This is a genomic window from Bradyrhizobium sp. USDA3516 (genome assembly GCF_057651995.1).
This window is the reverse complement of sequence record NZ_JBYGYN010000005.1, coordinates 421,302-477,473: the sequence shown is the minus strand read 5'-3', so window position 1 is coordinate 477,473 and position 56,172 is coordinate 421,302. Positions and strand designations below refer to the sequence as shown.

Here is a 56,172-nt window from a genome sequence, read left to right as displayed (position 1 = left end):
AACCAGGTGAATTGCCGCTTGGCGTAGTGGCGGGTATCGGCGCGGCCAATGCTGGCGGCCTCCTCCAGGCTGAGCTCGCCGCGCAGATGCCGGATCAAGGATGGCACGCCATGGGCCTTCATGGCCGGCAGCAGCGGATCGAGATGCCTGGCGGCGAGCCGCTCGACCTCGTCGAGCGCGCCGGCACCCAGCATGGCATCGAAACGGGCATCGATGCGGGCATAGAGCTCGTCACGCTCGGGCGCGAGGAAGACCGCGCGAAATCTGTCCTTGGGCAGCAGCGGCGGCTGTCCCTCCCGCTGCCAATCGAGCAGCGAACGGCCGGTTGCCTCGATCACCTCGAGCGCGCGGGCGATGCGGGTGCGGTCGCGCAGGTTCAATCGCGCGGCCGCGCGCGGATCGCGGGCTGCGAGTTCCGCGTGCAGCGCCTCGACGCCGTTCCGTTCCAGCCGCGCGCGCACATCCTCGCGCAGCTCGGCGGGGATCGGCGGCACCGCGGAGAGACCCGTGGTCAGCGCCTTGAAATAGAGCCCGGTGCCGCCGATGAAGATCGGCAGACGTCGCTGAGCCCTCGCCTCGTCGAGCGCCTTCGCCGCATCGCTTACCCAGGCACCGGCCGAGAAATTCACGGCGGCATCGACGTGGCCATAGAGACGATGCGGCACGAGCGCCTCGTCCGCCGCGGTCGGCCGCGCCGTGATGATGCGGAGGTCGCGATAGACCTGCATGGAATCGGCATTGATGACGACGCCGCCGGCGGCGCGCGCAAGCTCGAGCGCCAGCGCCGACTTGCCGCTGGCGGTCGGGCCTGCGATAAGCACGGCCTTGCTCGAATGCCCCTCGCTCACGAAAACCTCAAATGTCCCTCGTTGCTACGCTGATCTGCAACCCTGACAATCCCGCGCTCGACTCGACCATCGTCGATGGCGCCCGCGCCGTGCTGCCGCAGGCGGCGCCCGCGCACTGGCTGTTCGACGGGGTTGCGGTCGACATTCCCTTCGGCGCCGACAGTAACCTCGAAGGCGACCGCCACGCCATCCAGCAGCGGCTGCGCGAGCTTCGCGGCGACCTGCCCATCGACATCGTCGTGCAGCCTGTCGGCTTCAGGCGCAAGAAGCTTTTTCTCGCCGACATGGATTCCACAATGATCGGCCAGGAATGCATCGACGAGCTCGCCGACTTCGTCGGGGTCAAGGCGCATGTCGCCGCCATCACCGAACGCGCCATGCGCGGCGAGATCGAGTTCGAGCCGGCACTGCGCGAGCGCGTCGCGTTGCTCAAGGACCTGCCGGCCAGCGCGGTCGACGAAGTCCTGGCCAAGCGCATCACGCTGACGCCGGGCGGCCGTGAGCTGGTCGCCACCATGCGCGCGAACGGCGCCTATACCTGCCTCGTCTCCGGCGGCTTTACTTTGTTCACGCGCGCGGTCGCCGCCAAGATCGGTTTCCAGGAGAACCGCGCCAACGAGCTCGTCGTACGAGACGGCAAGTTCACCGGCGAGGTGAAGGAGCCGATCCTGGGCCGGGCGGCGAAGCTCGCGACCTTGGTGGACCTGATGGAATCGTTCGATCTCGACGACATCGACTCGGTCGTGGTCGGCGACGGCGCCAACGATCTCGCGATGATCCAGGCCGCGGGTCTGGGTGTCGCCTATCACGCCAAGCCGGCGGTGGCCGCCGCCGCGGCCGTGCGGATCGATCACGGCGATCTCACCGCGCTGCTGTATGCGCAGGGGTATCGGCGCGAAGAGTTCGTGGAGGGGTAAAGCCTCCCCTCTCGCTGTCATCGCCCGCCCAGTGCGCAATTGCGCACAGGGGCGGGCGATCCAGTATTCCAGAGACAGCGAAGCTAGAACCGAGAAGCCGCGGCGTACAGGATGCCCCGCCTTCGCGGGGCATGACAGTTGAGTGCGGGACGAACAGCGTCCCCTTACTGCACGCTCAGCGCGACGAAGCGCAGCTCGCCGTCGCCGTTCGAGACCAGCAGCAGCACCGATTTCTTGCCGTCCTTCTTGAGCTGATCGACCCGCTTCTGGATGTCGGCGCCGCTCGACACCGCTTCCTGCGCCACCTCGACGATGACGTCGCCGGCGGACAGACGCTTCTCGGCGGCGTCAGAATTGGCGTCGACATTGGTGACGACCACACCCTTGACGCTGTCCTTGATCTTGTAGCGCGTGCGCAGATCCTTGCTCAGGGCTGCGAGATCGAGGCCGAGCGCCTTCTGCGTCACCGGCTTCTCCGGCGCCGGCTCGTCGGTCTTCACCGCCGCCTGCACCTTGTCGGCATCCTGGAGGCGGCCGAGCGTGACCTTCTTGGTTTCCTCCTGCCCCTTGCGGATGATGACGACGTCGACCTCCTTGCCGACCGCGGTGTCGGCGACGACGCGGGACAGGTCCTTCGGGTCCTTGACGTCCTTGCCGTCGAACTTGACGACGACGTCGCCGGGCTCGATGCCGGCGGGCTTGGCCGGGCCCTTGTCGTCGACGCCGGCAACCAGCGCACCACGCGCGGGCTTGATATTGAGGCTCTCGGCGATCTCGTCGGTGACGCTCTGGATGCGCACGCCGAGCCAGCCGCGGCGGAGCTCGCCGAACTGGCGGAGCTGGTCGACGACGCCCACCACCGTCTTCGACGGCACGGCGAAGCCGATGCCGATGGAGCCGCCGGACGGCGAGATGATCAGCGTGTTGACGCCGATGACGTCGCCGTCGAGGTTGAACAGCGGTCCGCCGGAATTGCCGCGGTTGATGGAGGCGTCGGTCTGGATGTAGCTGTCGTACGGCCCCGAGGAGATGTCGCGGTTCTTGGCCGAGACGATGCCCGCGGTCACCGTACCACCGAGACTGAAGGGATTGCCGATCGCGACCACCCAGTCGCCGAGGCGCAGCTTGTCGCTGTCGCCGAACTTCACCGCCACCAGCGGCTTCGTCGGCTTGATCCTGAGCACGGCGAGGTCGGTCTTCTTGTCGACGCCGACCAGCTCGGCCTTGATCTTGGTGCCGTCGTTGAGGATGACGTGGATCTCGTCGGCGTCCGCAATGACGTGGTTGTTGGTGACGACGACGCCCGCGGTGTCGATGATGAAACCGCTTCCGAGCGAATTTGTCTTGCGCGGCGCGCTGTTCTCGCCGCCCTTGCTGCCGCCACCGGGACCCCGGCGGTTCTTGAAGAAGTCGTCGAAGAACTCCTCGAACGGCGAGCCGGGCGGCAGTTGCGGCATGGAGTTGCTGCCGCCCCCCTTGGCTTCGACCGTCTGCGAGGTCGAGATGTTGACGACCGCGTCGATCACCTTCTCGGCGACGTCGGCGATGCCATCCGGTCCACGCGCATGGGCCGGCGCGCCGAACGCGCTGCAAGCACCGACGACAAGCGCGGCCAGCCCAAGTCGCACACCAAGTCGCACACGGCGGCGCGAGCGGGACGGGGCAGTGGTGGCAGCGGTCATTGTGATCTCCAGGCAAAGGGATTCGGCGCCAGACTGCGCTCGAACGGGGGCACGGCGCAAGCGCGGAGCTTAACGGACCTCAAGAGCCCGATAATACGGCGAAAACCAGTCTGGCGCCTTCACTTTGGCGTTGGCCGAGGCCTAAATCGGGCGCCGCATAACCCAGATCAGGATCAGGCCGGCCACGGCCGAGCCGATCCCGACCGCCCGCAGGATGTTGTCCGGCGTGGCGATGGCGCTTTTCATGGCTTTGCGCATCCAGTTTGGACTGGCCGCGAACATCAAGCCTTCGAGGACGAACAGGATGCCTAGGCCGATGAGGAAGTCGGCGAACGCAATGGACCTCATCGGAATGGAACCTCCCGCTATGCTGTTCTTGTCTGGACGAAGGGCGGCGAGATCCGCCGCCCTTGTCTAGCTCACGGCTTCGCCGGCGTCTCGGTTGCCATCTTGCCGGACGGGTTACTGAAGTACCGGAAGAAATCCGAGTCCGGCCGCAGCAGGAAGCGGGTGTCGTTCGAACGCAGCCCGTTCTCATAGGCCGTCATCGACCGGTAGAACGCGAAGAAGTCGGCGTCCTTGCCGTAGGCCTCTGCAAACAGGCGGTTGCGCTCGGCATCGCCCGCACCGCGGGTCTGCTCAGCCTGCGAATTGGCTTCCGCGATGATGACGGTCGCCTCGCGGTCGGCCCTGGACCTGATCTCCTGGGCCTTCTGTCCACCCTGTGCCCGGAACTCGGCGGCCTCGCGCTCACGCTCGGTCTTCATGCGCAGGTAGACCGCCTGACTGTTCTGCTCCGGCAGATCGGCGCGACGGATCCGGACGTCGACGACCTGAATGCCGTAGCCGTCGGCCTCGCGGTCGAGCTGGTCGCGAATGCGCAGCATCAGCTTCTCGCGGTCGTCCCGCACCACGTTGATGAAGGTGACCTCGCCGAGCACGCGACGCAGCGCCGCGTTCAGGAGCGTGGTGAGCTGGATGTTGGCGGCCTGGATCGAGCCGACGCTCTGATAGAAGCGCAGCGCGTCCTTGATGCGGTAGCGCGCGAAGGCGTCGACCACGAGCCGCTTCTGGTCGGAGGCGATCGCCTCCTGCGACGGGTTCTCCAGATCGAGAATCCGCTTGTCGATGTTGATCACCGAGTTCCACGGCGCCTTGAAGTGCAGGCCGGGCGCGGTGACGACGTCGACCGGCCTGCCGAACTGGAGCACGATCGTCTGCTCGGTCTGCTGCACGGTGAATAGCGACATGTAAGCCACGACCAGGACCAGGAGCAGCCCGAGAAGTGTGACGAAACCTGTAACCGGAGACCTCATCGGTTGCCTCCGCTCGAGGGCTGACCGGTTGTAGGTGTCCGTTTGGGCGTCAGTTCGGGAAGCGGCAGATAGGGCACGACGCCTTGGCCCGAGGGGCCACCGTCATAGACGAGCTTCTCGGCGCCGCCGAGCACGCGCTCCATCGTCTCCAGGTAGATCCGTTCACGCGTCACGTCGGGTGCCTTCTTGTATTCCTCGTAAACCTTCAGGAAGCGCGCGCTCTGGCCCTTGGCCTCGGCGACCGCCTGTTCCTTGTAGCCTTCGGCATCCTGCAGGATCTTGGCCGAGCGTCCGCGCGCCTGCGGCACGACCTGGTTGGCGTAGGTCTGCGCTTCGTTCTGCAGCTGTTCGAGATTGGCCCGTGCGGCCTGGACGTCGCGGAAGGCGTCGATCACCTGCGCAGGCGGATCGACCTTTTGCATCTGCACCTGGGTGATCTGAATGCCGGCGCCGTAGCTGTCCAAAGTCTTCTGGATCAGCTCGTGCACGCCTTGCTCGGTGACGTTGCGCGCTCCGGTCAGGATCGGCTGGATCTGAGATCGGCCAATCACCTCGCGCATCGCGCTCTCGGAGACCGCCTTCACGGTACCTTCGGGATTCTGGATGTTGAAGAGGAAGTCGCCGATGCCGTCCGGCTTGATGCGCCAGAGCACGGTGAAATCGACGTCGACGATGTTCTCGTCGCCGGTCAGCATCAGGCTCTCTTCCGGCACGTCGCGGATCGAGCGGCCGCGCCGCGCCGGGTCCTCGATCACCGTCATCCCGATGGAGGTGGTGTTGACGCGCAGCGCCTTGGGCAGCAGCACGGTCTCGATCGGATAAGGCAGATGATAGTTCAGGCCCGGCTGCACGGTGCGCACGTGCTTTCCGAAGCGCATCACGACGCCGAGCTCTTCGGATTGCACGCGGAAGAAGCCCGACAGCAGCCAGAATGCGACGATCAGCAGGATGATCAGCGTGATGCCGATGCCGGAGAAATAACCGCCCGGCATGATCTGCTGGAGGCGGTCCTGGCCGCGCCGCAGAAGGTCTTCCAGATCCGGCGGCCTCGGCCCGACCGGTTGCGGGCCTGAGCCCCATGGTCCCTTTGGACCCGAGCCCCACGGGCCACCGCCCTGATTCTTCCACGGCATTCGACGTTCTCCTCGGCAGGGTGGAATTGCCACCGCCCGCTTTGTCCGGTCCGGCTTTATAGGGGACAGGCAAGTCCCTTACAACGCGGCCCTGACCGTCTTCCGAGCTATGCTCGGGCACGAAAAAGTCAATGTAAACATTGACGAAAGCGGTTAATGGCCGCGCCGCCGACGATATGTCACATAGGACAGGTCGGCGCTGTCGTCGGGGCCGGCAGGATGGCGGACGCGTTCAACCTCGTCCCATTCCGCCTTGTCGATGTCGAAATGCGTGTCCCCTTCGGGGCGCGCATGCACTTCGGTGATCTCGAGACGATCGGCACGGCCGAGCCATTGCCTGTAGATCTCGGCGCCACCGATCACCGCGATCTCAGTGACCGAACGCCGCAGGGCATCGCCGCGCGCGACCGCCTCCGCATCCGCTGGCGACGTCGTGACGATGGCGCCGTTGGCGCGATAGGCCGGATCGCGCGTGACCACGATGTTGGTGCGGCCCGGCAGCGGCCGGCGCAAGGTCTCGAAGGTCTTGCGGCCCATGATCACCGGCTTGCCGATCGTCAGCGCCTTGAAGCGCGCCATGTCGGACTTCAATCGCCACGGCATCGCATTGCCCGCGCCGATGACGCCATTCTCCGCGATGGCGACGACGAAGACGATCTCCATCAGGCAGAGCTCCCGGCAAGCCGAGTCAGCGCAGGCCCGGTGACCCGGCACAGCGTCCAGTCGTCCATCATGACGGCGCCAAGGGATTTGTAGAACGCGATCGAGGGAGCGTTCCAGTCGAGGACCGCCCATTGCAGGCGCGACCAGCCGTTGTCGACGCACTCCCTGGCGAGATAGGCCAGCAGCGCCTTGCCGAGACCGTTGGCCCGATGCGACGGCCGCACATAGAGATCTTCGAGATAGATGCCGTGACAGCCGCTGAAGGTGGAGAAATTGAGAAACCACACCGCGAAGCCGACCGGCTCACCGTTCCACTCCGCGATCGCGCAATAGAGCTGCGGGGTCTCGCCGAACAGCGCCTCCGCGATATCGGCCTCGGTCGCTTCCACCTCGTGGATGAGCTTTTCGTACTCGGCGAGCTCGCGGACGAAGGAGAGAACGAGCCCGGCCTCTCCGGGCTGCGCACGGCGGATGATCGACGACATCTGTGTCAGACCGCGACATCCGCCTTGATGTGCGGATGCGGATCGTAGCCGACGAGCTCGAAGTCCTCGTAGCGGAAGGAGAAGATGTCCTTCACGTCAGGATTGATCCGCATCGCCGGCAGCGCGCGCGGCGCGCGGCTGAGCTGCAGCTTCGCCTGCTCCAGATGGTTGGAATAAAGATGCGCATCGCCGAACGAATGCACGAAGTCGCCGGGCTTGAGGCCGGTGACCTGCGCCACCATCATGGTCAGCAGTGAATAGGAGGCGATGTTGAAGGGCACACCGAGAAACACGTCGGCCGAGCGCTGATAGAGCTGGCATGACAGCTTGCCCTTGGCGACATAGAACTGGAACAGGCAATGGCACGGCGGCAGTGCCATCTTGTCCACCTCGGCCGGATTCCACGCCGAGACGATCAGGCGGCGCGAATCCGGATTGCGCCTGATCATGTCGACGACGTCAGCGATCTGGTCGATGCTGCGGCCGTCCGGCGCAGGCCAGGAGCGCCATTGATGGCCATAGACCGGACCGAGATCGCCATTGGCGTCCGCCCATTCGTCCCAAATGGTGACGCCGTTGTCGCGCAGATATTTGATGTTGGTGTCGCCCTTGAGGAACCAGAGCAGCTCATGCACGATCGCCTTCAGCGGCAGCCGCTTGGTCGTCAGCATCGGGAAGCCGGCCGACAGATTGAAGCGCATCTGATGGCCGAACACCGAGAGCGTGCCGGTGCCGGTCCGGTCGGTCTTCTCGGCGCCGTCGGAAAGAATCCGCTCGAGCAGGTCCTGATATTGGTGCATGGGCGACTGAGCCTTTGGGGAGGCGGCGAACTTAGCGACACCCCCAGCGCTGCGACAGCGGCGATTCGCTGTCTCCGTCGATTATACCCGGAAAAGTGAGTGTTCCCGGCACAAAGGACAAGAGGGCGGAACTTGACGTCCCGCCCCTCGTCTAGCGCCTTGATCGCCTTCGCTTAATTTGCCGGCTTGAGCACCGGGCTCCACTTCGCGATCTCGCTCTTGACGAGGGTCGCCAGCGCCTCCGGGGTGCGGTCCTTCGGCGCCGGGATGACGCTGCCGAGCTCGAGCAGGCGCTTCTTCACCGTCTCGTCGTCGAGCGCCTTGACGGCGGCGGCGTTCACGCTTGCCACGATCGCGGGCGAGGTTCCCTTGGGCGCGAACATGGCGTTCCAGGCCTGAGCCTGGAATGCCGGCAGACCGGCTTCCGCTGTGGTCGGCACGTTCGGCAGCGACGGGTTGCGCTCGGCCGTGGCGATCGCATAGGCCTTGATGGTGCCGGCATTGATCTGCGGGACGGCGTTGACGATCTGATCGCACATGTAGTCGACCTGACCCGCCACCAGCGCGTTCATCGCAGGTCCCGTGCCGTTGAAGGGCACGCCGACGGGCTTGATGTCGAGGATGGAGTGAAGGAGCTCGCACGAGACGTGCGAAACCGAGCCGACACCGGCATGTGCGGCGTTCACCTTCTCGGCATTCGCCTTCACATAGGTGACGAACTCCTTGAGGTCCTTCGGCGGAAAGTCCTTGCGCGCCAGGATCAGGATGGGCGTGCCGGCCAGCAGTGCGATCGGCTCGAAGTCCTTCTCGGGGTGATAGGCCAGCTTCGGATAGAGCGGCACGGAGGCGGCATGCGTGCCCATATGCCCGGTGATCAGCGTATAGCCATCGTTGGCCGCACGCGCGGCACGCGTCGTGGCGGTGGTGCCGCCGGCGCCGACCACGTTCTCGATGATGATGCTCTGCCCCAGCGTCTGCGCCATGTGCCCGGTGACGATGCGTGAGATCACGTCAGTCGGCCCGCCCGCCGCAAAGGGCACGATCACGGTAATGTTGCGCGTCGGATAGGTCTGCGCCTCAGCCGTTGTGATGAAGGCGCCCAGCGACGCTATCGCAGCTGCACATGCGCCTGTGAGCGCGCGAATGAACGTCATGGCGATCCTCCCTTTGGACACACTAAAATGCCGGCCCAAAGGCCGGCATTTCCATTTCATAAAGCCGTAACACAAGTCGATTCGACTTCCGAATGCGGCGCGCCGACGCAGGACCGAGCCGACGAGGGCACGGACGCCTCAGTTCTCGGACTCGGTGAACACCTCGTCGCGCTTGGCACGCAATGCAGGTAGCACCGTAAGGACAAGCAGGCTCGCCGCGACCGCAAGCAGCACCGCCGACAACGGGCGCGTCAGGAACACGCTCCAGTCGCCGCGCGAGATCAGCAGCGCGCGGCGCAGGTTCTCCTCCATCAGCGGTCCCAGCACCATGCCGAGCAGCAACGGCGCCGGCTCGAAATCGTGCTTGATCAGCCAATAGCCGACCAGACCGAAGACGCCCGCGAGGATGACGTCGACCGGCGCGTTGTTCACCGAATAGATGCCGATCGCGCAGAAGATCACGATCGAAGGGAACATCAGCCGGTAGGGCACGCGCAAGAGCCGGACCCAGATCCCGACCAGCGGCAGGTTGATGATGATCAGCATCAGATTGCCGATCCACATCGAGGCGATCATGCCCCAGACCAGATCCGGCTGCTTCTGCATCACCTGCGGACCTGGCACGATGCCGTGGATGGTCATCGCGCCCACCATCAGCGCCATCACCGCGTTCGGCGGGATGCCGAGGGTGAGCAGCGGAATGAACGAGGTCTGTGCCGCGGCGTTGTTGGCACTCTCCGGCCCCGCCACGCCCTCGATCGCGCCGCGCCCAAACCGGGACGGGGTCTTTGAGAGCTTCTTCTCGAGCGTGTAGGCCGCGAAGGACGCGATCACCGCGCCGCCGCCGGGCAGGATGCCGAGGATCGAGCCGAGCACGGTGCCGCGCAGGATCGGCGGCGTCGCATCGGCCAGATCCTTCCTGGTCGGCATCAGGCCGGTGATCTTCTGCTGCACGAGGTCGCGATTCATCTCGGCGCCGTGGTCGAGGTTGCGGATGATCTCGGCAAAGCCGAACACGCCCATCGCCACCGTCGCAAAGCCGAGACCGTCGGCGAGCTCGGGAATGTTGAAGGCCATGCGCGAGGCGCCGGTCTCGATGTCCGAACCGACCATCGAGAGCAACAGGCCGAACACGATCATCGCGATCGCCTTCAGCACCGAGCCCTTGGCCAGCACGACGGCGAAGATCAGGCCGAGCACCATCAGCGAGAAATATTCGGCCGGGCCGAACGCCAGCGCGAGTTTCGTCAGCGGTGCGCCGAGCAGTGCGATCAGGACGGTCGCGACGCAGCCGGCGAAGAACGAGCCGATCGCGGCGATCGCCAGCGCCGGGCCGGCGCGGCCCTGCTTGGCCATCTGGTGACCGTCGATGGCGGTCACGACCGATGTCGCCTCACCGGGTATGTTGACCAGAATCGATGTGGTCGAGCCGCCATATTGCGCGCCGTAATAGATGCCGGCCAGCATGATCAGCGCGCCGACCGGTGGCAGCCCGAAGGTGATCGGCAGCAGCATCGCGACGGTCGCAATGGTTCCGATGCCAGGGAGAACGCCGACCAGCGTGCCGACGAGGGCGCCGATCAGGCACATCAGGAGATTGATCGGGGAGAACGCGACGGCGAAGCCGTGAGCAAGGTTGGCAAAGATATCCATCACGCCCTCACCGGATCAGGAAACGCGGATACATCGGCATCGGTAGCCCGAGCACGTAGGGGAAGAGGATCGCACAGCCGATCGTCAGGCAGGCGCCGACGATGACCGCTTCCAGCCAGCGCGTCTCGTGCGAGCCCGTCGCCGCGATCATGAAGCTGGTAAAAGCCGTGACCACGAGGCCGAGCGGCCGGATCGCCAGCGCAAAGAACAGGATCGCCGCCATCACGAACAGCGGCCCGCGCCAGGAATAATGGGCGAGGGCCGGTCCCTCCGTGATCAGGCCGGTCAAGGCGATGCCGGCAGACAGGGCAACCAGCAGTCCGCCGAACATGCGCGGCGCGGTGCCCGCACCGAAGGAGAAGCCACGCATGCCCTGCAAATCGCTCGACGCCCACAGCGCGAACAGGGCAACGGCCATCAGCACGACGCCGCCGACATAATCTTGCGCCGAGCGGATGGTCATGAACAGCGTGAGGATGGCGACCGCAAACAGCGGATAGGAATAGATCAGCGCCAGCAGCACCTCGGACGACATCTTCTTGGCGCCGCCGCCGAACGATCCGAATATGGCGCCGGGCGCGCCGACGAGCAGCGCCGTCGCATGGCCGGTGACGACCGCCGCCGGACCGCGGCCGGTCCCCCAGCCGAAAATCGTCCCGATCGACCAGATCAATTCGAAAATCTGCGGCGCAATCGCCAGCAGACAAAAGCCGAGCGCCACCCGGGTGTTTCGAGTGGCGGTCGCTGAGTGGCCCATCGTGTCGGCCATGCCTGTCTCCTCCGCGACCTGTAAGTCACGAGCACTGTTGTTCTAAATCGGCTGGAACTGGATACCCCGCCCGGATCACTGCCTAGCGATTTTCATCACACAATGCCAGCAAAACCCAACACGCCGCCGGCAAGCAGAAGCCAGGGTGGATAGATCCGCGAGACGGACGCGGCCGCCGCAACCAGCGCGGTCAGACGCAGTGCAGCAATTGCTGGACCAGGCCGATTAACATCACGATAGGCACCTTCGAACCTGGCACGACCTGTGAAGTCGCGTAGGCGTTTTAGTCGGTCCTCTGGTGCTTTGCCTCGACCGCGATGCTGTGCGTCTCGGGGCACTGCCACCGCAGGCTCGGCGAGAGCGAGATCCGGCCGAAGCTGGAGATCAGTTTGCGGCTCCTCATGCTGCTACTTTCCGCCGCAGGAAATTAACCCCCGCCGAGACTGACAAGGTCGTTCGCTGGAGCAGCAGCGTCATCATGCGCAAGAATTCGGCACATCGGGCCGGCGACCTCTGGCAACGGCCAGACCGCGACCGCCCCGGCAGTCCGGAGCCTATCCAAAGGGAACCGCGGGATCGCGCCCCCAACCCTCTGTTTTTCGAAAGCTTTACCCCCTATATTGGAGATGCCGGTTCGCCGGCTATGGAAATAAACGGTCGTCGCAATAAACCATTCGGACCCGGGGGCGGTACCCGGCGCCTCCACCAAAGCCCAGCATCGGGCGTGCCCCAAGCTGGGCTTTGGCGGGGGCGAAATAGGATCGACGAGGGCGTAAAGGGCGTACTTTTTCCCGGTATTGTTCCGCCGTTATCGGGCTACTGCAATAGTTGCCAACGACAACTTTGCTCCGGTTGCTCAGGCTGCGTAACGCAGTTTGAAAGACCACTCTAAAGTCCTAGCGGGTTAAGCTCCGCTAGGCGGGGTTCGGAGGCACCTGGCAACAGAAGCCTCCACTTTACTCTTTGATTTCTTCCCCGGCGGGGACTCCTGCTCGCCCGTCAGGCGCGGTACTATTGCGGCTTGGCGAGTCGGATCGGCAGGGTCCGGCTGCTCGGATGCAACAGGACCACCATGGCGACCGATCATATCCGATACGATGTGCTGGCCCGCGATGCGCTGCGCGGCGTGCTGCGGAAGGTGCTGACCGATGCCGCAGCCCATGGCCTGCCGGGCGAGCACCATTTCTTCATCACCTTCGTGTCCAAGGCCGAAGGCGTGAAGCTGTCGCCGCGGCTGCTCGCGCAATATCCGGAGGAGATGACGATCATCCTCCAGCACCAGTTCTGGGACCTGACCGTGCTCGAGGACCGTTTCGAGGTCGGCCTGTCCTTTGGCGGCATTCCGGAGCGGCTGGTGGTGCCGTTCAGCGCCATCAAGAGCTTCCTCGATCCGTCCGTGAAGTTCGGCCTCCAGTTCGACACCTCCGACGTCGCCGAGGTCGCGCCGGACAATTTGCCGGCAGCGCCCGCGCCTTCGGCCGTATCGGTCCCGGCACCCGCCGCGGAGAAGCCGGACGCTGCCGACGAGCCGACCCCGCCGAGCCAGGGCGGCGCCGAGGTCGTGCGGCTCGATCGTTTCCGCAAGAAATGATCTAGGTTGGCCGCGAAGCCATCGCGCCCGCCCAAACTCTCTATATAGAGAAGCACATGAACAGGCCGTGCGGCGTGTCGCGCGGCAGAATGGATGTGCTCATGGCCAAAGCGTCGCGCTCGAAGACTGCCCGCCCTGCAACCCGCACCGAGACCGACAGCTTCGGTCCCATCGAGGTCGCCGCCGACCGCTATTGGGGGGCGCAGACCGAGCGCTCGCGCCAGAATTTCCGCATCGGCACCGACCGCATGCCGATCTCGCTCGTGCATGCACTCGGCATGGTCAAGCTCGCCGCCGCACAGTCCAATCTCGAGCTCGGCCTGCTCGACCGGCGCCGAGCCAATGCCATCATCCGCGCCGCGCGCGAGGTGGTCGAAGGCAGACTGGACGACCATTTTCCGCTTGTCGTGTGGCAGACCGGTTCGGGCACCCAGAGCAACATGAACCTCAACGAGGTGATCGCCAACCGCGCCAACGAGCTGCTCGGCGGCGAACTCGGCGCCAAGAAGCCGGTGCATCCCAACGACCACGTCAACATGAGCCAGTCGTCGAACGACTCCTTCCCGACCGCGATGCACATCGCCGCCGCAAGCCGCATCAATGCCGATCTCGTCCCTGCGCTCGGCGAGCTGCTGCGCGCGCTGCGCAAGAAGGAGAGGGAGTTTTCGAAGATCGTGAAGATCGGCCGCACCCATACCCAGGATGCGACGCCGCTGACGCTCGGTCAGGAATTCTCCGGCTATGCCGCGCAGGTCGAAAGCGGCATCGCCCGGCTCAAGACCGCGGTGAAGGACCTCTATCCGCTGGCGCAGGGCGGCACAGCCGTCGGCACCGGCCTCAACTCGAAGCCGCGCTTTGCAAAGCTGTTCGCCAAGCACGTTGCCGGGATCACCAAGCTGCCCTTCACCAGCGCCGCCAACAAATTCGAGGCGCTGGCCTCGAACGATGCCTATGTGCTGGCGCACGGCGCCATCAATTCGGTCGCGACCGGCCTGTTCAAGATCGCCAACGACATCCGCCTGCTCGGCTCCGGACCGCGCTCGGGCCTCGGCGAATTGATCCTGCCGGAGAACGAGCCCGGCTCCTCGATCATGCCGGGCAAGGTCAACCCGACCCAGTGCGAGGCGATGACCATGGTGTGCTGCCAGGTGTTCGGCAATCACACCGCGATCACGGTCGCCGGCAGCCAGGGTCATTTCGAGCTCAACGTCTACAAGCCGGTGCTGGCCTACAACATGCTGCATTCGATCCGCCTGATGGCGGATGCCGCGCGCTCCTTCACCGAGCATTGCGTCAGCGGCATCCGCGCCGACGAGAAGCGCATCGAGGAGCTGATGCAGCGCTCGCTGATGCTGGTGACGGCGTTGGCCCCAAAGATCGGCTACGACAACGCCGCCAAGGTTGCCAAGACGGCGCATGCCAACGGCACCACGCTGAAGGAGGAGGCGCTGCGGCTCGGCTTCGTCGCGGCCGACGAGTTCGACCGCCTGGTGCGCCCCGAGAAGATGACCAGTCCGGGATAATTCCGAATTCCGATAGCCATCCGTAATGATACGGACGCCCGGCGCCCAAAAATATGCGGCTTTGGGGGCGGGATTTGATTACCGTCAATGTTGCGGCCGGGGCGGCGTGTTACGCGGCTCTACTGCCCTAGACGGGGCGAAATTCATCGTTTGATGGCCCGAGGGCCGATTGACGAGGGCGAGCGAATGGCGATCAAATCTTCTGCGGCGCAGTGTGGCGCCCTGCTTCTGAATGTTTCATCCTGCCTGAAGAGGATCGGATGATGGAGACGCGGCATGGGGAACGTCATCAACCTGAATCGTTTCAGGAAGCGCGTCGAGCGGGAAGCCTCGGCGAAGCAGGCGGACGCCAACCGGGCGAAGTTCGGGCGCACGAAGGCGGAACGGTCGTCCGAGGCGAAACGGGCGGACCAGGCCAAGGAGCATCTGGACCAGCACCGGATCGATCGCGAGGAGCAGCCATGAAGTCGCCGGTCGTGAAACGATCGATCGTCGTCGCCGGCCACAAGACCAGCGTCAGCCTGGAAGAGGCGTTCTGGAACGGCATGAAAGAGATCTCCGGCCTGCGCAACATGACGTTGTCCGAGCTGGTCGGCGAGATCGACAACAACCGCCAGCAGGGCAATCTGTCGTCGGCGATCCGTCTCTTCGTCCTGGACTACTTCAAGAGCCGCGCGCTGGCCAACCAGCCGGACAAGGTCCCGGCCCAGTAGCCGTCGGGAGGCGACAGCGCCCACGCCTCTGCACTTTAAAATCGCTCTAAGGTGCAGCTTCGGCGGGCGGGCACGCTTGACGTCAATGCCCGGCGTTGAAAATACAGGGCATGACCGACACTACTGATACGCGTTCGCACACGCCGCTGGGTCTGGCCCAGCGCGGCTATATCGGCGTCATCCAGCACCTCGCCGCCAAAGAGGCTGGCTCGGCGCTGTCTGACGTCGAGCTCGAGAGCCGCCTGATCGAACTCGGCTTCGTCGAGGGCGCCCGGGTCGAGATCCTGCATGAGGGGCTGGTCGGACGCGATCCGATCGCGGTACGGGTCGACAGCACCACGATCGCGGTCCGCCGTCGCGAAGCCATGGCCATCATCGTCGCCTGACGCGACCGGAATCTTGCCCGCAGGCCCTTGATCCCATGGAAGCACCGCTGCTGCATCTCGCCCTGGTCGGCACCCCCAACAGCGGCAAGACCTCGCTGTTCAACGCACTGACCGGCAGCCGGCAGAAGGTCGCGAACTATCCCGGCGTCACGGTCGAGCGCAAGGAAGGCTTCTTCGTCACCCCGCTCGGCCGCCAGGTCTCCGTGGTCGACCTGCCCGGCACCTATTCGCTGCGCGGCCGCAGCCCGGACGAGGAGATCACCCGCGACTTCGTGCTCGGCAAGGCCTCCGGCGAGACCCTGCCCGATCTCGTGCTGTGCGTCGCCGATTCCACCAATCTGCGCCTGACCATCCGCCTGCTGCTGGAGCTGAAGCGCACCGGGCGGCCGATGATCCTCGTGCTCAACATGTTCGACATCGCAAGCCGCCGCGGCATCACTGTCGACGTCGAGCGGCTCGCCAAGGAGCTCGGCGTGCCCGTGGTCACCTCGATCGCGGTGCGCAAGGGCGGCACGGCCGACCTCCTCAAGCTGACCGACGAGATTTCCGAAAGGCTCGCCGCCGAGCCGGTGGAGAACAGCTGGCGCGCGCTCGGCGTCTCCGAGCTGCGCGCCACCCAACGCGAGGCCGACCGCATCATCGCCGACTGCGTCAGCCTGCCTGCTCGCCCCGACACCTGGACCGCACGGATCGACGCGATCGTGCTGCATCCGGTGGGCGGACTGATCGTGCTCGCGCTGATCCTGTTCGTGATGTTCCAGGCGGTGTTCGCCTGGGCGCAGCCGGCGATGGAGCTCTTGAAGTCCGGCTTCGACTCGCTCGGCGAGCTGGTGCAGGCCACCCTGCCCGAGGGCCTCCTGCAAAGCTTCCTGCAGAACGGCGTGATCTCCGGCGTCGGCAGCGTCATCGTGTTCCTGCCTCAGATCATCCTCATCTTCCTGTTCATCCTGCTGCTGGAAGATTTCGGCTACATGGCGCGCGCGGCATTCCTGATGGACCGCATCATGGGCGGCGCCGGGCTGCACGGGCGCGCCTTCATTCCGCTGCTGTCGAGCTTTGCCTGCGCCATTCCCGGCATCATGGCGACGCGCGTCATCGACAACAAGCGCGACCGGCTGACCACGATCCTGATCGCGCCGCTGATGACCTGCTCGGCGCGCATTCCGGTCTATACGCTGATCATCTCCGCGTTCATCCCGGCCAAGGACGTCTGGGGCTTCATCAATCTGCAGGGCCTCGTGATGTTCGGCCTCTATGCCGCCGGCATCGTCAGCGCGCTCGTCGTCTCGTTCCTGATCAAGTTCTTCATGCTGCGCGACTTTGCGCCGGCGCCGTTCATGTTGGAGCTGCCGGATTACAAGATGCCGCGGCTGAGATCCATCGTGATCGGCATCTACACCCGCGCCAAGATGTTCTTGCAGCGCGCCGGCACCACGATCTTCTCGATGATGGTGCTGATCTGGTTCCTGGCCTCGTTCCCGCAACCGCCCGCGGGCGCGACCGGGCCGGCTATCGAGTTCAGCCTGGCGGCGATGATCGGCAAGGCGCTCGAGCCCCTGCTCGCCCCCGTCGGCTTCAACTGGCAGATCGCGGTGGCGCTGATCCCGGGCATGGCGGCGCGCGAGGTCGCGGTCGCGGCGCTCGGCACCGTCTATGCGATCGAGGGCGGCAACGAAGCGGTCGAGCAGATCGGCCAGGTGCTGGCGACGAAATGGTCGCTCGCGACCGCGCTGTCGATGCTGGCCTGGTACATCTTCGCCCCGCAATGCGCCTCCACGCTCGCCGTGATCCGGCGCGAGACCGGCAGCTGGGCCTGGATGGGGGCCACCTTCGCCTACATGCTGGTGCTGGCCTATGCGGCGAGCCTCGTGACGTACAATCTCGCGGTCGCGCTGGGGGCGGGCTAGCCCCTTCCAAAACAAAAAATCGAAAACAACCCCATGCACAGTAGACGGGGGTCGTGAAATCAATGGGTTACGCGCAAGGCAAGAAACATCCGGGCGTCGCGTTGACCCGTCGGGCAAAACAGGGGCAAGATGCCATGATCAGCCCGCAGCGATAGCACCATGAACGACGACGCGCCTCGGAAGCGGCGATCTGTTGCCGTGGACCATTTCACCACCGACCGCCTGACCGCCGAGCGATTGTGCGAGGACCACCTCGCCGACCTCGTCGCGCTACATCGCGACGCCGAGGTCTCCCGTTTTCTCGGCGGGGTGCGGACGCCCGAGGTCACGAAGGCCTATCTCGCGACCAACATGGCCCATTGGGACTAGCACGGCTTCGGACTCTGGACGCTGCGAACGAAGGACGGGGCCTTCGCCGGACGGGCGGGCATCAGGCACATCGACGTGGACGATGTCGACGAGATCGAGATCGCCTACGCCTTCAAGCGCGAATTCTGGGGCCAGGGATTTGCCAGCGAGATCGCGACCGCGCTGACGGACATCGGACTGTCAAGGCTTACGCTGCCGTCCCTCATCGGCATCGTCTATGTCGGGAACGGCGCATCCCGCCGCGTGCTGGAAAAATCGAACTATCTGCTCGAGCGCAGCACGAACCGGCACGGCGAGGACGTCGTGATCTACCGCATCAGGCGGTGAATGCCGCAACGGACCGGGGCTCAGTGGGCTCGCGCTTGTGTTCATTTTTGAACCGACACCATCCAGTAGTCGGCCCAGTCTTCCTACGGAGGCGAGGATACGTCAGTTCGCCTGTTCGATTAATGACGGCGCCCCCGCTACCGATCGGCAACGAAGGGAGCATTTCCGGACGGGAACTCAAGCCCGGCACAAGAGTTCCTTAGACGGATCTTTTTGAGCCAATCAGGCTCCCGGCGTGCGCTTGGAGCGCAGCTTTCGGAAGATACGCGTAAGGGGGGTTCATGACCGGTCAATCCGCGGCTGCCCCAGGCAGCGACAAGGATATGCCGAGAGTTTCGACCGGCAGCGAGGGGCTGGACGACATCCTCGGCGGTGGCTTGGACCCCAACCGGATGTATCTCTATGAGGGACGACCCGGCACCGGCAAGACCACGATTGCGCTCCAGTTTCTGCTCCGCGGGGTGCGGGACGGCGAACGCGTCCTCTACATTTCGTTGTCCGAAACCAAGCGCGAGCTCACCCTGGTCGCGCGGCGCCACGGCTGGTCGCTGGACGGCGTCGACATCTTCGAGCTGGTGCCGCCGGAAACGACGCTCGATCCCGAGCGGGAGCTGACGGTTTTTCATCCCGCCGAGATGGAGCTGAGCGAGACCACGGGCCTGATCTTCAAGGAAGTCGAACGGATCAATCCCAACCGGGTGGTGCTCGACAGCCTGTCCGAATTGCGTCTCTTGGCCCAGAACCCGCTGCGCTACAGACGGCAAGTGCTGGCCTTGAAGCACTTCTTCACCAACCGTAACTGCACCGTGGTCCTCCTCGACGATCTCTCATCGTCTCAGGACGACCTGCAGCTGCATTCGATCGCGCATGGCGTCGTCATGCTGGAGCAGCTCGCGATCGACTACGGGGCCGAGCGGCGCCGGCTTCGCGTGATCAAGATGCGCGGCATCCGCTTTCGCGGCGGCTACCACGATTTCACGATTGCGCAAGGAGGCTTGCGCATTTTCCCCCGTCTGGTCGCGGCCGAGCACCACAAGACGTTTCCCGGCGAATTCGTGACCAGCGGTAACGCCGAGCTCGATCAGCTGCTCGGAGGCGGGTTGGAGCGCGGCACCAACGCGCTTCTGCTTGGATCAGCCGGTGTCGGTAAGTCGTCGGTTGCGCTGACCTATGCCCTCGCGGCTGCGGAGCGCGGCGAGCACGCAGTGTTCTTCGCATTCGATGAAGGCCGCGGAACGGTGGAAGCACGTGCCCGGACGCTCGGTTTGCCTCTGGAGAAACATCTCAGTACCGGGGGAATCCGGTTTCAACAGGTCGATCCTGCCGAATTGTCGCCAGGCGAGTTCGCGGCGACGCTCCGTCGAAGCGTCGAGATCGACAATGCCCGCCTTGTCGTCATCGACAGCCTGAACGGCTATCTGAACGCAATGCCGGACGAACGTTTCCTCATCCTGCAGATGCATGAACTCCTCAGCTATCTGGCACAGCAGGGCGTCCTCACCATCCTGATCCTCGCTCAGCATGGGCTCGTCGGCCCGATGGATACGCCGCTCGATATCAGCTATTTGAGCGATGCGGTGGTGATGCTGCGCTATTTCGAGTTCGGCGGAACGGTGCGGCGCGCGCTCTCCGTCGTCAAGAAGCGCAGCGGCAATCACGAGCACAGCATCCGCGAGTTCCGGCTCGGCGGCACGGGGATCAGGCTCGGTCCGCCTCTCCAGGAGTTCAGCGGCATCTTTTCCGGCAACCCGCATTATACCGGGTCGACACTTCCGGAAGGACTTGCCGAATGAGCGCGGAGCGGGATAGCCGCGTTCTCGTATTCGCCCCGATCGGACGCGATGGACCGGCCTCGGCTGAACTCTTCCGCAACTCCCATCTCGATGCGGTCAATTGCCGAAGCTTGCCGGAACTCGTCTGCGAGATGACAGCCGGCGTGGGCACCGTCTTTCTCGCCGAGGAAGGATTGTTCGGGAAGGACACGGGGCCGCTGGCCGAATGGATCGCGGGCCAACCGCCATGGTCCGACCTCCCCTTTGTCGTCCTCACCAGCCATCGCGAGCAACCGGCCGTCGTTGCGTGGCGACGCAGCATCGTCGAGCTTCTCCGTAATGTCTCGCTGCTCGAACGGCCGGTTCAGCCGATCACGTTGACCAGCGCCGTTCAATCCGCGATGAGGGCGCGGCGGCGTCAGTTTGAAATCCGGGCTCTGCTCGAGGCGCGCGAGCAGACCGCGCAGCAGCTCGAGAAGCTGGTGATCGAGCGGACCAAAGCGCTGGAGGAAGCCAACAAGCAGCTTCGCCTCGAGATGGAGGAGCGTGTGCGCGTCGAGGAGACGCTGCGCCAGGCCCAGAAGATCGAAGCCATCGGCCAGCTCACCGGCGGTGTCGCCCACGACTTCAACAATCTGCTGATGGTGATTTCCGGCGGCCTCGACATGCTCGACCGCCAGGCCGACCCGGCCCGGCGCCGCCGCTTGATGGACGGCATGATCCAGGCGGCGCAGCGCGGGGCGAGCCTGACCAAGCAACTTCTGGCATTCTCCCGTCGGCAGAAGCTCCGGCCGGAGCCCGTCGACGTCGCCGCGCAAATCGGCGGCATGCGTGAACTGCTCGATCGCAGCCTGAGGGGCGACGTTCATGTCGAGTTCGATTTTCCGGAGCAGCTCTGGCCGGTGGAGGTCGATCCCGGAGAGCTCGAGCTCGTCATTCTCAATCTCGCCGTCAACGCCCGCGACGCCATGCCGAACGGCGGCACGATCATCGTGCGCGGCGAAAATCTACCCGGCCTGAACGACGGGGAGATCGCCGGCGACTATGTCCGACTGTCCGTCATCGACACCGGTGTCGGCATGCCTCCGGAGATCCTATCGCGCGTGTTCGAGCCGTTTTTCACGACCAAGGATGTCGGCAAGGGGTCGGGACTTGGGCTCGCACAGGTCCATGGATTTGCGACACAGTCTCGGGGCAAGGTGCGAATTCAATCGCAGGTCGGCCGGGGCACCAGCATCGAATTGTACCTGCCGCGATCGTTCGATGTTCCGTCCGGCGAGCGACACCTGATCGACCTCACCATGATACGGCCGAAAAAGAGCAATCAGGGGCAGGTCCTGCTGGTGGAGGACGATGACGAAGTTGCCGCGCTCGTCAGCGAGATGCTCGGACAGCTCGGCTACGAAGTCACGCGCGCCTCCAGCGCCGCGGCAGCGCTTGGAGCCCTGGCGGACGGCCGTGCCATCGATCTGATCTTCTCCGACATCATGATGCCGGGCGGCATGAACGGGGTCGAGCTCGCGCGCGAGATCAGGAAGCGACGAAGCGACATACCGATATTGCTGACCAGCGGATACGCCGAAGCCTCCGTCCATGAAGCGGAGAGCGCGGGTATCGCCATTCTGGCCAAACCCTATCACATCGACGAGCTCGCAGCGGCCTTGACCATGGCGAAGTCGGATTTGCAGCGCGCCGCAGCATCCAAACGCTCCAACTCCTGCTGAGAGTCGTCCGGATACGCTGCGCGCCAGTCTGCGCGCGGTCTCAGGAACCTTACCGGAAATACCCCAGCACGAGATCGACATCCGCGCTGCGGGCCACCGTGCCGTTCAGCTCGGCGTCGATGACGCGGCGGCAGGCGTCGACCGCGGCGTGGTCGCCGAGGTCGTTGGCAGCTTCCAGCACGAGCCAGGCGGCGTCGACCGAGGCCTTGTCCGGAGCTGCGCCGCCGAGATCGGTGGCGCCGGCATTGGCGAGATTCTTTTTGCGAACGGCGGTGCCGAATTGAGGCAACATTACGGGTACTCCCCCTCTCCTCAGTGGACCTGTCAGTGGACTTGTAGCTCGGGCTGACGGCCCGCATCGGCACCCGCGCCGGTCTTGCGCGACTGGTAGAACTTCAGAATGCTGCGCGAGGTCTCGATCTTGAGCCGGCCGAACTCGCGCTCGTTGTCGCGAAGGTCGCGCGCCGTGATCAGATGATCCTTGGCACCGAGGAACAGCAGCGACATCGTCGTGTCCCAGGAGAAGTCGAGTGCCTTGCACAGCACCAGGATCATCTCCCGGTTGCGGTCCATCAGCGCGCGCTCGATCACATCGACCGGCAGTGCCGACAGCAGCGACAGGCCGATCTGCACCTCGTCGAAGCGGTGCTGACGGGCATAGTTCGAGATCGAATCCTGATTGAGATTGCCCTGGCGATACTGCGTCGTGACCACGCGCTTGGCGACGAAATAGCTGCGCGAGGACGGGCCGAACTTGGACTGGAGATCGCCCGTGACCTCGGTCACCGAGCTCTGGATCTGTGTCGTCATCTCGGGCCGCTCGGTCTCGAGGCGGCGGCGGACGTCTTCCGAGGCCTTTGCGATGAGCTGCTGGAAGATATGGCGCGGCACGTCCTTGCGCAGGCCGAGCTGCTCGGCAAGGATCGAATCGCCCTCGGCGCGTCGGACCATGTGCAAGAGGCCCGAACCGGAGAAGCGTGCACCGTCGTTCTTGGCGACCGAGGTCACGACCTCCTGGTTGCCACGCTTGACCAGCACGTCGGTCACGGCTTCGCCGATCGACTGGCGCTGCGAGATCGCCAAAAGATGCGCCTGGCCCTTGGTCATGGCGCTCTCGACCAGCATCTTCTCGTCGATGCGGTTGGAATCGCGCAGCACGGGACCGGCGACCGCGATCTCGTCGTCGAGGGCGAGCCTTTCGATGACGTTGAGCGGGGCGTGATCGCAGGCCGACATCACCTCGGAAAGCTGCGCGCGCGCTGCAACCTCGATCTCGTCGGCGAGCCGGCCGATCACCTCGCCGAACATGCTGATCTCGTCGTCGCTGTAGCGGCCGGTGATCAGGATGTCGGTCGCATGCCACAATGCCCGCGTCCGGCTTTCGTCGGTGCCGCGCGCGATCGCGTCGTCCAGATCCTGCAGAAGCGATTTCGCCCCGTTCATCTCGATCACCCCAGTTCTTGGCAGCCCGTTGACGAGCCGTCCCGCCGCTCGCGACGCGACGCCGAATTCCTCAGGGACCCACGCTAGAGATGAAACGCGAGAATTCAGTAAAGTCGGCAAATCAGTTTTGCCGACGAAAATTCATTCAAATGCGAGGGAATGGATTAAGAGGCAGAAGATGCTGCGCAGGAGGTGCGCTCCCTCTCCCGCCTGCGGGATAGGGTTGGGGAGAGGGTGTCTCCGCAACGGGACTTGCCCCTGGAGGAGAAAGCCCTCACCCGCCACGCTCTGCGAGCGTAGCGACCTCTCCCGCAAGCGGGAGAGGTGAGCGAGCCCGCAGCTTGGCCCGAGCAAACCAACAGCGCGCTACGGATTCTGCGGCGTCAGCACCAGCGGCGGCTTCGGCCTGGGTTTGGCCGGCGGCGGGCCCGGGGCAGGCTTCACGTCGACCGGCGGCGGGAGCGGAGCGAGCTGCTGGCTGGCGAGCGGCGGGCTTGGGACTTGAGGGCTCGGGAGTTGCGGGCTCGGCGCGGCCGGAGCGGCTTGCGGAGCCTTCGGGGTCGGCGCCACCCTCGGCTTTGCCGGCGCGCGGCGCGGGTCCTGGCCCGGCACCGGTACGCTGGCCGGCGCCTGCTCGGGCCCGCCGTCGGGAGACACCAGCGTCGGCAGCGCAGCGGTGGCTGGCGGCGGCTCGCCGCGCTCGATGGCATCGAGCCTCCGCGTCTCGCGATCGATCGTGCGCACCGCAAGCCATGACGACAGCGGCGCGAGGTCGATGGTACGGCTCAGCCTGTCGGGCGGGCCTGCCGCAAACAGCTGGATCTCGGGCGGGGCACCGGAGAGCCCGGTCATGATCGGCGTCAGGCTAGCGCGGATGTCGGCCTGGTCCGCCGGAATGTCGTAGCCGCCGGAAACGATGGCGCGGGCGTTCTTTGCTTCCAGCGGCGTCGCGCCGATGCGCAGACGGCCGTCGCGGATCGTGAACGGAATTTGCGCCGAGGGCACCGCAATGCGTCCCGCCGACAGCACGGGCTCGACGAGCTGCCGCAGCCGGTTGTCGTCGCTGACCTGGCCGCCGTCGCTGGCGCGGATGGCGATCTCGAATGCACGCGGATTGAGGCCGGCGATTTCGGCGGATTCGAGCGTCACCGTGCCGTTGCCAGCGAGCGCACCGGTCAAGGCCGCGACGCTGCGGCCCTGGCTGGTCAGCGCCATCTGCAACGAGGCGCGCCCCTTGGGCAGGGCGAGGTCGCGATAGCGCAGCGCTGCCGCATCGACATTGCTGAGCTCAATGCGCGCGTTCAGCGCAAGACCACCCGCGCCATTGCGCGCGTCCAGGCTTGCGGACATGTCGCCGCCGCCGACGCCGCCCTTGAGCGCGTCGAACGCGAGCGACTGGCCGTCGCTCCGGATCGTGCCGCCGAAGGGGCGCAGCTCGATGCCGCCGGGCAACATTCCACGCAACGCCTGGAAGGCGATGCGGCCGCGCCAGCCGCTGACCAATCCCGCGCTGAGCGGCTCGCCGGACTCACGACCGGCTGCACCGACGGCGATTGCGAGCGCCGGCGCCAGATCGAGCGAGTCGAGACCGACCTCGCCGTCGATGCTCTTGTCCTGATCGAGCGTCAGCGAAACATGGCCGCGCAGATGCGAGCCAGCGGCATTGCCGTCGAGATCCCCGAAGGTCAGGCGATTGCCTGATAGCGTGAGGCGGGAGGACAGGCTGACGTTCTGCGCCGACTTGTCGGCCGGGCTGGTCCCGAGCAGCGGCGCCAGATTGGCGTTGCGCACGCGCAGGTTCACGCTCGCCTTCGGTTCGGACGATTTGGGTTCGAACGATGTGGGTTCGGGCGATTTGGGCTCCGACCATTCGAGGCTGCCTTGCGCGTCGGCATCGAGCCCGCCGCCGCCGAGCTTTACGCTCAATTGCACCGGCCGGCGCCAGGCTCCGCTCAACCGTCCCTCGAATTGCGAGGCGCCCTCGCCCGCCGCCACGATGCGGTCGAGCCCGAGCAGCGCCAACAGCGCGCCGGCCTGCGGCGCCGCCACTTTCGCGTCCAGCGTGAAGTCGCTGTTGCGCAGGCGTTCGACGTCGATACCGCCGATGGCGGCCGCCGGCGTCTGTGCGGCCAGGGTCGCCGTGGCCTTGAGCTGGGGTGCGTCGAGGTCGAGCACGAAGCGGGCATTGCTGCGATCGGCATGCTCGGTGTTCTTGTCGAGGCTGAGATCGAGCTTGAGACGGGTCGCCCCGGGCAAGGACGGCAGCGCATCGAGGCGTGCGCGCAGCGCGGGCGCGAACGGCTCGACCAGCGCGGTGAGCTCGCGCAGCGAACTGGCCGAGGATTTCAGCGCGAGCTTGCCGGTCGTCCTGGCGCGGTCGAAGCTGCCGCTCGCCTCCGAGGTCACGCCGGCGCCCTGACCGAAGCGCAGTTGCTCCAGCGACAGCGACGCCGGGCTGTAGGCGAGCCTGGCTGCGAACGGCCGCAGCTCCTGTCCGGCGGAGATCGCGCGGCCGATATCGAGCGAGAGCTTTGCCTCTTCCGGCCATTCGCCTTGCGGCCCCGCCAGCGCGCGCACGAAGCTCGCGGCGGCATCGAGGTCGAGACGGTCGGCCCTGAAGTCCGCATCGATCCGCGAGCCCTTGCTCGCACCTGTCTGCACAAAGGCGATGCGGCCTTCGACCGCGCCGCCGTCGATGTCGGCCTTCAGCCTGTCGATGGCGAGATGATTGGCGGCGATGGTGACGTCGCCGGAAAGGCGCAGCGGCCGCGTGCTGCGGCGGGCGATCTCGCTGCGGCCCTGCAGCCAGGCCACCAGCGTGTCGGGATCCGAAGATTCGACGCTGAGCCGGCCGCTGAAACTGTCGGCGCCGGGAGCTGCGCCATTGAGCGAGACCTGCGTCATGCCGGGCGCGCGCAGCTCCAGCCGCCGGAAGGTCCAGGACCGGCCGTCGGTCGCAAGCTCGGTCGCGATATTCTGGAGCGGACGGCCGCCGAGCATGATCTGATCGGCATTGAACTCGATCTGGGCCGGGATCGGCACCTGCGGGATCGCCGCCAGCCCTGCGCGCAGCGCCGGCAGGACGCGCTGCGGATCGGCATCGTCCTTGGCGGTCAGCCTGTCGGCATCGACCTGCCGCGCCGACAGCACCGCGCGCAGCAAGGGCGATGCGCCAAACCTGAGGTCGCCGACGCCGCCGAGCTTCAAGGCGGTATCCTCCGGGCCGAAGCTCGCATCGATCTGCTCGAATTTGGCGCCGGCCGGATCGGCCTTGAGCCTGGTCGCGAGCTTCCAGGGCGTCGGCCCCGCCTCGCCCGCCTTCTTAGGCCCGGGCACGGCAAGCGTCAGCGCACCCTCGAATTTCGGCTGGCGGTTGTCGAAGGCGAGCACGCCCTCGAGATCGGCGAGGATGGCGCGCTCGCCGGGATCGATGTTGAGGTGGAGACGGGTGGCGCTGCCGTCGGCGCTGGGGCCGGAGGAGACGCGGAATGGGTAGCGCACGCCGCGCGCGCTGAAGCTGCCGTCGCCCCGCACCGAGCCGGCGAGCGAGCGCACGTCGCCGGAGAAGGCGATGTCGTTCAGCTCCAGCGTGGAGCGGCTGGCGGCATCGTGCAGAGCGATGCGGCCGGTGAGATTCAGCCGCTCGATGGCGAGGGAGGCCAGGTTGAAGGTGCCGCTCGCGGTCGAGGGCAAATCGACCCGTCCGCGCGCGTCCAGGCCAAGATCGACCGCCATGCCGCCGACCGAAAGCTCGGTGGCGCGCCATTCGCCGCGCATCAGGGAGCCGAGGCTGAACTCGACATCGAGCTTGTCGGCGCGCAGGCGGCCGAGATCGTTGTTGCCGCCGAAGGTGACGCCGCGCAGCCGCAGCGTCGGCGCCGGCAACAGCCGCGCATCGAGCTCGCCCGCCACCCGCACCGGCACGCCGATGATCTTGCCGGCCTCCGCCTCGAACTGGGGCCTGAACTGGTTCCAGTCGATGTAGTAAGGCCCGATCAGCGCGGCCAGCAGCGCAATGATGAAGGCAATCGCCAATCCGAGCAGCGTCGTCTGCACGGGTCTCCCCTCGGCCAAACCGGCCTGGGCCGAAGCTGAGGGCCTCAGGCGCGCCGGAACAGCCCCTTATATAGGGGGAAGTGTGGCGAAGTCACAGCGACTGTTGCGCGCGGAGGTTAACGCGCAAGCCGCCTCACCAGCTCGCCGGCAGCCGCTTCAGCCCGCGCAGCACGAAGGTCGGCCGCCATTCCGGGGTCTCGATGTCGTCGATGCGCAGATCCGGCAGCCGCCGCAGCAGCGTGGCGATGGCGATCTCGGCCTCGATCCGCGCCAATTGGGCCCCCAGGCAGAAATGGATGCCGCCGCCGAACGACAGCGGCTTGACGTTCGGCCGGGCGACGTCCAGCCGGTCGGGCCTGTCCGGGTAGACCGCCCCATCGCGGTTGGCCGAGCCGAGCAGGCACAGCACGGTCTCGCCCTTGGGAATCTTCACGCCGCCGAGGTCCTCGATATCCTCCAGCGCGACGCGCCCGGTCATCTGCACCGAGGAATCATAGCGCAGGAATTCCTCGACCGCGTTCGTCATCAGCTCCGGTTTGGTTTTCAGGAGCGCAAGCTGATCCGGGTTGCGGTGGAGCGCGAGCAGCCCGTTGCCGATCAGGTTGACCGTGGTCTCGTGCCCTGCGCCGAACAGCAGGATGATGTTGGCGGTCAGCTCCTCGTTGGTGAGCTTGTTGCCGTCCTCCTCGGCCTGCACCAGCTGGGTGATGAGGTCGTCGCCGGGAGTCTTGCGCCGCAGATCGAACAGCTGCTGGAAATACATTTGCGCCATCAGGTTGGCGGCGTTGCCCTGTTTGATCTCCTCCGGCGAGAGCGGCACCGGGTCGAGCAGCCGTCCGCCGTCGCGCGAGCTCTTGTAGAATACCTCGCGATGCTCCTCGGGGATGCCGAGCATGTCGCAGATGATGGTGACGGGCAGGCGGAAGGCGAAATCCTCGATCAGGTCCATGTGGCCGCGCTCGATCACGGCATCGATCGCCTGGTCGACGACCTCCTGGATCCGCGGCCGCATGTCCTCGACGCGGCGAGCGGTGAAGGCCTTCACGACAAGGCCGCGCAGGCGCGTGTGGTCCGGCGGATCGGCTTGCAGCATCCATTGGCTCATGCTGCGAAACACCGGCTCCTTCATGATCTCCGGGCCGTAGCGGCGCGTGGTGCGTTCGACGAAATCCTTGCCGAAGCGCTTGTCACGCAGCACGAGACTGACCTCGGCGTGACGGCTGGCGACGAACTGGCCGAACGGCGTCACATGGATCGGATCGATCTTGCGCAGCCGTTCATAGTGCGGATAGGGATCGCGGATGAAATCCGGCGAGAGCGGGTTGAACAGCGGTCCGCCAGCGGGTTGCACTTGCTCGTTCATGGTGACCTCGGATCGGTTGCCGCATGACACGCATACGCAAGGCTGCCCCATCGCCCGGCGTAACCATCCCTCAAAGATTATCAACTCGATACATTATTGTATCGAGTTGCATTCTGCCCTAAGCTGCGCCGATGTCAAGGGTGCGAACCAGGCCGACCAGGGACGACACGCGCGAGGCGCTGTTCGAGGCGGCCGCACGCGTGTTCGAGGCGGACGGCATCGGCGGCGCCAGCATCGAGGCGATCGCGGCGGCGGCGGGCTTCACCCGCGGCGCGTTCTATTCGAACTTCAAGAGCAAGGACGAACTGATCATCGCCATGCTCGAGGATCATGTCGCGCAGTCGATCCGGCGCAACATGGACATCCTGGCGCAGCACGACAATCTCGACGAATTCATCGCGGCGCTGAAGACGATGGATCGCAGCCGCCAGGATCCGCTCGGCCGCTCGCCCCTGCTCCACATGGAGATGATCCTGTTCGTCGCGCGCGCCGAAAAGCGCCGCCCGGAGCTCGCCAAACGCCTGCGCGCGCGACGCAAGCTGGTCGCCGACATCATCGAGGCGACGTTGAAGAGCGACGGACGCAGCAATCTGAACCCGCCCTGGATGGCGTCAATCGTGCTCGCGCTGGAAGACGGCTTTCGCCTGCACCGGCTGATCGATCCCGAGACCACGCCGGCCGACAGTTTTTTGCGGGCGATCACGGATCTGCGTCGGAGGACGGGACTAGCCTCGGCCTAACGGGTGCCTTCCGCGGGCGACGCATCCCGCGCCGATATGCTGATCGCATCACGTTGAGCACAGCGGATCGTCGCTAATCCGGCCTTGCCTTGATCTCCGGCAGCGGCGGCTTGCGCTCGAAAGGCTTCTTCTTCGCCGGCGCGGGCAGCAATCCTTCCCTGATCGCCTGCTTGCGAGCGAGCTTGCGGGCGCGACGAATGGCGTCGGACTTCTCGCGGGTCTTTCTCTCCGACGGCTTTTCGTAGGACCGTCGCTGCTTCATTTCCCGGAAGACACCCTCGCGCTGCATCTTCTTCTTGAGAACGCGCAGCGCCTGCTCGACATTGTTGTCTCTGACGAGTACCTGCAAATTGATCCTCCTGGCTCGGGCTGCGAATGCGATAGATCCTGCAGGGCAGCCAATTGCGCAGGAGCTTCATTGCGATGTGTGAGGATAGCGAGCCGCGATATTGGTCGCGGCTTCGGACGAGCCGATCTGCCTGTCACAGCGAGCAGCTTGGTGGCGTCACGTGACCACCGTCGCGCTGCGCTGTCAATCGATAACGCCTTGCGACAACGCCTTGCTCGCAGATCGACGGACACACGCAAAGCGCCGCGACCGGAACAGAAGAACCATTTCGCGGAAAACAAACTGGCTTTGCTCCTTGCAAATGCGTGAAAATCATATATATTCCGCTCGTTCGATTAGCCGCTGTGCCTTGTTGAATGCGCCTGCGGGCTCCTTTTCCAAAGACATCGACGAAGTTGAAGATAACCGCGCGATTGTCGTGCGGGATGCGCTCGCGCGCTTTGGAGAAGACAATGACGACAGGTACGGTCAAGTGGTTTAACGGCCAAAAGGGCTTCGGTTTCATCCAGCCAAACGACGGCGGCAACGATGTGTTCGTTCACATCAGCGCCGTTGAAAGAGCTGGGCTTGCCGGTCTCGGAGAGGGCCAGCAGGTCAACTTCGAGGTCAAGACCGACAAGATGCGCGGTAAGGTCAGCGCCGAGAATCTCTCGCTGGCTTGATATCGTGGCGCCGTTTCACGGATGTACTGAAACGGTCGCTCTGCCCGCTCAATCCCAGGATTGAGCGGGTTTAGTCGTTTGCGGAGCCGGGTGGACGATGAGCACGAAGAAATCGGCAGAGCCTTCACCCGAAAGCATCGTGCGTTCCGATCGCAAGCGCCTGGCCGCCGAAGAAGGCGCACGGGCGTTGGCAGACGTCGAAAGGCAAGGCATCGAGGTTCGCAAGAACATGGCGCGGCTCCGAGAGGCGCGCGAGGCGAAGGAAGCGGCCGATGAAGCTCTTCGGCTGGCGATGCCGGCGCCGGCGCTCAAGAAACGTTCGAGGAAGCTGCGATAGTCGCCTGCAACGCTGCTGAAGTGCCGATCCCATGCCGGAGAGCACAGATCGTGCCTAAACTCAAGCCAGACCCCGGAACTATCACGTTCTTCCTTGCGTCCGGCGCAAATCGGCAGATGTGCCGGCTTGCCACGACGTTCAACACACAGAAGCAGGCCTTCAGCTATCTACAGAAGCATCGTACGGAGTTCGAGCGCATGGCGCGGGCGCGCCTGGCCTCAGGCGAGCTCGAGGACGGCATTGTCGTGCTTTCGATGCTCTAGCCAGAACAAGCGAGGACGCGCGTAGAATTACGACACTAACGCGTCGGCTCGGGCTGGCCTCGTCGTTCAGCCTCCCTGGCCAGCCGTTCAGCCTTCAGCCGCTCCCGATTTGCCTGGAAAGCCTGTTCCGCCTTCTCGTAATCAGTCGCGGGCTTCGCTGCGGCCTGCTTGAAGAGATTGTTCGCCTCGGCCACTGCGCGTGATTGCGAATGCCGTCTCATTGCTTCGTCTCCATGTCTCTGATTTCACGCCGGCCGATGTCGACGCGCTTGGTGCTCGGCCTGTTCTCAGATTGGCTTGTTGCGCATCGACCGATCAATTCGTAGCCGGTCGAACTCCTTGGGTCCATCGAGCAGTTCCCGCTTGCGGATTGCCCTGCCCGCCGCCGTGGCAGCCGTATCTCCCAAGCCATCGATCGCATCGGCGGCCATTTTACGTGCGCGCCTCTTCTGACGATCCGGATCGGCGTGCGACGCCAGCCCCAACTCCAGCAAGCGGCTAATCGCCTCGGTCAGGCTGGGCTTGTCGCTTTGACGAGCGATCCATGCCGTGATCGCCTCGAGCTGCGATTGCGAAGGTCGAAAGCCTCCCGCTCGCGCGGTTGCTCTGCTTTCCGGTCCCTTCATCGGGCCAACGCAGTTTGCGAGCACGACATGGCGCGGTGTCTCTCCGGCGGACGTCGAAGACCAAACGGACGTCGAATACCAAATCGCCGGACGCAGATGCGTTCCTCTCGGCAGCGAATATCGCTCAAGCCAGCTACGCCGACAGCTTCACCGTCTCACGTCGCGCCTTCGCAACATCCAGCCTTCCCAACATCGCCCTCGCCTGCTCGGCGCAATGCTCGATGAGCCAGCGCTCGAAGGCGACCGGCGGCAACGGGGGAGCGTAGAGGAAGCCCTGGACGATGTCGCAGCCGAGCTCGGCCAGCGTGCTGCGCTGCCCCTCGGTCTCGACGCCCTCGGCGACCACGCTCATGCCGAGGCCCTGACCGACGCGGACCACGGCGGTGGCGATCGCGAGCGCGCCCGCGTCCTGCTCGATGTCGCGCATGAAGCTGCGGTCGATCTTGAGCTCGCGGATCGGCAGATGCGCGAGCCGGCTGAGACTGGAATAGCCGGTGCCGAAATCGTCCACCGAGAGGCCGACGCCGAGCTCGCGGATCGCGTTCATCGTCTCCAGCGCCGCGGCGCCGTCCTGCATGAACGCGCCTTCGGTAATCTCCAGCATCAACGCGTCCGGCGGCAGATCGTGCTCGGCCAGGATGTCCTTGAGCCGCGCGGCCAGCGTGACGTTGCGGAAATTGATCGGCGACAGGTTGACCGAGACGCAGGGGATGTTGAGCCCGGCGCGGCGCCAGCTCGCCATCTGCCGGCAGGCCTCGCGCACGGACCACAGGCCGATCTGCTCGATCAGCCCGCATTCCTCGGCGAGCGGGATGAACTTTGCCGGCGAGACGTCGCCGAGCACGGCATCGCGCCAGCGCGCGAGCGCCTCGACGCCGTGGATCGCGCCGTCGCAGCTGCGGATCTGCGGCTGGTAGCTGAGGCTCAGCGCGCCTTCCGCGACGGCGCGGCGCAGCGCCGCGACCAGCGCCAACCGCTGCTCGGCGAGCACGCTCATCTCGGCACTGAAGATGCGATGCGTCGAGCGTCCGGCCTGCTTGGCCATGTACATGGCGGCGTCCGCCTGCTGCATCAATGTGTCGATGTCGGTGGCGTGATCGGGATAGAGGCTGATGCCGATGCTGGCGGACATCGGCATCAGCTTCGATCCGAGCCGCAGCGGCCGCGCCAGCGCCTCGGAGATGCCGGCCGCGACGCGCTCGGCAGCCTCGGCATTGCGTTGCGGCAGCAGGATGACGAACTCGTCGCCGCCGAGCCGCCCCAGCATGTCGCCGGGGCCGATATGCTCGCGCAGTCGCTGCGCGAGCTGGACCAGGAGCTCGTCGCCGGCGGCGTGACCCAGCGTGTCGTTGACGTCCTTGAAATGATCGACGTCGAGGAAGGCCAGCGCGACATGGCTGCCGGTCGGGCAGGCGTCGATCGCCGTGGTGATCAGGTGCCGCAGCTGGGCGCGGTTCGGCAGGCCGGTGAGGATGTCGTGATAGGCAAGCCGCGCGATCTCGGCGCGCGCCTCCTTGCGCTCGATCGCGAAGGCGCCGAGATCGACGCAAGCTTCGACGATGCGCCGGTGCCAGTTGCTCGGCGCGCGCGGCTCGCGATAGTAGAAGGCGAAGGTGGCGATGACGCGCCCATCCTTGGCCTTGACCGGGGTCGACCAGCAGGCGCGCAGGCCGATCGCGAGCGGCATCGCCTTGTAGGGCTGCCAGCGCGGGTCGGTATCGAGATCCTCGGCCAGAACCGGCACGCCATGGAAGGCCGCGCTGCCGCAGGAGCCGACATTGGGACCGATCGCAATGCCGTCTAGCGTGCGGGAATAGTCCTCGGGCAGGCTGGGGCCACCGAGCGGATGGACCAGGCCGGCGGCGTCGATGTGAAGCAGCGAGCAGACGACGTCGGGCGCGATCTCCTCGACGCGGCGACACAGCCGGTCGGCGATCTCGCCGATCGGCACCTCGTCGGCGAGCGCGCTCATGATGAGCTGCTGAAGCGAGCGCAGCTGCTTGGTCTCGGTGATGTCCTCGAGCAGCGCGAAGATGTGCTTGACCCGGCCCTTGCCGTCGCGAAAGGCATCGATCCGCGCGCAGACCCAGATCTCCTCGCCGTTCCGGTCGTAGACGAGCACCTCGGCCTCGCCGCGAGGGCCGCCGCGCTTCAGGCGCCTGGCGAGCCTGGCAACGGCCTTGCGATCGGTGTGGCGGCCGGCGACGAGCTCGCCAGCGCGACGGCCCTCCGCCTCGGCGTTGGTATAGCCGAACAGCGCCGTGAACGCCGAGTTGACGTAGACGATGTTCTGCTCCACGTCGGTAATGATCACCGCCCGGTTGGTCTGGTCCGAGACGGCATTCAGCAACCCGATCCTGACGCGGCGCTCGGCTTCCGCAGTGACGTCGCGCACGAACACCATGTGATGGACCACGCCATCGATGGTCACCGATGTCAGCGTGACGGCCGCCTTGATGCGGCTGCCGTCACGGCGCACGAGGCTGATCTCCTCGCGGACATCAGCGCCGGCGCCGGCCTGAAGGCAATCGAGGCCGAGAATGTCGGCATCGCGGCCGAGCACGTCAGTGCGCGCGAGCTTCCAGATCCGCTCGGCTGCGGCGTTGAAGTGCGTGATGCGATGCGCGCCATCGACGATGACGATGCCGTCGTCGGCGCGTTCGAACGCACCCAACAGTACGTCCGGAATTTCTGTCACAACACAATCGGAGGCAGACATCGTTGGGCCCGGAGACATCGGGAAGTTGCGCAATCCGCCGACGCTAGCGTTCCGATGGTGTCCAAGACGTTTTTGCAACGCCCTCGCGCGTCGCCAAGATGCGACATGCTTAACGTTCTGCGAAAAAGACGACGGCAAATCGGTGCGTACGGAACCTATTCGGCGCCGGCCCCGATGGGTCTCATGCAGCCGAGGGCACGATCCGCAGAAGCGCGCGGTCGACAGCTTCTAGGTACGGTCACGGCGCTGAAAGCTGCCGGTGTCCTCATATGCGCGAGGCGTTCGCTCCGCATGGTTCCCTACTTTCCACATTTTCCCGCCGCTCAGTTGGAGTATGATCCGGTGGTTACCAGGGTTAACTTTGAGGGAGGGAATCATGACGAACTTGGCCTCCTCGACGAGCTTCGACGTCAAAGCCGGAATCATTGAAGCTTATGCTGCCTGGGATTCGGCATTCAACAAAGCCGACGCTAAAGCGGTCGCCACGGCGTACGTTTCGGACGCTAAAGTGCTGCCTCCAAGCCATCAGGTCATATCGGGTCAAGCAGAAATCGAGAAATTCTTCGCCGGGCTTTTTTCGAGCGGATTTGCCGATCACAAGCTGACAATCATAGATGCGGGCGGAGACGACAAGATCGTCTACGGCGCGGCGAGATGGAGCGCCAACGGCAAGGGAGCGGATGGGTCGCGCCAAGCTGCCGGCGGGATTGCTACGCACGTGTTTGAGCGTCAGGCGGACGGTTCGCTGAAGCTGAGGTTGCATACCTTCAACTAAGCTTGCCGTACGCGTCGCCTGACAGCTAGCGAGGAGGCGTCGCGTGAACATCGCGGAATGGCTTCGTGGTCTTGGGCTGGAGCGCTACTCCCAGGCCTTCCAGGATGCGGAAGTCACGCCTGAGGTCCTGCCGGAGCTGACCGAAGACGATCTGCGGGAACTTGGTTTGCCGCTCGGCCCGCGCAAGACCGTGCTGAAGGCGATCCACGCACTCGCTCTGCCGAGCGACCCCATACCTGTGGGGGTTCGTGCCTCGGCAGGACAGCCAATACGGCCACTGCCGTCGGAAGCAGACCGGCGGCAGCTCACAGTCATGTTTGTCGACCTGGTCGGATCGACTGCGCTCGCCTCGGGACGTGACCCTGAGGAAGTGCGGGACCTGATACAGGCCTACCACAACGCCGTGGCGAGCGAGATCACCCGGTTCGAGGGACACGTTGCCAAATTCCTCGGCGACGGGGTTCTCGCTTACTTCGGCTGGCCGCGGGCGCATGAAGATGAGGCGGAGCGTGCAGTTCGCGCCGGGCTTCGGATATCCAAGGCAGTCGCGGCGCTTACCGCGCCGACCGGTGCAGCCCTTGCCGCTCGCATCGGCATCGCAACCGGTCTGGTTGTCGTCGGCGAACTGATCGGCGAGGGAGAAGCCCGCGAGCGGTCGGTCATTGGAGAGACCCCGAATCTGGCGGCCCGCTTGCAAGGGCTCGCCGAACCCGGCGGCGTTGTCATCGCCGATTCAACGCACCGCCTGATCGGCGAGGCCTTCATATACCAGGACCTGGGGACAGTGCCTCTCAAGGGTTTCCCGGGGCCGGTGCAGGCGTGGCTCGTCACCGGCGAGGGCGCAGCCGAGAGTCGATTTGACGCCCAGCACGGGATGTCGACGACCGCGCTGGTTGGGCGCGACCAGGAACTCGCTCTTCTCCTGGACCGCTGGGAACAGGCGAAAGGGCGAGAAGGACAGATCGTCCTGCTCGGCGGCGAACCCGGCATCGGCAAATCCCACCTGGTGCGAGCGCTACGCGACCGGCTTGCAGGCGTGCCGCACACGCGCCTCAGCCATTTCTGTTCGCCATTCCACACCAACAGCGCCCTGTATCCTATCGTAGGGCTCCTTGAACGAGCAGCGGGAATACGGCGGGAGGACCCTTCCGAAGAACAACTCGATAACCTTGAGGCGATGCTCACGCTTGCGACGGACGACGTACGTGGCAGTGCGCCCGTTCTGGCCGACCTGTTGGCCATCCCGACGGGCAAGCGCTACTCTCCGCTGGAGCTAAGTCCACACCAAAAGAAAGAGCGAACGTTCCAGGCCCTGTTGGAGCAGATCAAGGGCTTGGCGGCAAAGCAACCGGTTCTTGCCATTTACGAGGACGTCCACTGGGCCGATCCCACCACGCTCGAGCTCATTGATCGGGCTGTTGACGAGGTGCAGCGTCACTCGATCCTGATGGTCGTTACTTTCCGATCGGAATTCGTTCCGCGCTGGACGGCGCATGGACATGTGGCAGCAATCTTTTTGAGCCGGCTGGGCCGCAGGCAAGGTACGGCCGTGGTCGACCGGATCACCGGCGGCAAGATGCTTCCGCAGGAGGTGCTCGAGCAGATTTTAGCCAAGACGGACGGCGTGCCGTTGTTCGTCGAGGAGCTCACCAAGACCGTCCTCGAATCCGGGCTGCTTAAGGATCGGGGGAGCCGCTATGAGCTTATAGGTCCTTTGCCGCCACTTGCGATCCCGACAACGCTCCAGGATTCGTTGATGGCCCGTCTTGACCGGTTGGCACCCGTTAAGGAGGTCGCCCAGATCGCGGCCTGCATTGGGCGTGAGTTTGGACACAACCTTTTGAAAGCCGTAACGCCGCTCGATGAAGATGCCCTCCAGCGCGCTATCAATGAACTCCTGGAGGCGGAACTCATCTTCCGGCGTGGAGTGCCTCCGGATATCGGCTACACCTTCAAACATGCGCTGGTCCAGGACATCGCGCACGAGAGCCTCTTGAAGAGCAAGCGACAGCAGATCCACACTCGGATCGCCGCAGCTCTAAAAGAACATTATCCGGCCCGTGCGGAGATGGAGCCGGAGACGATAGCTTTGCATCTCGCAGAGGCCGGCCTTGTGGCCAACGCGGTCGGTTATTGGCTGCAGGCCGGCCGAAATGCCGCCGGGCGTTCCGCCAATCTCGAAGCAATCACTCATCTCACCAGAGGGCTGCAGGCGCTCAACGCCTGTCCGGAAGGGCCGGAGCGGAATCGCCAGGAACTCGCGCTTCAGACGGCAATTGGAGGTCCGCTGATCGCCATTCATGGATACACGGCTCCGCAGCTTGGCACTGCCTTCAGCAGGGCTCATGCGCTCTGCCACGAGCTCGATGACACGGATGCGTTGTTCGCTACACTTAGCGGCAAGTATATTTTTCATTTCGTGAGAGGCGACTACGTCGCCATGCAGAGGCTGGTTGGCGAGGCACGCCTCGCCGCCGAACGCACCAGGGACACGGCGCTGGAATTGGGTGCGCATCGCATGGCGGCTCTCACAGCCATGCACGCGGGTGACTTTCCTGCAGCCCACTCCGAGTTCGAGACGATCCTGAACCGCTATGACCCGGACACCCATCGGCCAGCGCCCGTGCACTATGTCCATGACCCGAAGGCCTCCGCGTTACCCTACCTGGCCATCGTGCTTTGGATCCTTGGCTATCCCGACCAGGCCCAGAGAACAAGCCGCGCGGCGTTTGAGTACGCTGCGGAGCTGAACCAGACGAACCTTACCGCCCACGTCGCGGTCTATGGCGGAGCGGGACCTGCGGAGCTGATGGGTGACGTGGCGGCAGTGCATGCGCACGCCGACGCCATCATCAACCTCGCCGATCAGCACAGCTTGAACTACTGGCGGTTGAGCGGCCTCATCCTTCGAGGCTGGGTCATGGCGCAGGAAGGTGACGCGGACGGTGGCCTGGCGCTCATGCGCAAAGGTTTGAATGATCGAGACGGACTGGGAGCCAGTTGGTACCAGGTCCGCTACTTGTGCATGCTGGCATCAACCTATTTGCAGCTTGGTGATGGCGAGAAAGGGCTCACGGCGCTGGCAGAAGCGAAGGACCTCGCCGCTCGCAATGGCGAACATATGTGGGAGGCAGAAGTTGCACGCATCGATGGCGAACTGCGGCGCATTCGTGGAGCTCCAGCGGATGCGGTCGAGGCTTGCTTGCAAACTGCACTTGATGTGGCTCGCAGGCAAGCCGCGAAGTCGTTCGAACTGCGTGCAGCCATGAGTCTGGCTCGGCTTTGGCGCGACGAAGGCAGGCGTATCGAAGCGCGAGCCCTCCTTGCCTCAACGTACGGATGGTTCACGGAGGGCTTCGAGACGTCCGATCTGCTTGCCGCCAAGGCACTCACCGCAGAATTGGCCGAGCATTAGGGCTTATCCGGCGCCGGTACCCGGCTGGAGCGTGTGCAGCCGGCCGGCGACCGCCCTCACCTTGCCCGGCGCCGCTCGCCAGATCGCGAGCGCCGACACCCCGCTCACCACGATGGCGAGGGCAAAAGCCAGCGTATAGTCCCCGGCGCGATCATAAAGAACGCCGGTCAGCCACGGTCCGGCCGCACCGCCGGCCAGCGCCGCGAGCATGATCGTGCCGAAGATGCTGCCCTGGTGCCTGCCTTGGAAGATCTCGAACACCACCGCGCCCATGATCGAGGTGAGGCCGTAGCCGAGCGCGCCTTGCGCGAACACCATCAGATAGACCAGCCAGAGCGAAGCTTGATATTTCAGCGCGATCAGCGCGGCGAAGCAGGCAACGAAACCCGTACAGCTGATCGCCCACACCCACTCCCTGCCGATGCGGTCGGAGACATGCCCCAGCACGATCTGGCCGGGAATGCCGAGCAGGCTGACCATGCCGAGTGCCCATACCGCAACGCCGGAGCTGAAGCCGACATCGAGCAGGAATTTGGTCTGGTGCACCTGCACCGCGTACCAGATGTACAGGCCGCAGAAATAGCCGAGCGCGATCCACCAGAACCGCGCGGTCGCCACGGCGCGCCGGAGCGTCCATTCGGTGTTGACCCAGACCTGATCGACCACGTTGGAGACCGGGCTTGCCGCGCCTGCGGCCGGGGCGGCATCGCCGTCCGGCTGGAGCCCGATGTCCTCGGGACGCTTGTGCAGCAGCAGGTTGATCGGCGCCAGCGCGATCAGGACGAGCAGACCCATCGCGGTGCAGGCGGTGCGCCAGCCGGTCTGCTCGATCATGTGCTGCACCCATGGCAGCAGCGTCACCGAGCCGATGCCGACACCGGCGAACGCGATGCCGATGGCGAAGCCGCGCTTGCGAATGAACCAGTTCGGCAGGAACAGCGACTGGCCGGAATAGCCGAGACAGACGCTGCCGGCACCGACCATGACGCCGATGGTGACATAGAGGTGCCAGGGCGCGCTGGTCAGCGGCGCCAGCAGCAGGCCGCCGCCCATCAGCACGACGCCGAGCTCCATCACCGCGCGCGGACCGGCGCGGTCCATCAGGCGGCCGATCAGCGGGCTGACCACGCCCGACACCACGAAGCCGAAGGAGAAGGCGCCCGCCGTGACGCCGCGCTCCCAGCCGAACTCGGAGATGATGGGTGGAAAGAACAGCGAAAAGGCGGTGCGCGCGTTGACGCCGATCGCCATGGTGACGAAGGTCACGGCGACGACGACCCAGCCGTAGAAGAACGGAAGCCGCATGTTGTGTGCTTGTTTCATCCCTAGACGGTTCTTCGGACCATCCGGGGATGCCCGGGTCAAGCGCTATTCGCGCATGCCCCTTGAGCGGGGCGCAGACGCTTCCGCAGCGTCATGGCCGGGCTTGTCCCGGCCAGCCACTCTTTGCGACGCAGCACGGAGAACGTGGATGCCCGGGCCTTCGCCTCGCCGAAGCGGCTTCGGCCGCGCAGGCGGGACAAGCCCGGGCATGACGACCTTAAATACTGCTTGGGCGCGCGCTCAGGCGGCGTCGAGCCGTGAGGATTTGACCGGCGCATCGAACAGGATCCGCTCGATCGGGTGCGGCCGGCCGAACAGATAGCCTTGCGCGAAATTGACGCCGAGCGCCTTCAGCCGGTCGAACTCCTCGCGCGTCTCGACGCCTTCGGCCGTGACCGACATGTCCAGTCCGCGCGCCAGCGTCACGATCGAGGAGATGATGGCGGAAGAGCGAGGCTGCTGGGTCAGGTTGCGAATGAACGACTTGTCGATCTTGATCTTGTCGAACGGGAACGCGGTCAGGTAGCTGAGCGAGGAATAGCCGGTGCCGAAATCGTCGAGCGCGAGCTCGACGCCGAGCTGCTTCAGCCGCTCCATGAAGGCGTGGTTCTCGCTGCCGCGCTCCAGCAGCACGGATTCCGTGATCTCGATCTCGAGCCGCTGCGGCGGCAGGCCGGAATCGGCCAGCGCCGTGCAGATCATGTCGAACAGCTCCGCTTCCTTGAACTGGATCGGCGACAGATTGACCGCGATCATGAGATCGGCAGGCCAGCCGGCGGCGTCCGCGCAGGCGCGGCGCAGCACGAATTCGCCGAGCGGCACGATCAGCCCGGTCTCCTCCGCAAGCGCAATGAACTGGTCCGGAGGGATCAGGCCGCGCGTCGGATGCCGCCAGCGCACCAGCGCCTCGAAGCCGCGTCGTTCGCCGCTGAGGGCATCGACGAACGGCTGGTAGTGCACCTCCAGCTGGCAGCGTGCGATGGCGTCGCGCAGATCTCCTTCCAGAGTGTTGCGGGCCTCCAGCTCGGCGGACATCGCCTCATCGTAAATCGTGAAGCAGTTGCGGCCGGCCGATTTCGAACGATAGAGCGCCAGATCCGCTTTCTTCAGGAGCTGCTCCTGATCGCTGCCATGATCCGGCGCGATCGCGATGCCGATGCTGGTGCCGATCTCGACGCGGTGTCCGGGCAGCAGGAACGGCTCGCTCACGAGCTTGGCGATCCGCGCCGCCAGATCGGTCGAGCAGGTGCGCTGGTCCTCGCCGGCTTGCTGGATGATGGCGAATTCGTCGCCGCCGAGCCGCGCCAGCACGTCCGTAGCACGCAGTGCGGATTTCAGCCGCTGCGCCACCTGCCGCAGCAGCGCATCGCCGGCCGCGTGACCGAGGGAATCGTTGACGTTCTTGAAGCGGTCGAGGTCGAGCATCAGGATCGCGAAGGGCTCGCGCCTGACGCTCAACTTGCCGTTCATCTCGTCGAGACGGGTGAGGAAGAAGGCGCGGTTCGGCAATCCGGTGAGGATGTCGGTCTGGGCCAGCTCGAGCACCCGCCGGTTCGCCAGCGACAGCCGCCGCGAATTGCGGCTGGCGAGCATCAGATAGGTCGACAGCGACAGTGTCAGCAGCATGCCGACGACGAGGACCGCAACCGCGCGGTCGTAAGTCGTCGCCAGCGGACCGCCTGCGGTCGGAACCGCCCGCACCTGCCAATCGGTGTCGCCGATCTTGAGACTGCCCGACCAGTGCAGCGTCCGCGCGATGTCCCGCATCGACCGCAGCGCCGAGGCGGCCGACGCATAATCCGGCAGCATCTGCTCGAGGCTGACGATCTGCGCCGTGTACGGCGGGAAGACCGTCATGCTGACCGCGGGGCTGGCTCCGGTGGTCACGCGGATGGACTGGATCAGCAGCGGCAGGTCGAAGACGCCGACCACGACGCCGGCGATATTGCGGCGCCGGTCCGCGATCTCCTCGCGCGAGGTTCCCTTGGCGTAGACGGGAACGACGACGAGGACATAGGACGGCCGGTCGCTGTCCTTCGGCCCGAACAGGCGCGTGCGCATGGCTGCGACGCGATCGTTGTCGCGCGCGCGCTCCAGCACCGCCCGCCGTTCCGGAACGGTCGTGTAGTCCATGCCGTAGACCGACGAGGTCTTCGGCTGCGTCGAGTAGAACACCGGAAAATATTCGTCGCTCTGCGGCGCGGTGACGAAGCTCTCGCCCTGCAGCGCCTTGATGTGATAGCTCGACATGCCATCCCGGATCGCCGCGGCCTCGTATTCCGCGCGCTCCTTGCGGTTGACGCGCGGCAACCAGGAGATGCGCAGCATGCCGGGGTGACGCTCGAACAGGCGGGCGCTGAAGGTCTCGAATTCGCTGCGGGTGACTTCTTCATTTGTCGATTCGAACAGCGTGCGCAGCGCGAGAAGCCTCGATATGTACTCGTTCATGCCGTTCTGCAGGACGATCGCCTGGGTCTCGGCCGCGTTCTCGAACTCGATCCTGTTGACGCGATCTTCCCACCGCGCCACGGCGGCAGCGCCCGCGATCGAGAACAGCAGGCCGACGCCGACCGCGACGAGCGCAGGACGATAGAGCCCGAGCAGCGGCGCGACACGCCACCATCCGCCTCCACGTCTCCGATCCTGATCGTTCTGATCGCGACCGCCCATCTTGAAGCCGCCGTCCCCTATCCGCGACGAACCGAACCTCTGGTTGAGGTGCCGGCGCCGCTATCGGAACAAGACGGCGGTTAAGAAGTGCACAATTTCGCAAACCGGTCGTACCGCAATGCGGAAATTAGTTAACGAAGTGCGCGAACGATCCCGGCGTTCTGGACATAAGTTGCTGGTTTTTCCCCGGTGTACTACGGGCAATCTGCGTCGCGCCGCTTAGCGAGCTATTCAGGCTCGCAAGGCTAACGTTGCGCCGGGTTTCTTCCAATGATCCGGCAAGCTTTCCGATGCATCGATTTCGATCAGCGAGATCCGTCGTCCTGACCATCGCGCTTCTGGCTGCGACCTCGCTGGTTGCGAGGGGCAACGAGGCCGGCATCAGCGAGGATGCGATCCTGTTCGGCCAGGCCGCGGCGCTGGAAGGCCCCTCCTCCGCGCTGGGGCAGCGCATGCGGCAAGGCATCGTCGCCGCATTCACCGAGATCAACGCCAAGGGCGGCATTCATGGCCGCAAGCTCCAGCTCATCAGCCGTGACGACGGCTACGACCCCGACCGTTCGGTGGCGCAGACGCTGCGCCTGATCGACGACGACAAGGTGTTCGCGCTGATCGGCGCGGTGGGCACGCCGACCGCGATGGCGACGATACCGATCACCAGTTCCAGGAACGTACCTTTCATCGGCCCGTTCACCGGCGCCGAGTTCCTGCGCGATCTCGAGCTTCCGAACGTCGTCAACATCCGCGCGAGCTACGGCGCGGAGGCAGAAGCCTGGATCAAGCATCTCACCGAGGATCGCAAGTTCACCCGGATCGGCATCTTCTACCAGGACGATTCCTTCGGCCGCGACGGGCTTGTCGGCGTGAAGCGGGCGCTCGCCAAGCGCGGGCTCGAGCTCGCCGCCGAGGGCACTTTCGAGCGCAACACCCGCGCGGTCGGCCAGGCCTGGCGCATGATCAGGCGCGCCGACCCCGAAGCCATCGTCATGGTCGGGACCTATGGACCGTGCGCGGAGTTCATCAAGCTCGCCCACCGCAGCGGCGCTCGTCCGACCTTCGTCAACATCTCCTTCGTCGGCGCCAATGCGCTCGCCGCGGAACTCGGCCCGGAGGGCGAAGGCGTCGTCGTCTCGCAGGTGGTGCCGTTTCCCTGGGACCGCTCGCTCAAGCTGGTTGCCGACTATCAGGCGGCGCAGAAGGCGTTCGACCCGGCGCTGACGCCCGACTTCGTGTCGCTTGAAGGCTATCTGTCCGGCCGCCTGGCGGCCGCGGCGCTGGAAAAGGCCGGCCCCAATCCGACCCGCGCGAGCCTGCTGCGCGCCATCAACGATACCGGCCGTTTCGACATCAGCGGCAGCATCGTCACCGTCGGCACACGCATGCTCGACACGCCGCCGAAGGTATTCCTGACGGTGATCCAGAAGGACGGTACGTTCAAGGCGGTGGACCGGCTTTGAGACCCTTCACGGCCGCCGCGTCCAGCGATCGGCGTTGACGGCGCCTTGCGGGATTTCTCCCCTCACGATGGCCTCGACCTGCCGCACGGTCTCCAGCGACTGGTATTCGATGGCCTGCGGCGTCAGTCCGCCGACATGCGGCGTCGCGATGACGTTCGGCAGCTTGGCGAGCTCGGGCGTCGGCATCTGGTCCGGTGCGCGGCCGACATCCATGGCGGCGCCGGCGATGCGGCCCTCGCGCAGCGCGTGCGCCAGTGCGGTTTCATCGACGAGGTTGCCGCGCGAGAGATTGATGAAGACGGCATGCTTCTGCATGCGCGCCAGCGCCGCCGCCCCGATCAGATTCTCGGTCTGCTCGTTGGCGATGGCGAGGCAGACGACATAATCCGATGCGGCGAGGAGCTCGTCGAGACCGACCTGCCGGATCGCGGCATCGCTGATTGTTACGAAAGGATCGGAGACCAGCACCTCCATGCGCAGCACTTTTGCAATCTCGGCGAGGTAGCGCCCGATGCTGCCGTAGCCGATGATGCCGATCCGGCTGCCGGCGAGCTGGCGGCCCATCCGTGCTTCCGGCTTGCGGCCGGCCTGGTAATCTGCGGTCGTCCGCGACACCCCGCGGGAGAGATCGACCATGAAGCCGAGCGCGAGCTCGGCTACGGCCTGCACGAAGCCGGGCCCGGCGCGGGTCACGAGCACGCCGGCCTGCGAGGCCGCATCCACGTCGACGTTGCGGATGTCGACGGCGCAGCGGACAAAGGCCCGCAGACGCGGCAGCTGCGCAAAGATCTCGCTGCGCCCTTCCGTCATGCGATCGGCAACGATGATGTCGACATCCTTCGCGGCACGCACGAGGCCGGCGGCGTCCAGAGTCTCGTCGCTCTCGTGCAGGATCACCCTGGCGGCCGCGCGCAAGCCGTTCAGACTGCGATCGCCGTAATAATTGCGGCGCATCTCCCGGGTGTGCGCGAGCAGGACCTTCACGACAAGACTCCTTCACCAGCCGAATGCCCGCGGCAGCGCGGTCGAAAAGTCTAGCACAGGGACGGCTCCGGCAGATACCCTGCCCCATTTTGCCGCGGCCCCTTTCGTGATCCAGCGCACAGACGGCCTCTTGGCGCCGACTTAGAAAAGGTGCCATCATCGTGCGCATTGCCATTGGAGGTGACATCATGCGCCGTCCAGTCTTTTCGAATTTGCTTCTTGCGTCCGGCCTTCTCGCACTCACTCAATTGGTGACGCCCACGGACGCGGCCGCTGAAGCGCGGCTTGCGCTGGTGATCGGCCAATCGGCTTATCGCACCGTGCCGGAGCTGCCGAACGCGGCCAACGACGCCAAGGGCATGACGGAGCTGCTCGGCAGTGCCGGCTTCACCGTCACCACGGCGGCCAATCTGGCGCAGACCGAGATGCGCGCGGCGATCTCGGACTTCGCCGGCAAGGTCAGTGCCAGCGGCCCCGACACGGTCGCCCTGGTGTTCTATGCCGGCCACGGCCTTCAGATCGACGGCGAGAACTATCTGGTGCCTGTCGATCTCGATCCCAAGCGCGAGGCCGACATCCCGCTGCAGGGCGTGCGGCTGAACGACATGCTCAACACGCTCGGCGCGCTGCCGACGCGGGCGCGCATCTTCATGCTCGATGCCTGCCGCAACAACCCGTTCCCCGCCCTCAGCGGCGCCGGTCACGGCCTTGCGATCGTCGACACCAAGGCCGGCGCGCCGGGCTCGTTCATCTCCTATTCGACCTCGCCCGGCGCCGAAGCGGAGGACGGCAACGGCCTCGACAGCCCCTACACGGCGGCCGTGCTGACGGTTGCCAAGCAGCCGAACCTGCCGATCGAGGAGATGTTCAAGCGCATCCGCGTCGCGGTGGCGCAGTCGACCGACGGCCGGCAGATCCCGTGGGAAAGCTCCTCGCTGACCACCGACTTCAGGTTCTTCGGCGAGAGCGGCGGCAGTACCCCCGCTCTTCCCGGCGCATCCGCCATGGCGCTCGCCGGCGGCACGCGCAGCGTCGCGGACTGGCGCAAGACGTTGCAGGGCAAGCCTGCCATGGTCGCCTATGAGCTCGTGATCACCGAGGACACCGTGGAGGCGTATCAGGCCTATATCGAGCTGTACGCCCAGGACACCCGCACGCCGCGCCTGCGCACCGTGCTGGAGCGGCGTCGCCAGATGCTGGCGTGGGAGCGTGCGACCGCGATCAACACCCGCGCCTCGTTCGAGGCATACCTCGCGAACTGGGACAACAGCGATCTCGCGGCAACCGCGCGCCGGCTGCTGCTGCGCGTGCAGAACCGCAACTACACCGTGCCCGTGGCCGCCGCGGCGACGCCCGTCGCGGTCGCGATGGCGCCGACCTGCCCGTGCTCGACGCCCGCGACGCCGGCAACACCGGTCAACCCGTCGGTCCCGCCCGTGATCAAGAAGCGCGTCGACGAGACCCCGCCGAAGCGCAAGGTGGTCGAGACGCCGCCCAAGCGACGGCCGCCGTCCGAGCAAGTGGTCTACGAGCGCGCGCCGCCGCCGGATCGCGGCCCGCCGCCGGAGGCCGTGATGCAGGGCATCGGCATCGGCGTGGGGATCGGCCTCGGCATGGGAATGGGCGGCCGCGGCGGCGACCATAACAGCGGTGGCTACCGCAGATACTGAGCCGGTCCGGCACCAGCAGCATTCGGCTCGCGCCAATCGCGCGAGCCGAACTCATTGCGACAGGGCCGGATGGTCCTGGAAGCAGGGCTTCTTGAATCCAGCCTGCCGGGATCGGCCCTAGGCCTCCGGCACGATCTTGCCGGGGTTGAAGATGTTGAGCGGGTCGAGCGCCTTCTTCAGCGCCCGCATCGCATCGAGCGCCTCGGGGCCGAGTTCGGCCTTCAGATATTTCTGCTTGCCCTGGCCGATGCCATGCTCGCCGGTGCAGGTGCCGTCCATCGCCTGCGCGCGTTCGACCAGGCGGTGCATGAACTCCTCGCCGCGCGCCATCTCCGCGGCATCGTTGGTGTCGCAGACCAGCGAGCAGTGGAAATTGCCGTCACCGACATGGCCGACGATCGGCGACAGCAGATTGAGCCGCTTGAGATCCTCCTCGGTCTCGCTGACGCAGTCGGCGAGCCGCGAGATCGGCACGCAGACGTCGGTCGCGACCACGCCGATGCTCTCGCCTGGCCGCAGCGCCTTCACCGACCAATAGGCGTCGTGCCGCGCCTGCCACAGCTTGGTGCGGTCCTCCGGCTTGGTGGTCCAGGAAAAATCCCCGCCGCCGCATTCCCTCGCGATCTCGCCGAACGCCTTGGATTGCTCGGCGACCTCGATCTCGCTGCCGTGGAATTCCATCAGTAGCAGCGGCGTCTCCGGCAGCGTCAGCTTCGAATAGGCATTGCAGGCCTTGACCTGCGCGGCATTGAGCAACTCGATGCGCGCGACGGGAATGCCGGTCTGGATCGCCAGGATGACGGCCTGGCAGGCGCCGTGGACGGTCTCGAACGACACCGCGCCGGCCGCGATCGTCTCGGGGATGCCGCGCAGGCGAATGGTCAGCTCGGAGATGATGCCGAGCGTGCCCTCGGCGCCGACGAACAGATGCGTGAGGTCGTAGCCGGCCGAGGATTTCTTTGCGCGCGTGCCCGTGGTGATGATCTCGCCGTCGCCGCGCACCACCTTCAGCGCCAGCACGCTGTCGCGCATGGTGCCGTAGCGCACCGCATTGGTGCCGGAGGCGCGGGTCGAGGCCATGCCGCCGAGCGAGGCATCCGCGCCGGGATCGATCGGGAAGAACAGGCCCTGGTCGCGCAGATGCTCGTTGAGCGCCTTGCGGGTGACGCCGGGCTGGATCACGCAGTCGAGATCCTCGGCATGCACCGCCAGCACCTTGTTCATGTCGCGCAGATCGATCGAGATGCCGCCGGCGGGCGCGTTGATCTGGCCCTCCAGCGAGGTGCCGGTGCCGAAGGGAATGACGGGGACGCGATGTCTCGCGCAGATCCGCACCACGTCCTGGATGTCGGCGGTCTCCTGCGCCATCACCACGCCGTCCGGCGGCTGGTTGGGGATCCAGGTGGTGGTATGGCCGTGCTGCTCGCGCACCGCCTGCGAGGTGATGAGGCGGTTGCCGAACCGTGCGGCAAGCTGCTCCAGCGTGCTCGCGAGGGCTTTCGGCTCCGGCCGCGGCGGATTATTGGTGATGGTCGTACCCACGGAATTCCTCCCGACGAGAAGAGACCGTGGCAAAGGACATTAAACCGGTCAAGTCAAGCGACCGGACGCATAGCTTGGGAAGGACACATGCCGGAGACCGCCGCCGCAGCGCCGAACGCAGAGCCGTTCCGCTCCTCGATCATGCAAATCGAGCCGCAATGGATCGACTATAACGGCCATCTCAACATGGCCTATTACAACGTGATGTTCGACCGCGCGATCGACGAGTTCTGGCTCGAGCTGGGGATTGGTCCGGTCTACAAGACCGAGCGCCACGGCTCGACCTTCACCGCCGAATGCCATGTGCGCTATTTGCGCGAGATCCATCTCGGCGATCCCGTGCAGATCCTGGTCTGGCTGCTCGACGCCGACGACAAGCGGCTGCACACGTTCGAGGAGATGCGGCACGGCACCGAGGGCTGGCTGTCGGCGACGTCCGAGAACATGTCGCTGCACATGGACATGAATGCGCGGCGCGTCGCGCCGTTTCCGCCCGACATCCGGCAGCGCATTGCCGGGGTCGCCAAATCCCACCGCTCCTTGACGCGACCCGAGGGCATCGGCCGCAGCGTGGCGATGCCCTCGAAGCGTTAGTGCATGATCCGGCGCTCTATATCCTGTTGCGGCCGCGGGCGAGGCCGACGACGGCCGAGACCAGGAACAGAACGACGGCGATGAAGAAGATGATCTTGGCGATCTCGATCGAAGCGCCGGCGACGCCGCCGAAGCCCAGGATGCCGGCGATCAGTGCGATAACCAGAAACGTCACAACCCAGCCTAGCATGGTCAAACCCTCGTCTTGATGTTGTCTGCGATCGACGCGGCTGGCCGCGCCACCTGTCCTGACAATCTCGACGCGGGAACGATAGTTCCGGTCCCGACCGGAGCGAAATTCGCTGGCTCAGCTGGAACAAATCGGCCTGCCGCGCACGTGGAAAACCCGGCCCGGCGCCCCATATAGGCACCAATCCCTGTTAAGAAGGCTCCCTTCCACCACCCCGCGGTGCCATCGTGGGGCCGATGATTCGCATGACCGAGCCGAGCAAGATCACAGCCGTACCCGACCACCAGCCCGCAGCCGGCGGCATCGCCGCGCGTGCGCGCGCCTCGGTGGGCCCGAAATACCTCGCCGGGCTCAATCCGGAGCAGCGCGAGGCGGTGGAGACGCTGGACGGCCCGGTCCTGGTGCTGGCCGGCGCCGGCACCGGCAAGACCCGCGTCCTGACCACGCGCATCGCTCACATCCTGAGCCAGGGCCGCGCCCGCCCAGCCGAGATCCTGTCGGTGACCTTCACCAACAAGGCCGCGCGCGAGATGAAGCACCGGCTCGGCCAGATGCTCGGCCACGCCGTCGAAGGCATGCCCTGGCTCGGCACCTTCCACTCCATCGGCGGCCGCATCCTGCGCATCCATGCCGAGCTGGCGCAGCTCAAGTCGAACTTCACCGTGCTCGACGTCGACGACCAGGTCCGGCTGCTCAAGCAACTGCTGCAGGCCGAGAACATCGACGAGAAGCGCTGGCCGGCGCGGATGCTGGCCGGCCTGATCGACGGCTGGAAGAACCGCGGCCTGATGCCAGCGCAGGTGCCGTCGGGCGAGGCCGCGATGTTCGCCAATGGCAAGGGCGGCAAGCTCTATGCGAGCTATCAGGAGCGGCTGAAGATCCTGAACGCAGCCGATTTCGGCGATCTCCTGCTGGAGAACATCCGCATCTTCCGCGAGCACCCGGATATTCTCAGGCAGTACCAGCAGCGCTTCAAGTTCATCCTGGTCGACGAGTACCAGGACACCAACGTCGCGCAATATCTGTGGCTGCGGCTCTTGTCGCAGGCGCCTTCTTCCAGCTCGTCATTGCCGGGCTCGACGCGGCAATCCATCGCTTCTTCAGAAGAGGGATCACCGGGTCTCGACGCTTCGCGTCGGCCCGGTGATGACGAGAATGATGATGTTGCGCTGCCCGCTGCGAACGAAAAGTCCCACGTCAAGAACATCTGCTGCGTCGGTGACGACGACCAGTCGATCTACGGCTGGCGCGGCGCCGAGGTCGACAACATCCTGCGCTTCGAGCACGATTTTCCCGGCGCCAAGGTTATCCGCCTGGAGCGCAACTATCGCTCGACCGGTCACATCCTCGCCGCCGCCTCGCACCTGATCGCGCACAATGAAGGCCGGCTCGGCAAGACGCTGCGCACCGAGGACGTCGAAGGCGAGAAGGTCACCGTCACGGGCTCCTGGGACTCGGAAGAGGAAGCCCGCGGCATCGGCGAGGAGATCGAGCAGCTGCAGCGCCAGGGCGAGAAGCTCAACGAGATCGCCATTCTCGTGCGCGCCTCCTACCAGATGCGCGAGTTCGAAGACCGCTTCGTCACGCTGGGCCTGCCCTATCGCGTCATCGGCGGCCCGCGCTTTTACGAGCGCGCCGAGATCCGCGACGCGCTGGCCTATTTGCGTGTCATCAATTCGCCGGCCGACGATCTCGCCTTCGAGCGTATCGTCAATACGCCGAAGCGCGGGCTCGGCGACGCCACCGTGCAGATGCTGCACGACCACGCCCGCAAGCGCCGCATTCCCCTGTTCGAGGCGGCGCGCGCCGTGGTCGAGACCGACGAGCTGAAGCCGAAGGCGCGCGGCTCGCTTCGCGATCTCGTTGCGCAGTTCGACCGCTGGCGTGCCCAGCGCGAGGTCACCGCGCACACCGACTTGGCCCAGATCGTGCTCGACGAGAGCGGCTATACCGAGATGTGGCAGAAGGATCGCTCGGCGGACGCGGCGGGCCGGCTGGAGAACCTGAAAGAGCTGGTGCGCTCGATGGAGGAGTTCGAGAACCTGCAAGGGTTCCTGGAGCACATCTCGCTGGTGATGGACCGCGAGGGCGGCGCCGAGGACGACGCGGTGTCGCTGATGACGCTGCATTCGGCCAAGGGCCTCGAATTCGACAACGTCTTCCTGCCGGGCTGGGAGGAAGGCCTGTTCCCGAGCCAGCGCACGCTGGACGAACAGGGCCGCGCCGGCCTCGAGGAAGAGCGCCGGCTCGGCCATGTCGGCCTGACCCGCGCCCGCCGCCGCGCAAAGATCTATTTCGCGACCAATCGCCGGATCCATGGCACCTGGTCGACCACGATCCCGTCGCGCTTCCTCGACGAATTGCCGGCGGCCAATGTCGAGATCACGGAATCCAAGGGCGGCTCCGGATGGGGCGGCAGCGGCGGCTACGGCGCCTCGCGCTTCGACGACATGGAGGCGTTCGGCTCCAGCTATTCGACGCCGGGCTGGCAGCGCGCGCAGGCGAACCGGAATCGCGGCGGCGGTCGCAATGGCGGCGGCCGAAGCGGCGGCTTCGAGGAAGAGGCCTCGACGTTCTCGACCTCCGCGTCATCCGGCCCCGATTTCGGCAGCTTCTCCTCGCGTCGGCGTGGGCCGTTGACCATCGAGGGCGAGCTGGTCGCGAAATCGACCGGCACGACGTCCGAATTCTCGCTCGAAGACCGCGTCTTCCACCAGAAATTCGGCTATGGCCGCGTCACCAGGATCGACGGCAACAAGCTCACCATCGCCTTCGACAAGGCCGGCGAGAAGAAGGTCGTGGACAGCTTCGTGCAGCGGGCGTGAGGCCCGATATGGCTCAGTACGTCGCCATCATCGAGGACGCCGGCCCGGACGAGGCCGTCAGCTTGTGGTTTCCCGATCTGCCCGGCTGCATTTCCGGCGGCGACGATCTCGAGGAGGCGCTGGAGAATGCGCCCGAGGCGCTGGCGTTCTTTGCGCAGGAGCTGACTGCGGACGGGCGCCAGCTTCCCCCGCCGCGGACGCTGGACGAGCTCAAGGCCGATCCGGCGTTTGCCGAGAACGTTAGGAACCACACGGCCGTTCTGATCGACTGGCCGCCCCTCGTTGAGGCCGAGTGAGGATTGTTGGCCGCACTGACGCAACTCTCGACAGTTCTCCCCCGGACGCCCCTTGACCGCCGCGAACTTCCCCGTATCAGATAAACCCATGGTCCGGGGCATCGTACTGATCTTGCTTGCATTGGGGATGCCGTCGCTCGCGGCGGCGGAGACCATGAGCTTTGGCGATTCGATCGGCAAGCTGGCGGCGAGCTGCGGGGCGGAAATCGTCGCCAATTGCCGCGGCGTCAACCCGGATTCGAACCGGCTGAAGGAATGCCTGTCGCGCAATCGCGACGTGCTCTCGCCGCAATGCGCGAGCGACTATTTCGGTGTCTTTGACGCCATCCAGAAGCGCGTCGCCGCGCGCGTTACCGTGGCGAACGCCTGCCAGCGCGAGATCGTCAAGGTCTGCGGCGGCTCGACCAAGGAGACCAGCAAGTCGGTCCCCTGCCTGGTCTCGACGCCGAAGGGCATCAGCAACAACTGCCTGAAGGCCGTCGACGATGCGGGGTACCGCTGATGCGCGCGAACGGGCTCGCCACCTGGGGACTGGGCTTGGCGCTCGGCCTCGCTTTACTGGCGGGCAGCGCGGGCGCGCAGACGGCGGCGCCGACCCGCGACGACATCGTCGCGAAGCTCAACCATTTCGAAGAGGCCGCCGAGGTCGACCTGCCTGCGCTGAAGCAGCAGGTGATGGAGCGCGCCAAGACCAGGATCAAGAACGATCCGGGTCCGGTGAACCGGCCCCTGATCGCGCCTGATCTCGCCAAGCTGCCCGCCTTCAATGCGCAGATCCAGTTCGACGCCGACACGCCGATCATCCAGCCGACATCCTACCAGACCGTCGGCCGCATTGCGGACGCGCTGGTTCATGCCTCGCTGCTGCCCTACACCTTCCTGATCGTCGGCCACGTCGAATCCAATTCGAAGACGCGCGAGGCCAATGCGATCCTGAGCCAGCGCCGGGCCGATGCGATCCGCGACGTGCTGGTGAACACCTTCAAGATCTCGACCAAGCGGCTGCATCCGATCGGGCTCGGCGAGGAGCAATTTCTCGACCGGGCCAAGCCGACCTCTGCCGTCAACGGCCAGTTGCAGATCCTGACTTATGCCAAGTTGCCGGAGGAGCCGCGTCCGGCTGCGGCGCCAGCGCCTGCGGCGAAAAAGCCCGCCAAGAAGCGCTGAGCGAAGACGGCTCCGTTGCTGACGGAACCCCTTGAAGTGCGGACTATTTTGCAGCCTGTCCCGGGCGCGCGCAGACGGTTTCACGCGACAAAAGTGCCGGTTTGTGCACCGCCCGGACCAGTGCTATAGCCTCTGTTCGCCCTTCCCGACCCCGTGCTGCATGAGACCGAAATGGGTGGCTTTTTCCAGCGCCAACTTGCCGTTTATGTCGAGTACCATCGCGATCCCCGCAACACGGCGATGCATGTGGTCGGCATCCTGCTGCTGTTCACCGGCGCCGTGCTGCCGCTGACGCTGGTCAAGCTTCCGCTGTTCGGTTTCAACGTCAGCCTGGCGGTGATCCTGGCCCTGCCGGTCTTGATTTACTGGCTGCTGCTCGACGCAGCGCTCGGGCTCGGCATTCTGGCCGTCTCCGTCGTGCTGTTTTCGGTTGCGGCGACGATCGCGGCGCAAGTCAGCACCGCGACGATGTGGGCGATTTTTGCGACGCTGGTGGTGCTCGGCCTTGCCGCGCAGACCATTGGCCACAAGGTTTTTGAGGGGCGCGAGGCCTCGTTGTTCACGTTCCCCTCGCATCTTTTGCTTGGACCGATGTTCGTCATGGCAAAATTATTCATTGCATTGGGCTTCCGTCGCGACCTTGCCGCGATTCTGGCGCCTCTTCCGGCCAATTCCCTTTCAACCCGATAACGCTCGAAGCGAAACAGCAACCTTCTGCATGGCTCTCGTCCTGGTTACCGGTGGCAGTGGCTTCATCGGACATCACCTCGTAGAAGCGCTCCGCGCCCGTGGGCAGCGGGTCCGCGTTCTCGATGTCCGTGTGCCGACCGCGGATGTCGAGCACGTCCACGGCTCCGTGCTGGACTGTGCCGCGGTCGACGCGGCGATCGCCGGTTGCGATCAGGTCTATCACCTCGCCGGCCTGCCCGGCATGTGGGTGGCCAACAAACAGGACTTTCACGAGGTCAATTGCCGCGGCACCGAAATCGTGCTGGCGGCAGCGATGAAGCGCGGCGTCTCGCGCTTCCTGCACTGCTCGACCGAATCGATCCTGTTCCCCTATTCCGACCTCAAGGGCGTTCCCGCCGAAGAGGCGCTGCAACCGGCCGAGGCGATGCCCGGCGCCTATACGCGGTCGAAATCGCTCGCCGAGCATCATGCCGCCAAGGCGGCAGAGGCGGGCTTCCCGCTGGTGATCGGCACGCCCACCATGCCGATCGGCGCCGCCGACCACAATCTGACGCCGCCGACCGCGATGCTCTGGTACTTCCTGCAGAAGAAGGTGCAGCCGCATCTCAACTTCCTGGTCAACCTGGTCGACGTGCGCGACGTCGCCATGGGCCTGGTCCTGACCATGGAACGCGGCCGCCTGGGGCAGCGCTACATCCTCGGCGGCGACTGCGTCCCGCTCGGCGACATCCTGCGCATGATGTCGGCGATGAGCGGCCGCCGGCAATTTCCGGTCGTCGTACCAGGCAAGATCGCCGAGCTCTCCGCGATCATGCTCGAATACATCGCCGACCACATCACGCGCCGGCCGCCGAACGGCACCGCCGAGGGCGTGCGGATCGCGCTCGCCGCGAGCGATCTCTCGATCGGCAAAGCCCGTAACGAGCTCGGCTATTCGCCGCGTCCGATCGAACCGGTCTTGCGCGAAACCATCACCCACCTGCTCGCCCGCAACGGCGAGCAGCCCTCCGGCGCCCTCAAGCATCACGCGCTGTCCTCGCGCGCGAGCTGACGCCGCCGCCCAAACGCAAAGAACCTTCATGTCTTTCGATTTCAGCAAGCTTCTCTCTGTCGCCTGGGGTGGCTGGACCACGACCTGGCCGACGCAACTGCTCGCCCTGATCTGGCTCGCTTTTCTGCTCAGCTGGGTCGGCGCCTCGTTCTGGCAGGGGCGGACCAAGAAGCAGGTCATGACGCTGGAGTCGCAGCGCTATCGCCTGCCGATCCTGGTCGGCGGCATCCTGTACACGCCGTTCATTGCGGAAGCCATGGGCTGGAAGCCGCTTTGGGTGCTCGGCAACACCGGCATCATCATCGCTGCGCTCCTCTCAGTCGCCGGTATCGCGTTCGCATGGTGGGGACGGCTGCATCTCGGAAAATTCTGGTCCAACACCATCACCCAGAAGGAAGACCATCGCGTCATCGACACCGGCCCCTACGGCTTAGTGCGCCACCCCATCTACACCGGACTGATCTTCGGGATGCTGGTGACCGGCGTCGCGATCGGCCTAGTGACGACGATCCTCGGCGCCATCCTGATCTCGCTCGGCATGTGGCAGAAGGGCCGGATGGAGGAGGTATTCCTGTCCAAGGAGCTCGGCGAACACGCTTATGGCGCCTATTGCCGCCGCGTTCCGATGCTCATTCCGTTCACGTCGCCGCGGTGACGGCGTAGCAACTCGCCTCACTCTCGTGTTCCGCACGCGCTGCGCTGCGTCCGGGGCACGAGCGCACGATCTGGCCCGCCAAGGAACCACACCTCCGCTCGTCCGTTAGCCCGCGACATCTGTCAACGGCCGCAGAGCATCGAGCCATGTCGGACGCCTACGATTATTTCCGCGCACACGCGATCGCCGCGGTCCGCAAAGCGCGGGCGCTGCCGCCCGGACGGACGAAGCAGAAGCAGCGCACGGTGGCGCGGGTCTATCATCTGCTGTCGAGGGAAGCGGCACTGGCGCCCAACATCAGTCACCTGGACGATTTTCGCGCAGCAAGACGGCTGGAGCTGCAGATCCGTCGTTAATCTGCCGTCCGACGCCGCGACTCTCCCATGCAAATTCGATCGGCTGCCATTCCACGGAAATACGCCCCTGCGGTGCGCCGCACAGGTTGACGTCGGCCCCGTCAAACAGTTGGATGCGCGCGCACACGGGGGCTCGTCATGACGTTTTCCAGCATCTTCGCGCAGTTCGTCGCCTTCATCGGCGGCGTCGCGCTGCAATGGCGCAAGATGACGGGCACCGAG

The 56,172-nt window shown here is 65.4% G+C and carries 52 protein-coding genes, 1 other RNA gene and 1 pseudogene (2 of these 54 running past the window's edge); 29 read left to right on the top strand and 25 right to left on the bottom strand.

The genetic code is table 11. From position 1 onward, the window contains the following. Nucleotides 1-848: the 5' portion of a tRNA (adenosine(37)-N6)-dimethylallyltransferase MiaA gene (gene miaA / locus AC24YW_RS19240; protein ID WP_487484180.1), read on the bottom strand. Its footprint begins 94 nt before the window's first position; the window shows 848 of its 942 coding nt (coding positions 1-848); the start codon lies at nt 846-848; its stop codon lies off the left edge, out of view. Between the two features lie 11 nt (nt 849-859). Here miaA and serB point away from each other — a divergent pair, with 11 nt between their 5' ends. Beyond that, complete coding sequence (gene serB / locus AC24YW_RS19235; protein ID WP_487484179.1) at nt 860-1,765, top strand: phosphoserine phosphatase SerB; 906 nt, start codon at nt 860-862, stop codon at nt 1,763-1,765. Nucleotides 1,766-1,929: 164 nt separating this feature from the next. Here the strand turns inward: serB and AC24YW_RS19230 are convergent, their stop codons facing one another. From AC24YW_RS19230 to AC24YW_RS19185, 10 genes are all read right to left on the bottom strand, one after another. Then, nucleotides 1,930-3,447 (bottom strand): Do family serine endopeptidase, encoded by a 1,518-nt coding sequence (locus AC24YW_RS19230; protein ID WP_487484178.1) that lies wholly within the window; start codon nt 3,445-3,447, stop codon nt 1,930-1,932. Nucleotides 3,448-3,588: 141 nt separating this feature from the next. Further along, a complete protein-coding gene (locus AC24YW_RS19225) occupies nt 3,589-3,795 on the bottom strand; it encodes a DUF2065 domain-containing protein (protein ID WP_057747247.1) in 207 nt (68 codons plus the stop codon). A gap of 71 nt (nt 3,796-3,866) precedes the next feature. Continuing rightward, complete coding sequence (gene hflC, locus AC24YW_RS19220) at nt 3,867-4,763, bottom strand: protease modulator HflC (RefSeq protein ID WP_487484177.1); 897 nt, start codon at nt 4,761-4,763, stop codon at nt 3,867-3,869. Next, nucleotides 4,760-5,896, bottom strand: coding sequence for an FtsH protease activity modulator HflK (hflK, locus tag AC24YW_RS19215; protein ID WP_487484176.1), 1,137 nt, complete (start codon nt 5,894-5,896; stop codon nt 4,760-4,762). The genes hflC and hflK overlap by 4 nt, the downstream gene beginning before the upstream one ends. Before the next feature lie 153 nt (nt 5,897-6,049). Continuing rightward, nucleotides 6,050-6,559 carry a dihydrofolate reductase gene (locus AC24YW_RS19210; RefSeq protein WP_487484175.1) on the bottom strand — a complete coding sequence of 170 codons (510 nt, stop codon included), beginning with the start codon at nt 6,557-6,559 and terminating at the stop codon, nt 6,050-6,052. After that, a complete protein-coding gene (locus tag AC24YW_RS19205; RefSeq protein ID WP_487484174.1) occupies nt 6,559-7,044 on the bottom strand; it encodes an N-acetyltransferase family protein in 486 nt (161 codons plus the stop codon). The genes AC24YW_RS19210 and AC24YW_RS19205 overlap by 1 nt, the downstream gene beginning before the upstream one ends. A 5-nt stretch (nt 7,045-7,049) precedes the next feature. Beyond that, the gene (locus AC24YW_RS19200; RefSeq protein WP_487484173.1) at nt 7,050-7,844 is read right to left on the bottom strand and encodes a thymidylate synthase; all 795 of its coding nucleotides are present in this window, start codon (nt 7,842-7,844) and stop codon (nt 7,050-7,052) included. Between the two features lie 173 nt (nt 7,845-8,017). Next, nucleotides 8,018-8,998, bottom strand: coding sequence for a tripartite tricarboxylate transporter substrate binding protein BugD (locus AC24YW_RS19195; RefSeq protein ID WP_487484172.1), 981 nt, complete (start codon nt 8,996-8,998; stop codon nt 8,018-8,020). A gap of 138 nt (nt 8,999-9,136) precedes the next feature. Continuing rightward, nucleotides 9,137-10,651: a tripartite tricarboxylate transporter permease gene (locus AC24YW_RS19190; protein WP_487484171.1), complete on the bottom strand. Its 1,515-nt coding sequence runs from the start codon at nt 10,649-10,651 to the stop codon at nt 9,137-9,139. A 7-nt stretch (nt 10,652-10,658) separates the two neighbouring features. Beyond that, on the bottom strand, nt 10,659-11,420 hold the full coding sequence (locus tag AC24YW_RS19185) for a tripartite tricarboxylate transporter TctB family protein (RefSeq protein WP_487484170.1): 762 nt from the start codon (nt 11,418-11,420) through the stop codon (nt 10,659-10,661). Between the two features lie 589 nt (nt 11,421-12,009). Here AC24YW_RS19185 and ssrA point away from each other — a divergent pair. From ssrA to AC24YW_RS19135, 10 genes and pseudogenes are all read left to right on the top strand, one after another. Continuing rightward, nucleotides 12,010-12,376: a transfer-messenger RNA gene (ssrA, locus tag AC24YW_RS19180) on the top strand. Between the two features lie 116 nt (nt 12,377-12,492). Further along, the gene (locus AC24YW_RS19175; RefSeq protein WP_487484169.1) at nt 12,493-13,011 is read left to right on the top strand and encodes an SspB family protein; all 519 of its coding nucleotides are present in this window, start codon (nt 12,493-12,495) and stop codon (nt 13,009-13,011) included. Between the two features lie 89 nt (nt 13,012-13,100). Next, entirely contained in the window at nt 13,101-14,534 is a 1,434-nt protein-coding gene (gene fumC, locus AC24YW_RS19170) for a class II fumarate hydratase (protein ID WP_487484236.1), read from the top strand. 276 nt (nt 14,535-14,810) lie between these two features. Then, complete coding sequence (locus AC24YW_RS19165; protein ID WP_109144934.1) at nt 14,811-14,999, top strand: DUF4169 family protein; 189 nt, start codon at nt 14,811-14,813, stop codon at nt 14,997-14,999. Next, nucleotides 14,996-15,247 carry a ribbon-helix-helix domain-containing protein gene (locus tag AC24YW_RS19160; RefSeq protein ID WP_487484168.1) on the top strand — a complete coding sequence of 84 codons (252 nt, stop codon included), beginning with the start codon at nt 14,996-14,998 and terminating at the stop codon, nt 15,245-15,247. The genes AC24YW_RS19165 and AC24YW_RS19160 overlap by 4 nt, the downstream gene beginning before the upstream one ends. A 110-nt stretch (nt 15,248-15,357) precedes the next feature. Further along, nucleotides 15,358-15,633, top strand: coding sequence for a FeoA family protein (locus AC24YW_RS19155; protein ID WP_487484167.1), 276 nt, complete (start codon nt 15,358-15,360; stop codon nt 15,631-15,633). Nucleotides 15,634-15,668: 35 nt separating this feature from the next. Next, a complete protein-coding gene (gene feoB, locus AC24YW_RS19150) occupies nt 15,669-17,540 on the top strand; it encodes a ferrous iron transporter B (RefSeq protein ID WP_487484166.1) in 1,872 nt (623 codons plus the stop codon). Nucleotides 17,541-17,738: 198 nt separating this feature from the next. Further along, nucleotides 17,739-18,236 (top strand): annotated as a pseudogene (locus tag AC24YW_RS19145) (GNAT family N-acetyltransferase). A gap of 281 nt (nt 18,237-18,517) precedes the next feature. Beyond that, entirely contained in the window at nt 18,518-20,029 is a 1,512-nt protein-coding gene (locus AC24YW_RS19140; protein ID WP_487484165.1) for an ATPase domain-containing protein, read from the top strand. Then, nucleotides 20,026-21,732 carry an ATP-binding protein gene (locus AC24YW_RS19135; protein WP_487484164.1) on the top strand — a complete coding sequence of 569 codons (1,707 nt, stop codon included), beginning with the start codon at nt 20,026-20,028 and terminating at the stop codon, nt 21,730-21,732. Before AC24YW_RS19140 ends, AC24YW_RS19135 begins: the two co-directional genes overlap by 4 nt. Nucleotides 21,733-21,781: 49 nt before the next feature. Here the strand turns inward: AC24YW_RS19135 and AC24YW_RS19130 are convergent, their stop codons facing one another. The 4 genes from AC24YW_RS19130 to AC24YW_RS19115 all read right to left on the bottom strand — a co-directional run bounded on the left by AC24YW_RS19130 (nt 21,782) and on the right by AC24YW_RS19115 (nt 28,594). Then, on the bottom strand, nt 21,782-22,024 hold the full coding sequence (locus AC24YW_RS19130; RefSeq protein WP_487484163.1) for a hypothetical protein: 243 nt from the start codon (nt 22,022-22,024) through the stop codon (nt 21,782-21,784). Nucleotides 22,025-22,056: 32 nt separating this feature from the next. Continuing rightward, nucleotides 22,057-23,175 (bottom strand): DUF2336 domain-containing protein, encoded by a 1,119-nt coding sequence (locus AC24YW_RS19125; RefSeq protein WP_487484162.1) that lies wholly within the window; start codon nt 23,173-23,175, stop codon nt 22,057-22,059. 366 nt (nt 23,176-23,541) lie between these two features. Next, nucleotides 23,542-27,231: an AsmA family protein gene (locus AC24YW_RS19120; protein ID WP_487484161.1), complete on the bottom strand. Its 3,690-nt coding sequence runs from the start codon at nt 27,229-27,231 to the stop codon at nt 23,542-23,544. A gap of 133 nt (nt 27,232-27,364) precedes the next feature. Then, the gene (locus tag AC24YW_RS19115) at nt 27,365-28,594 is read right to left on the bottom strand and encodes a cytochrome P450 (RefSeq protein WP_487484160.1); all 1,230 of its coding nucleotides are present in this window, start codon (nt 28,592-28,594) and stop codon (nt 27,365-27,367) included. Between the two features lie 131 nt (nt 28,595-28,725). Between AC24YW_RS19115 and AC24YW_RS19110 the strand changes: the two genes are divergently transcribed. Further along, nucleotides 28,726-29,334: a TetR/AcrR family transcriptional regulator gene (locus AC24YW_RS19110; protein WP_487484159.1), complete on the top strand. Its 609-nt coding sequence runs from the start codon at nt 28,726-28,728 to the stop codon at nt 29,332-29,334. A 73-nt stretch (nt 29,335-29,407) separates the two neighbouring features. Here AC24YW_RS19110 and rpsU read toward each other — a convergent pair whose 3' ends face one another. Beyond that, nucleotides 29,408-29,683 (bottom strand): 30S ribosomal protein S21, encoded by a 276-nt coding sequence (rpsU, locus tag AC24YW_RS19105; RefSeq protein ID WP_487484158.1) that lies wholly within the window; start codon nt 29,681-29,683, stop codon nt 29,408-29,410. 133 nt (nt 29,684-29,816) lie between these two features. Then, nucleotides 29,817-30,155: a hypothetical protein gene (locus AC24YW_RS19100; protein WP_487484157.1), complete on the bottom strand. Its 339-nt coding sequence runs from the start codon at nt 30,153-30,155 to the stop codon at nt 29,817-29,819. Between AC24YW_RS19100 and AC24YW_RS19095 the strand changes: the two genes are divergently transcribed. The 3 genes from AC24YW_RS19095 to AC24YW_RS19085 all read left to right on the top strand — a co-directional run bounded on the left by AC24YW_RS19095 (nt 30,136) and on the right by AC24YW_RS19085 (nt 30,945). Continuing rightward, a complete protein-coding gene (locus AC24YW_RS19095; RefSeq protein WP_028138021.1) occupies nt 30,136-30,345 on the top strand; it encodes a cold-shock protein in 210 nt (69 codons plus the stop codon). The genes AC24YW_RS19100 and AC24YW_RS19095 overlap by 20 nt on opposite strands. Before the next feature lie 97 nt (nt 30,346-30,442). Beyond that, a complete protein-coding gene (locus AC24YW_RS19090) occupies nt 30,443-30,682 on the top strand; it encodes a transcriptional regulator (RefSeq protein WP_487484156.1) in 240 nt (79 codons plus the stop codon). A gap of 50 nt (nt 30,683-30,732) precedes the next feature. Continuing rightward, the gene (locus AC24YW_RS19085) at nt 30,733-30,945 is read left to right on the top strand and encodes a hypothetical protein (RefSeq protein ID WP_487484155.1); all 213 of its coding nucleotides are present in this window, start codon (nt 30,733-30,735) and stop codon (nt 30,943-30,945) included. A gap of 35 nt (nt 30,946-30,980) precedes the next feature. Here AC24YW_RS19085 and AC24YW_RS19080 read toward each other — a convergent pair whose 3' ends face one another. The 3 genes from AC24YW_RS19080 to AC24YW_RS19070 form a co-directional block, all read right to left on the bottom strand. Beyond that, nucleotides 30,981-31,166: a hypothetical protein gene (locus AC24YW_RS19080; RefSeq protein WP_487484154.1), complete on the bottom strand. Its 186-nt coding sequence runs from the start codon at nt 31,164-31,166 to the stop codon at nt 30,981-30,983. Nucleotides 31,167-31,232: 66 nt separating this feature from the next. Then, nucleotides 31,233-31,571, bottom strand: a complete 339-nt coding sequence (locus AC24YW_RS19075; RefSeq protein WP_487484153.1) for a hypothetical protein — start codon at nt 31,569-31,571, stop codon at nt 31,233-31,235. Nucleotides 31,572-31,704: 133 nt separating this feature from the next. Beyond that, nucleotides 31,705-34,290: an EAL domain-containing protein gene (locus AC24YW_RS19070; protein ID WP_487484152.1), complete on the bottom strand. Its 2,586-nt coding sequence runs from the start codon at nt 34,288-34,290 to the stop codon at nt 31,705-31,707. 376 nt (nt 34,291-34,666) lie between these two features. Here AC24YW_RS19070 and AC24YW_RS19065 point away from each other — a divergent pair, with 376 nt between their 5' ends. Both AC24YW_RS19065 and AC24YW_RS19060 read left to right on the top strand, forming a co-directional pair. Then, nucleotides 34,667-35,065, top strand: coding sequence for a YybH family protein (locus AC24YW_RS19065; RefSeq protein ID WP_487484151.1), 399 nt, complete (start codon nt 34,667-34,669; stop codon nt 35,063-35,065). 43 nt (nt 35,066-35,108) lie between these two features. Next, a complete protein-coding gene (locus AC24YW_RS19060) occupies nt 35,109-38,480 on the top strand; it encodes an adenylate/guanylate cyclase domain-containing protein (RefSeq protein WP_487484150.1) in 3,372 nt (1,123 codons plus the stop codon). Nucleotides 38,481-38,483: 3 nt separating this feature from the next. On the opposite strand, the gene AC24YW_RS19055 is transcribed toward AC24YW_RS19060, so the two are convergent. Both AC24YW_RS19055 and AC24YW_RS19050 read right to left on the bottom strand, forming a co-directional pair. After that, nucleotides 38,484-39,785, bottom strand: a complete 1,302-nt coding sequence (locus AC24YW_RS19055; protein WP_487484235.1) for an MFS transporter — start codon at nt 39,783-39,785, stop codon at nt 38,484-38,486. 258 nt (nt 39,786-40,043) lie between these two features. Then, nucleotides 40,044-42,473: a bifunctional diguanylate cyclase/phosphodiesterase gene (locus tag AC24YW_RS19050; protein ID WP_487484149.1), complete on the bottom strand. Its 2,430-nt coding sequence runs from the start codon at nt 42,471-42,473 to the stop codon at nt 40,044-40,046. A gap of 290 nt (nt 42,474-42,763) precedes the next feature. Here AC24YW_RS19050 and AC24YW_RS19045 point away from each other — a divergent pair, with 290 nt between their 5' ends. Then, the gene (locus tag AC24YW_RS19045) at nt 42,764-43,930 is read left to right on the top strand and encodes an ABC transporter substrate-binding protein (protein ID WP_487484148.1); all 1,167 of its coding nucleotides are present in this window, start codon (nt 42,764-42,766) and stop codon (nt 43,928-43,930) included. Between the two features lie 6 nt (nt 43,931-43,936). Here AC24YW_RS19045 and AC24YW_RS19040 read toward each other — a convergent pair whose 3' ends face one another. After that, on the bottom strand, nt 43,937-44,914 hold the full coding sequence (locus AC24YW_RS19040; RefSeq protein WP_487484147.1) for a hydroxyacid dehydrogenase: 978 nt from the start codon (nt 44,912-44,914) through the stop codon (nt 43,937-43,939). Nucleotides 44,915-45,102: 188 nt separating this feature from the next. Between AC24YW_RS19040 and AC24YW_RS19035 the strand changes: the two genes are divergently transcribed. Further along, nucleotides 45,103-46,584 carry a caspase family protein gene (locus AC24YW_RS19035; protein WP_487484146.1) on the top strand — a complete coding sequence of 494 codons (1,482 nt, stop codon included), beginning with the start codon at nt 45,103-45,105 and terminating at the stop codon, nt 46,582-46,584. Between the two features lie 117 nt (nt 46,585-46,701). Here AC24YW_RS19035 and AC24YW_RS19030 read toward each other — a convergent pair whose 3' ends face one another. Next, nucleotides 46,702-48,126, bottom strand: a complete 1,425-nt coding sequence (locus AC24YW_RS19030) for an FAD-binding oxidoreductase (RefSeq protein WP_487484145.1) — start codon at nt 48,124-48,126, stop codon at nt 46,702-46,704. 87 nt (nt 48,127-48,213) lie between these two features. Here AC24YW_RS19030 and AC24YW_RS19025 point away from each other — a divergent pair, with 87 nt between their 5' ends. Continuing rightward, on the top strand, nt 48,214-48,720 hold the full coding sequence (locus AC24YW_RS19025) for a thioesterase family protein (protein ID WP_487484144.1): 507 nt from the start codon (nt 48,214-48,216) through the stop codon (nt 48,718-48,720). Between the two features lie 16 nt (nt 48,721-48,736). Here the strand turns inward: AC24YW_RS19025 and AC24YW_RS19020 are convergent, their stop codons facing one another. Further along, on the bottom strand, nt 48,737-48,910 hold the full coding sequence (locus AC24YW_RS19020; RefSeq protein ID WP_036006471.1) for a DUF1328 domain-containing protein: 174 nt from the start codon (nt 48,908-48,910) through the stop codon (nt 48,737-48,739). Nucleotides 48,911-49,146: 236 nt separating this feature from the next. Here AC24YW_RS19020 and AC24YW_RS19015 point away from each other — a divergent pair, with 236 nt between their 5' ends. From AC24YW_RS19015 to AC24YW_RS18975, 9 genes are all read left to right on the top strand, one after another. After that, nucleotides 49,147-51,735: an ATP-dependent helicase gene (locus AC24YW_RS19015; protein WP_487484143.1), complete on the top strand. Its 2,589-nt coding sequence runs from the start codon at nt 49,147-49,149 to the stop codon at nt 51,733-51,735. A gap of 8 nt (nt 51,736-51,743) precedes the next feature. Further along, nucleotides 51,744-52,031 carry a type II toxin-antitoxin system HicB family antitoxin gene (locus tag AC24YW_RS19010; RefSeq protein ID WP_487484142.1) on the top strand — a complete coding sequence of 96 codons (288 nt, stop codon included), beginning with the start codon at nt 51,744-51,746 and terminating at the stop codon, nt 52,029-52,031. An 88-nt stretch (nt 52,032-52,119) separates the two neighbouring features. Next, nucleotides 52,120-52,533 (top strand): hypothetical protein, encoded by a 414-nt coding sequence (locus tag AC24YW_RS19005; RefSeq protein ID WP_487484141.1) that lies wholly within the window; start codon nt 52,120-52,122, stop codon nt 52,531-52,533. Further along, a complete protein-coding gene (locus AC24YW_RS19000) occupies nt 52,533-53,198 on the top strand; it encodes an OmpA family protein (RefSeq protein ID WP_487484140.1) in 666 nt (221 codons plus the stop codon). The genes AC24YW_RS19005 and AC24YW_RS19000 overlap by 1 nt, the downstream gene beginning before the upstream one ends. 171 nt (nt 53,199-53,369) lie before the next feature. Then, a complete protein-coding gene (locus AC24YW_RS18995; RefSeq protein ID WP_487484234.1) occupies nt 53,370-53,888 on the top strand; it encodes an Mpo1 family 2-hydroxy fatty acid dioxygenase in 519 nt (172 codons plus the stop codon). A 28-nt stretch (nt 53,889-53,916) separates the two neighbouring features. Beyond that, nucleotides 53,917-54,939 carry an NAD-dependent epimerase/dehydratase family protein gene (locus AC24YW_RS18990; RefSeq protein WP_487484139.1) on the top strand — a complete coding sequence of 341 codons (1,023 nt, stop codon included), beginning with the start codon at nt 53,917-53,919 and terminating at the stop codon, nt 54,937-54,939. A gap of 28 nt (nt 54,940-54,967) precedes the next feature. Continuing rightward, entirely contained in the window at nt 54,968-55,594 is a 627-nt protein-coding gene (locus AC24YW_RS18985; RefSeq protein WP_487484138.1) for a methyltransferase family protein, read from the top strand. A gap of 146 nt (nt 55,595-55,740) precedes the next feature. Then, nucleotides 55,741-55,950 (top strand): hypothetical protein, encoded by a 210-nt coding sequence (locus tag AC24YW_RS18980; RefSeq protein WP_487484137.1) that lies wholly within the window; start codon nt 55,741-55,743, stop codon nt 55,948-55,950. A gap of 138 nt (nt 55,951-56,088) precedes the next feature. Next, nucleotides 56,089-56,172, top strand: the start of a protein-coding gene (locus tag AC24YW_RS18975; protein WP_487484136.1) for a PQQ-dependent sugar dehydrogenase. Its footprint extends 1,221 nt past the window's final position; 84 of the gene's 1,305 nt are visible here — the first part of the coding sequence; it begins with the start codon at nt 56,089-56,091; its stop codon lies off the right edge, out of view.

What these genes read in the sequence shown, in the direction of transcription:
- serB (WP_487484179.1), top strand. Translation starts at nt 860, where the DNA reads ATGTCCCTCGTTGCTACGCTGATCTGCAACCCTGACAATCCCGCGCTC.
- AC24YW_RS19230 (WP_487484178.1), bottom strand. Translation starts at nt 3,447, where the DNA reads ATGACCGCTGCCACCACTGCCCCGTCCCGCTCGCGCCGCCGTGTGCGA.
- AC24YW_RS19225 (WP_057747247.1), bottom strand. Translation starts at nt 3,795, where the DNA reads ATGAGGTCCATTGCGTTCGCCGACTTCCTCATCGGCCTAGGCATCCTG.
- hflC (WP_487484177.1), bottom strand. Translation starts at nt 4,763, where the DNA reads ATGAGGTCTCCGGTTACAGGTTTCGTCACACTTCTCGGGCTGCTCCTG.
- hflK (WP_487484176.1), bottom strand. Translation starts at nt 5,896, where the DNA reads ATGCCGTGGAAGAATCAGGGCGGTGGCCCGTGGGGCTCGGGTCCAAAG.
- AC24YW_RS19210 (WP_487484175.1), bottom strand. Translation starts at nt 6,559, where the DNA reads ATGGAGATCGTCTTCGTCGTCGCCATCGCGGAGAATGGCGTCATCGGC.
- AC24YW_RS19205 (WP_487484174.1), bottom strand. Translation starts at nt 7,044, where the DNA reads ATGTCGTCGATCATCCGCCGTGCGCAGCCCGGAGAGGCCGGGCTCGTT.
- AC24YW_RS19200 (WP_487484173.1), bottom strand. Translation starts at nt 7,844, where the DNA reads ATGCACCAATATCAGGACCTGCTCGAGCGGATTCTTTCCGACGGCGCC.
- AC24YW_RS19195 (WP_487484172.1), bottom strand. Translation starts at nt 8,998, where the DNA reads ATGACGTTCATTCGCGCGCTCACAGGCGCATGTGCAGCTGCGATAGCG.
- AC24YW_RS19190 (WP_487484171.1), bottom strand. Translation starts at nt 10,651, where the DNA reads ATGGATATCTTTGCCAACCTTGCTCACGGCTTCGCCGTCGCGTTCTCC.
- AC24YW_RS19185 (WP_487484170.1), bottom strand. Translation starts at nt 11,420, where the DNA reads ATGGCCGACACGATGGGCCACTCAGCGACCGCCACTCGAAACACCCGG.
- AC24YW_RS19175 (WP_487484169.1), top strand. Translation starts at nt 12,493, where the DNA reads ATGGCGACCGATCATATCCGATACGATGTGCTGGCCCGCGATGCGCTG.
- fumC (WP_487484236.1), top strand. Translation starts at nt 13,101, where the DNA reads ATGGATGTGCTCATGGCCAAAGCGTCGCGCTCGAAGACTGCCCGCCCT.
- AC24YW_RS19165 (WP_109144934.1), top strand. Translation starts at nt 14,811, where the DNA reads ATGGGGAACGTCATCAACCTGAATCGTTTCAGGAAGCGCGTCGAGCGG.
- AC24YW_RS19160 (WP_487484168.1), top strand. Translation starts at nt 14,996, where the DNA reads ATGAAGTCGCCGGTCGTGAAACGATCGATCGTCGTCGCCGGCCACAAG.
- AC24YW_RS19155 (WP_487484167.1), top strand. Translation starts at nt 15,358, where the DNA reads ATGACCGACACTACTGATACGCGTTCGCACACGCCGCTGGGTCTGGCC.
- feoB (WP_487484166.1), top strand. Translation starts at nt 15,669, where the DNA reads ATGGAAGCACCGCTGCTGCATCTCGCCCTGGTCGGCACCCCCAACAGC.
- AC24YW_RS19140 (WP_487484165.1), top strand. Translation starts at nt 18,518, where the DNA reads ATGACCGGTCAATCCGCGGCTGCCCCAGGCAGCGACAAGGATATGCCG.
- AC24YW_RS19135 (WP_487484164.1), top strand. Translation starts at nt 20,026, where the DNA reads ATGAGCGCGGAGCGGGATAGCCGCGTTCTCGTATTCGCCCCGATCGGA.
- AC24YW_RS19130 (WP_487484163.1), bottom strand. Translation starts at nt 22,024, where the DNA reads ATGTTGCCTCAATTCGGCACCGCCGTTCGCAAAAAGAATCTCGCCAAT.
- AC24YW_RS19125 (WP_487484162.1), bottom strand. Translation starts at nt 23,175, where the DNA reads ATGAACGGGGCGAAATCGCTTCTGCAGGATCTGGACGACGCGATCGCG.
- AC24YW_RS19115 (WP_487484160.1), bottom strand. Translation starts at nt 28,594, where the DNA reads ATGAACGAGCAAGTGCAACCCGCTGGCGGACCGCTGTTCAACCCGCTC.
- AC24YW_RS19110 (WP_487484159.1), top strand. Translation starts at nt 28,726, where the DNA reads ATGTCAAGGGTGCGAACCAGGCCGACCAGGGACGACACGCGCGAGGCG.
- AC24YW_RS19095 (WP_028138021.1), top strand. Translation starts at nt 30,136, where the DNA reads ATGACGACAGGTACGGTCAAGTGGTTTAACGGCCAAAAGGGCTTCGGT.
- AC24YW_RS19090 (WP_487484156.1), top strand. Translation starts at nt 30,443, where the DNA reads ATGAGCACGAAGAAATCGGCAGAGCCTTCACCCGAAAGCATCGTGCGT.
- AC24YW_RS19080 (WP_487484154.1), bottom strand. Translation starts at nt 31,166, where the DNA reads ATGAGACGGCATTCGCAATCACGCGCAGTGGCCGAGGCGAACAATCTC.
- AC24YW_RS19075 (WP_487484153.1), bottom strand. Translation starts at nt 31,571, where the DNA reads ATGAAGGGACCGGAAAGCAGAGCAACCGCGCGAGCGGGAGGCTTTCGA.
- AC24YW_RS19070 (WP_487484152.1), bottom strand. Translation starts at nt 34,290, where the DNA reads ATGTCTGCCTCCGATTGTGTTGTGACAGAAATTCCGGACGTACTGTTG.
- AC24YW_RS19065 (WP_487484151.1), top strand. Translation starts at nt 34,667, where the DNA reads ATGACGAACTTGGCCTCCTCGACGAGCTTCGACGTCAAAGCCGGAATC.
- AC24YW_RS19055 (WP_487484235.1), bottom strand. Translation starts at nt 39,785, where the DNA reads ATGCGGCTTCCGTTCTTCTACGGCTGGGTCGTCGTCGCCGTGACCTTC.
- AC24YW_RS19050 (WP_487484149.1), bottom strand. Translation starts at nt 42,473, where the DNA reads ATGGGCGGTCGCGATCAGAACGATCAGGATCGGAGACGTGGAGGCGGA.
- AC24YW_RS19045 (WP_487484148.1), top strand. Translation starts at nt 42,764, where the DNA reads ATGCATCGATTTCGATCAGCGAGATCCGTCGTCCTGACCATCGCGCTT.
- AC24YW_RS19035 (WP_487484146.1), top strand. Translation starts at nt 45,103, where the DNA reads ATGCGCCGTCCAGTCTTTTCGAATTTGCTTCTTGCGTCCGGCCTTCTC.
- AC24YW_RS19025 (WP_487484144.1), top strand. Translation starts at nt 48,214, where the DNA reads ATGCCGGAGACCGCCGCCGCAGCGCCGAACGCAGAGCCGTTCCGCTCC.
- AC24YW_RS19020 (WP_036006471.1), bottom strand. Translation starts at nt 48,910, where the DNA reads ATGCTAGGCTGGGTTGTGACGTTTCTGGTTATCGCACTGATCGCCGGC.
- AC24YW_RS19015 (WP_487484143.1), top strand. Translation starts at nt 49,147, where the DNA reads ATGATTCGCATGACCGAGCCGAGCAAGATCACAGCCGTACCCGACCAC.
- AC24YW_RS19010 (WP_487484142.1), top strand. Translation starts at nt 51,744, where the DNA reads ATGGCTCAGTACGTCGCCATCATCGAGGACGCCGGCCCGGACGAGGCC.
- AC24YW_RS19005 (WP_487484141.1), top strand. Translation starts at nt 52,120, where the DNA reads ATGGTCCGGGGCATCGTACTGATCTTGCTTGCATTGGGGATGCCGTCG.
- AC24YW_RS19000 (WP_487484140.1), top strand. Translation starts at nt 52,533, where the DNA reads ATGCGCGCGAACGGGCTCGCCACCTGGGGACTGGGCTTGGCGCTCGGC.
- AC24YW_RS18995 (WP_487484234.1), top strand. Translation starts at nt 53,370, where the DNA reads ATGGGTGGCTTTTTCCAGCGCCAACTTGCCGTTTATGTCGAGTACCAT.
- AC24YW_RS18990 (WP_487484139.1), top strand. Translation starts at nt 53,917, where the DNA reads ATGGCTCTCGTCCTGGTTACCGGTGGCAGTGGCTTCATCGGACATCAC.
- AC24YW_RS18985 (WP_487484138.1), top strand. Translation starts at nt 54,968, where the DNA reads ATGTCTTTCGATTTCAGCAAGCTTCTCTCTGTCGCCTGGGGTGGCTGG.
- AC24YW_RS18980 (WP_487484137.1), top strand. Translation starts at nt 55,741, where the DNA reads ATGTCGGACGCCTACGATTATTTCCGCGCACACGCGATCGCCGCGGTC.